The following is a 54,903-nucleotide window of genomic DNA, read 5'->3' as shown; positions in this document are numbered from 1 at the left end:
GGCGAAGAGCCAAGCAAACCACGAACCTCAGAAAGCGCAGCATCATCATACTGACGACCCTTCGGCGTCCTGCGACCCTTCCCCGGTGCGGATTTCCACACGCCCTTGCGTTCGTCGAGCGGCGCCATTGATTATCTCCCTGAGCTTGCTGAAGCACACCAATGTGTAATTTTCTTTATGTTCAATTTTTTTTCCTAACAGTCAACTCATGAATCTGGAAATTTCCAGCTGGGGCCTGTTTGGCGGATTGAACATGGCCAGCCATCAGCCTCTAACTTTGTGGTCCGGTCATCGCTGCCCATGGAACGGCATTGCTTGATCAAAATGCGGCGCATGGAACAAAGGCACGACCGAAAGTCAAAAAAAATGGCGACGCAAAATGCGTCGCCAAACCGGTCGTTGGTTGCCCGGCCGCGCTGAGCCGAACGATCAGTCTCGGTACTTGCTCATCACCATCGATCCGTTTGTGCCGCCAAACCCAAAAGAGTTGGTCATGACAGAATCGAGACCAGCATTTTCCACCAAGGAAGTGGCAATCTCGGCGGGTTTCAAAGCTGGATCAAGCGTTTCGACGTTGATCGAGGGAATGATGAAATCATGCTCAAGCGCGAGCAGGCAGTAGATCGCCTCCTGTGCGCCGGTTGCACCCTGAGAATGACCGGTCATCGACTTTGTCGAAGACACCGGCGGTGTGGAGCCATCGCCAAACACGCGGCGGACGGCTTCGATTTCGCCAACGTCACCGACCGGCGTCGAAGTTCCATGTGCATTGATATAGCTGACGCTGCGGCCTTCTGGCAGCGTGGACAAGGCAACGCGCATCGCCCGCTCTCCGCCTTCGCCGGAAGGGGCCACCATATCAGCGCCATCGGACGTGGCGCCGTAGCCGGTCACCTCGGCATAAATCTTGGCGCCGCGAGCTTTGGCGTGCTCAAGCTCTTCCAGAACGACGATGCCACCGCCGCCACCGATCACAAAGCCGTCGCGATCCGCGTCAAAGGCGCGGCTGGCCCGTTCGGGGGTGTCATTGTACTTGGAAGACATCGCACCCATGGCATCGAATAGACACGACAGTGTCCAGTCCAGCTCTTCTCCGCCACCCGCAAACATGACGTCCTGTTTACCCAGCATGATCTGCTCGGCTGCGTTGCCGATGCAGTGCAGAGATGTCGAACAGGCCGAGGTGATCGAATAGTTGATGCCTTTGATCTGATACGCCGTGGCAAGGTTGGCGCTGACCGTTGAGCACATGCACTTGGGCACGGCAAACGGCCCGATGCGTTTGGTCGCGCCGTTTTTCAGAACGGTTTGATGCGCTGTGAGCATTGCGCTCGTGGATGGCCCGCCCGATCCGGCAACCAGACCGGTGCGCGGGTTTACAATGTCGTCCTGCTCCAGTCCGCTATCGGCAATCGCCTGCCCCATCGCGATATAAGCATAGGCGGCGCCGGGCCCCATGAAACGCAAAGTGCGCTTGTCGATATGCTCTGAAACATCCAGCTTGATGTCTCCGGCAATCTGACTGCGGAAGCCGTGCTCCTTCATTGCCTCATTGGCAGTGATCCCGGATTTTCCGGCTTTCAGCGAGGCGAGAACCTCTTCGGCATTATTCCCGATCGAGGACACAACCCCCAGACCGGTAACGACAACACGGCGCATGTGGCCTCCTTCATTTGGTTGGGTCTTGTGTAGGGCAAGCAGGCCGTAGGGTGCAAGACAAGCTGACGAAACAGAACTGCAAGCGACCAAAACAGAACACAGACACCAACCCAGACATGAAAAGGGCCCGCAGCGAACTGCGGGCCTTCCGGCTTTCGCCTGCCATCCAGGGCCTCAACGCGTTGAGGATTTATCCTTTGATTTGGAAGCAGGTCCCGATGGTCTTACCCTCGGATTTCGTCGCGAGGATGACGTTCAGCAATTTCTCGCCCGAGCAAATCTGAGCGGCTTTGATGCGTTCTTTTTTGCCAGGGTTCTTCACACTCGGCCAAGTCTGCATGATTTCGACAGCTTCGCGGTATCCGTCCTGTTGGATGCTAGGGCTCTGGAAACCATCCCCATCATCGTTGGCTGGCGCGAACGTGTCGCGCAGCCAATCGCCGACATAGTCGCGGGTGCTGAATGTGTCGCGAAGCCAGCGCTCGATATCAAACGCATGGGCAGGCGCGGCTGCGCCGTAAATCGCCGCGGTGGTCAAAGACGCAAAAATAATCTTTTTCAAAATGGTCATAGGTCGCTCCAATAAAATGTACTGATTTATGTTGACCGTTGGCGGGAGCATGTCGCCCAAACCTTCGGCCACCCTGTCGGTACTGAAGAGCCAAAAGTTATACAATTCCATCAATATGTTATCGGATAGCAGCAAATGAAGACGGCACCATAAGTCCCGAATTCAGATCCTAAGACATCAAAGCCTGCGGGATGCAGCGGTCATTTCAGTTCAGAACGGCTTTGTTGTTCTTTTTGTGCCGCATCATCAGCTTTCGTTGTCGCTGCCCTGGCGGGATGTATCGCGCTGACGTCTGGTTCGCCCAATTCCATGTCTCGGCGGGGTAGATAGCCGACAGCTCTTGGGTGCCGTCTTGTGACAGGGCCTTCTTCGCCTCTGTTCCAAGATACAGGCTCTCGGTCCGGGCGCCTTCGGCCAGAACCAATTCATGTCCATCGAAAAGGATATGGATGTATTCGACAGCGTCGATGGTCTTGTCGACAAAAATACCGGGCAGTTCGGTCAGACGAATGGCAGACACCAAAACTTCGGCCGAGCCGAACATACGGGCAGCAACTTTGGAACTCACGACAAAACGGTGCTGCCGGGAAACAAGCAAATCCCGCCTTGGCAACCGTTCACCCAAAGCACCTGCGCTGATCCTGACTGGCCGCAATTTGGGTACCTTTTCCAAATCAATCCCATTCAGTCTGCGCCGGCCGATCCACCGGATATTCTGCGGGCCGTTGTCTACGGTTTCCACCAGATCACCGACGCGCAGATCCTCGATCCGCTTCAGGCCCATTGGGGTCGTGATCTTGGTTCCAGCCGTAAAGCACGGGATCAGCCCATCTTCAAAAGCGATGATGCCGACGGTTTCATTGATATGATTGACTTCGGTATTCGCGGATTGCTCTTCTTCGATAAAGACGCCGACGTTCGCACCAGTTTGACTGTCGATCACGACAGTCGCTGTATCACCGCCGTTGATCGTTTGGGTCTCTGCAAGAACGACGCTGTTGGTAAAAGTCGCGCCCAACCCCAGAACATCTACGTTTTCATCGACGCCACCATAGGCATTGGCAGTTCCGGATGTTGCGTCGCCTCCACCTTGAATCGCGATCCAGCCAATCGTTTCGGTACCATGCACGCCATCTTGCGCTTCTTCTTCCTGCAGGGTCAGGTCAAAGCCAGATGCCGTGATGTTGTTGGGGTCGCTATCGACTGTTGTGGTGTCATTCTCTGACATAACCGAAGTCAGGACAACTGGGGGATCTGTGAAGCCTGCTGTGAAACTGGCGCTTCCGCCGGTGTTTTGACCGGTGCTTGAAATGTCGGTCGTACCCGCCTCGATGATGCGTCCATCCGGAAGAGTGTGGACCCCCTCTTCAATGGCGAGCCAGTTGACGGTCTCGGTCGCACCGTGTGGACCGTCGTGGTATTCCCATTCCTCAATAATAAAGGTGAAAGCAATCGTATCACCATTAGCGTCGAGGGTTTCACCCACGACCCGCAAGATGAATTGGTTCCCACCATTATTGGTCGCACTGAGAGCAAAGACGGGATCCGTCAAAGGCTCTTCCAAAGTGACCGTAATGGGTTGGTTCTCCGTCGGTGAATTCACCGACAGGCTGCCTGCCTCGCCTATCGCCATGCCCTGCCCCGCAAGAAAACTTCTTGCCCACGTTAACCATTTAACACAGGTGACGGCTCGTTCCGCACCCTACCTCAGTACACCGCTTTTTTATGCGGTTTTCTTTCATGCTCTTTATCACAAACCGGAGGGAATATAGCGCTACAGACCGTCAAACCATTCAATCTGTTGCAAAAAAGTTCCCCATCCTATCACAATACCAATGGCCGTGCGCCCCGATAAGGGAGGCGCTGGTCGGGTAACTGCAGACAACCACAGGGAAAATTGCAACCTTAAGGCGATTAGCTTTCGCTGAGCGCGACCTTCATGTCTTTCACCTGATAGATCACTTCACCGTCCGCCTCGACGATGCCATCGGCGACACCCATTGTCAGGCGGCGGGTTTGAATCGCCTTGGTAAAGTCGATCTTGTAGGTCAGCATCTTGCGGTCAGGACGGACCATCCCGGTCAGTTTGACTTCGCCGACGCCCAGCGCGTAGCCGCGCCCCTGCCAGCCGCGCCAGCCCAGATTGAACCCGGTCAGCTGCCACAAGCCATCGAGGCCGAGACAGCCCGGCATGATCGGATTGCCTGGGAAATGGCAGTCGAAAAACCAAAGGTCAGGTGTAATGTCGAACTCGGCCAAAACGTGGCCTTTTCCATGCGCACCACCGTCGCCCGAGATTTCGGTGATCCGATCCATCATCAGCATCGGCGGAGCAGGCAACTGCGCATTGCCCGGCCCAAAAAGTTCGCCGCGTGCGCATTTCAACAGGTCTTCCTTGCCAAAACTGCTCGGATAGTCAGACATTGCCGTGCCCCCAATTGTTCTCGTTGCATTTCCCTTAAGACCGTCTAGCACCCGGTGCGCGCGGCATGCAAGAGCACCACGCAATGCCTGCCTCCCCCACGGATGTTGTCAATTTTGTTTGAAATCACAGGCAGGCAGGCTCTATATAAACACTATGGAAAAAGAGCTTTGCGAGACACAAACAGAGGCGCACCGTCTTGGACAGCATTGGCTGGCCGGTTCCGACCTGCGCCCTACACGGCAACGGGTGGCCTTGGCCGCGCTGCTGGTTGGTGATGGTCAGCATCGCCACGTGACGGCAGAAAGCCTGTTTGCCTCTGCCAAAAAAGCTGGTGAATCGGTTTCGCTCGCGACGGTCTACAACACACTCAAAGCGTTTTGCGATGCAGGTTTGCTGCAGGAAGTCACCGTCGACGGCTCCAAAAGCTACTTTGATACCAACACCCACGAGCACCCGCATTTCTATTGGGAAGACGAAGGGCGTCTGTCGGACGCTCCGGCGGACCAATTGGTCATCGCTCGTGTCCCAAATGCGCCGGATGGGGCTGAAATTGCCTCGGTGGATGTCGTTATCCGCCTGCGCCGCGTCTAGTTCAACACTCAGCTAAAACTCGGGGCTGGCATTCCCAGTGTACGCCAAAGGCACTAGCCCGGCTGGTACCCGCGGCCGGACTCGAACCGGCACGGCATTACTGCCTGGAGATTTTAAGTCTCCTGTGTCTACCATTCCACCACGCGGGCCAGCGAACGCGACAATAGCCTTTGTGCGCGCCGTGTAAACCGGAGGGGCACCGACAATTGGTGGATTTTCTGTGGATCAAAGCTCTTCGCCCGGCAAAGGTTTGAGCAAGAAACGTTCGCCCAGCCAAGGGTTTAACTCCAAGGCCTGCCTCAGAACAATCTGGCCGTCCAAATCACGCCCCATCTGAAACAGTGTGAGCGCTTTGCCGGACAACGCTCCAACGTGTCTGGGGTTCAACTCCAGCGCCCGATCCAGGTCTGGTAGCGCCTGCTCGAATTCTTCGCGCAGGAAACTGACAAATGCTCTTTGGTTGTAACCTTCCGCATAAAACGGGCAGTAGCCGACCAAAGCGTCAAACCGTTCCTTGGCCGCGATATAGTCAAAGCTGGATCGGTGCCGCATCCCCTGGTCCAACATGGTCTGACTGGGTTCATCTGGTGCTTCCAGCCACAGTTCCCAAAGCTGATTTGAAATGACCCGTGCCTCCATATCGCCGGAAGCGACCTGAAGTTCGGCAAACAGCTTATCCAGTGCAGGTGTATGATCCGGGGCCACGGGACAGCCATCGGCGAATGCGGTTGAGGCAGTCAGGCAAAGGGCGAACGCAGTGATTTTCATGCACCAAAACTGGCACAAGAACGCCCTCGGTCAAGTCACATCAGCGAGACCGTCTTCCTTGACGGCTTGCATCGCAACATAAGTCGACGTCAGCGACACACCGGGAAGTGTTGAAATTTTCTCGGCCAGAACCCGGCGGTAGGCAGGCATACCGGCGGTACGGACCTTGATTAGGTAGTCAAAATTGCCCGCGATCAGATGCGCTTGTTCAACTTCGGGGATTGCAGCCACGGCCTTGTTGAATGCTTCAAGCGCGGCTTCTCGAGTATCGTTCAAACGGATCTCGACAAACGCGACATGGTCCAGCCCCAAGCGGATCGGATCGAGGATCGCGCGATAACCGCGAACAATTCCGGATGTTTCAAGCCGGCGCAGGCGCGCCTGAGTGGGTGACTTGGACAAGCCAATGCGCTTGGCCAACTCGGTCACCGAAATTCGCCCATCCTCGGCCAAAGTGGTCAGAATCGCGCGATCAAAGCGATCAAGATCTTCCAATTCATTCTGCATCGTATTTCCCGCAATTTCAGTCTGAATAGTGCGTCAATCCCCATGATCCAGTCAGATCGACCGGTGATTAAGGGATATGATAGACCAAACGCCGGAGTATCGCCATGCCAAAAGACACCAATCAAACCCTGCGCGCGCGCATCGAAGCGAATGCCTACGCCGATGAACAATCGGTACTGGACACTCTGATCACGCAAGCCGGTCTTTCGAAAGAAGAACGAGCGACCATCGTTGATCGGGCAGCTGCCCTAGTCTCAGACATCCGGTCCAGCACCAAACCCGGATTGATGGAGGTCTTTCTCGCTGAATATGGCCTCAGCACGGATGAAGGCGTTGCTTTGATGTGCCTTGCTGAGGCGTTGTTGCGCGTACCCGACGCAGAAACGATCGACGCACTGATCGAAGACAAGATTGCCCCGTCTGACTGGGGCCAGCACATGGGGCATTCCACGTCTCCGCTTGTGAACGCGTCGACATGGGCGCTGATGCTGACCGGCAAGGTTCTGGCTAACGAGCAACCGGGCCCTGTGGGCCACTTGCGTGCCGCCATCAAACGGTTGGGCGAGCCGGTAATCCGGACTGCCGTCGGGCGCGCCATGCGGGAAATGGGTGCTCAGTTCGTCCTTGGTGAAACCATCCAAAAAGCGATGATCCGTGGCGCGGCGATGGAAAAAGATGGATACACATACAGCTATGACATGCTCGGCGAAGCAGCGCGCACTGAGTCAGACGCCAAGCGGTATCACCTCGCTTATTCCCGCGCGATCGGTGCGATAGCAGAGGCTGCGCGCGGCAATGACATCCGCACCAATCCGGGCATTTCGGTCAAACTGTCGGCTTTGCACCCACGCTATGACACGCTCCAGCGCGGAACGGTCATGGCTGAAGTCGTTCCCCGGCTGCGCACATTGTGCCAATTGGCCCGAAGCGCCGGGATCGGGCTGAACATTGATGCAGAAGAAGCAGACCGGCTGGATATTTCTCTCGACGTCATCGAGGCGGTCCTGTCCGAGCCTTCGCTGTCTGGCTGGGATGGGTTTGGCGTTGTGGTTCAAGCCTATGGGCAGCGTGCAGGTCTCGTGATTGACTGGCTCTATGAACTGTCAACACAGTTGGATCGCAAGATCATGGTTCGGCTTGTTAAGGGGGCCTATTGGGATACGGAAATCAAACGGGCGCAGGTTGCCGGTGTTGATGGCTTTCCCGTTTTCACGGACAAGTCGGCGACCGATGTTTCCTATATCGCAAATGCCCGCAAGCTTTTGGGGATGACCGACCGTATCTATCCTCAGTTTGCAACGCACAACGCACATACCGTCGCTGCAATTCTGGAAATGGCAGATGACCCGGCCAGTTTCGAGTTCCAGCGACTGCATGGTATGGGCGAGACGCTGCATGAGCTTGTCAAAGACACCCAAGGCACGCGCTGCCGGATTTATGCGCCTGTGGGTGCGCATCAGGATCTGCTGGCCTATCTGGTTCGGCGTTTGCTGGAAAACGGCGCAAACTCGTCATTTGTAAACCAGATCGTTGACGAAGACGTTCCGCCCCAAGACGTGGCTGCCGATCCATTCGAGACGTTGCAATCGCGCGGCTTGACCAAGGGCCCTGAACTCTTTTTGCCGGAACGCCCAAATGCCAAGGGTTTTGAGCTGCGGGATCGTCCAACACTGCTGGCGATCGAAGCCGCGTGCCGAGCTTTTGACGATCACAGCTGGCAAGGTGCACCCATCACAGCGGCCAAGGCAGCCACAAACCCGGCCCAACCTGTTTGCAACCCGGCAGACCCATCGGACATCGTTGGGCATGTCATCTGGGCTGATGCGGCGACCGTGGAATTGGCTGGAAAAGCCGCGGGGCGTTGGGATGCTCCGGCTGAGGAACGATCAAAAGTCCTGAACGCCGCTGCGGACCTGCTCGAAGCCAACTATGGCGAAATTTTTGCTCTGCTGCACCGAGAGGCCGGCAAGACGCTTTTGGATGCTGTGGCCGAACTCCGCGAAGCCGTTGATTTTCTGCGCTACTACGCAGCCCGCTCGGATGGGGCACCTGCACGGGGTGTATTTGCCTGTATCAGCCCCTGGAATTTCCCTCTCGCCATTTTCATCGGGCAAGTTGCCGCTGCATTGGCCGCCGGAAATGGGGTATTGGCAAAACCGGCCGAGCAAACCCCGCTGATTGCCAGCCGCGCCGTACATTGGTTGCATGCCGCCGGTGTGCCTGAACATGCGCTGCAATTGTTGCCGGGCGCAGGCGAGGTCGGGGCCGCAATTACCGCCAATCCAGCCGTTCAGGGCGTGGCGTTCACCGGATCAACACAAACCGCGCAGATCATCCACAAATCCATCGCCCGGCACCTTGATCCCGGCACCCCGTTCATTGCCGAAACCGGCGGTTTGAATGCCATGATTGTTGACAGCACCGCCCTGCCGGAACAGGCCGTGCAAGCCATCGTCGAAAGCGCGTTTCAATCTGCGGGCCAGCGATGTTCTGCCTTGCGTTGTTTGTATGTGCAGGACGACATCGCCGAGGATTTTCTCGAAATGCTGACTGGCGCCATGGACGCACTCGTCATGGGTGACCCCAGACAGATCGAAACCGATCTGGGGCCCGTCGTTGATGCCGAGGCAAAGGCGGGCATCGTCGCACACATTGAGGCGGCTCAGGCACAAGGCCGCGTGGTCAAAACCTATCCGACACCGGATCGTGGGTTCTTTGTTGCGCCGACGCTCATAAAAATCGATGGCATCGCGGATCTGGAGCAAGAGATTTTCGGCCCGGTCCTGCACGTAGCAACATTCCGATCACAGGATTTGGACGCAGTAATCGATGCGATCAACGCAACAGGCTATGGGCTGACCTTTGGGTTGATGACCCGCATCGACGACCGGGTGCAACATGTGACCGAACGCGTTCAGGCCGGAAACCTCTACGTAAACCGAAACCAGATTGGCGCGATCGTTGGCAGCCAACCCTTCGGCGGCGAGGGGCTTTCCGGCACCGGGCCCAAAGCTGGCGGGCCGCTCTATCTGGATCGTTTTCGCGCGCATGCCGCAAAAGAGTCGGCACAGTCCGATGCCGCGGCACTCAGCCCCGAGCAGATCGAAACAGCCCTGCGCACGGCTGGTTCCAACAAAGCGGAGCCACGGACAATCAATCTGCCGGGCCCAACCGGAGAGGCAAACCAATACCGCACAGAGCCTCGCGCTCCGGTTCTTTGCCTTGGGCCGGGCGTGGAGGTCGCAGAACAGCAGGCCAGAAAAATCCGTGATCTGGGCGGCATCGCCGTCACCCTGCAAGGGCACGTCGCGCCCGACATTCTGCGCAGCCTGGAAGGCTTTGCAGGGGCTCTTTGGTGGGGAGACGAGGCGACAGCCCGGGCATACCGGCGCGCGCTTGCTGACCGTACCGGGATGATCCTTCCCCTGATCACCGGCGCACCGGATACCGGGCATGCCGTGGCCGAGCGTCACATATGCATCGACACGACAGCAGCGGGTGGGAACGCGTCGCTTTTGGCTGGCGAGGCGTGATCCAGCGCGGGCGGAGGCATTCCATGCCTTGACGCCCGCGCCATTCACGCCAAAGCTTGGCCCATGTTTCCCATTCGCGATCACAACCCGTCGGGGCGCACGCCCTATGTCAACTACGCGCTGCTGATTTTGAATATCGGCATATTTCTGAGCACGTGGCATTTACATCAGGACCAACGCGCCTTGTTTGCCTTTTACGGCGACTATGCTCTGGTGCCTGCCCTCATTTCGGAAGGCTCGGGATACTCCGGGTTTCTGACGTCCATGTTCGTGCATGGCGGTCTCGCCCATTTGGGCGGCAACATGCTTTTTCTCTATATTTTCGGCGACAACATGGAGGATGAACTCGGGCATCTTGGATATCTGGCCTTTTACCTGATCGCAGGACTGGGGGCCGGACTGACGCACTATCTGGCGGCACCCGGATCACCGGTTCCGACGGTTGGTGCATCCGGCGCAATTGCGGGTGTGATGGGCGGCTATCTGTTGCTGTTTCCACGTGCGCGCATCGATATTCTGGTCATCCTCGTCATCATTTTCCGCATTTTTCCCCTGCCCGCATGGGTCGTTCTGGCAATCTGGTTCGCGATGCAGATTTTTGGAGGCTTCGGAAGCGCTGCGGATCAGGGTGGCGTCGCCTATTGGGCACATGCAGGTGGGTTCATCGCCGGCCTTGCTTTAATCCTGCCGATTTGGTTGCGTCGCGGAGGCCCAGACTACTGGGTCAAGACCGATGGGCATCCGCCGCACCCAGAGGCAGACTATCAGATCAGACGCACCAGCATCCCCAAGATCCCGCGCCGATGACAGAAGCCAAGACAAAGATCGCGACTTGCCATTGCGGCGAAGTGGTATTGCGCGTGACGCTTGTGGATGGGTTTAACGACGCGTGGCGCTGCGATTGTTCATATTGCAGGCGCCGCAGCGTTCCCACCGTCACTGCACCTCTGGACGGCATCGAAGTACTTCGTGGGCAAGACAAACTGCGTCTTTATCAATGGGGTACGATGACCGCCAAACACTACTTCTGCTCGACCTGCGGGATCTACATGTATCACAAACGCAGGTCTGATCCGAACCAGTTCGGCGTAAACCTGTATGCTTTTGATGAGGCCGACCCAAAAGATTTTGAGCCAATCGGTTTCAACGATGGTGTAAACCACCCGTCAGACATATAGCGGCGCGAGCCAATCAGGCGTCGCGCAAAATCTTGACCATCGGATCAAACAAGGCGCCATTCGCGCACAGCAGGCTGCCACTTTCCAATGGGTCTTGATCCGCGCGCACGCCTTCGATCAGGGCGCCGGCCTCTTTTGCGATCAGGTAGCCTGCCGCAATATCCCAGATGTTCAGCTCGCGCTCCCAATAACCGTCATAGCGGCCAGCCGCGACATAGGCCAAATCCAACGATGCGGCACCCCAGCGACGCACACCCGCGCATTCAGGCATCAGACGGGCCAGATCCTTGAGTGTTGCAGGAAGCGTACGCTTTGCAGCAAAGGGAACGCCGGTTGCAAAAACCGCCTCGATCATCCGCGAACGGCCCGAAACGCGCAAACGCTTGGAATCATTCAGCCACGCACCTGCGCCTTTTTCGGCGTAGAACATTTCGTCCTTGGCCGGGTCAAACACGACCGCGGAAACGATCTGGCCCTTGTGCTCAAGCGCGATGGAAACAGCCCAATGCGGCATGCCGTGCAGGAAATTGGTGGTGCCGTCGAGCGGATCCACGATCCAACGGCGGGTCGGGTCTTCACCCTCTTCCTCACCGGTTTCTTCACCAAGCCAGCCATATGTCTGTCTCGCCCCGCGCAGTTCCTCACGCAGGATCTCTTCTGCAGCGGTGTCAGCACGGCTCACAAAGTCACCCGCCCCCTTCATCGAGACCTGGAGGTTTTCGACCTCGCGGAAGTCTTTGACCAGTGATCGGCCTGCTTTACGTGCCGCCTTGATCATGATGTTGAGATTTGCGCTGCCCTGCATGGTGCCGCCCTTGGTTCAAAAAGAAATCAGGCCGCGCGTATACGCGGCCCGATCGGGAATGCCAAGGCCCACAAACGTGAGCCGTTCCGAACCGCTTAGCGGTAGACGACGCCTTTTTCGCCCACGATCACGCGCGGCGCAGGACGGTGATGAACGCGCTTTGGCTTGTGAACCTTGCCCGGACGATCAACGTAGGCACCGGCATTTGGTTCACCACAGCAGATCACGCCACCCATCATCACAGGCTGTAGGCCAGCCGGGCAATGGTTTGGTGCGCCGTAGGAATGCACCAGAAAGTTGGAATTGGGGTCATTGGTGGTGTCCCCCATGTACATGTCGCCCCAAGCAAACGCTGCGCTGCCTGTAACAGTCAGAGCCGCCGCTGCGGCAAGAATGCGAATGGTCCGCATAGTGTCCCCCATTAAAATCACAATATTGCGGCAAGGCTATCAGGCCCAGCCTTGCTGTCAATTTATTCGTGTATTTCGCCTTGATATTACGACGCTTTTTTAACCTTTGCCGCTGTTCGCCGCAGACATCAGCAAGGCTAGAGACAGGCAAATCGGCTTGATTCACCGACTGTAACAGTTCGCTTGAAATGCCCCACGCACGATCACGAGCGCTTGATGGGGGCTAGGATTGCGCCCCGTTGAGGTTCAGGTTTTTGGCATCGAACGCCCATTGTCCCTCTTCGGAAAGGAACCCGCCCATGACAACCCTGACCCGCCGCAGCCTCTTGGCCGCAACCCTCGCAAGCCCGGCGCTTGTGTTTCTGAACACACCAGCCGCCGCGCGTGAGCCCGAAATTTTCGCCAAGGGCGGTGTGGCCATCAACGCAACAGACCCTGTTGCCTACTTCACGCAAAACGGCCCTGTTCCCGGCGCAGCTACGCATAGCGTGAGCTGGAAAGGCGCTGACTGGCATTTTGCGGATGCCGACAGCGCCGCGCGCTTTGAAAACATGCCGATGGATTTTGCGCCTCAGTTTGGCGGCTACTGCGCCTTTGCCGCATCGCGTGGTTATCTCGCGCCGACCATTCCCGAGGCGTGGACAGTTCACAATGGACAATTGTTCCTGAACGCGAACCTGCGTGCGCGTGAACTCTGGCTGGCCGACATGGAAGCCAACATCGCCAAGGGGCGTGAAAACTGGCCTGGCATTCTCGGCTGATACACGGCTTGCGGCTGTCAGCAGCAAACAGATTGCCGACAGCCCAAAAACCGATCAGCGGCACGGATGACACGAAGGATCAGCGCCGGCTCTCGGCCCCAGAAAATCAAATCATGATATACTGCCCCAGACGCGCAACACCCTGAGCGCGCCGAATTAACCGGGTAGAAGGAGGGCTACCCGACGCTCGGTGCATGCTGTGCACCACCACCGGAAAGGAGCCAACCAATGACCAATTTTCTGGCAATGATGACGCTCTACTACATGTGCGATCAGGCCGCTGCATTCCGCGGCCTGACACCTGACGAAGTCACGAATTGCATGGCCAATTACGAACGCATGAAGCTGGAATTCATTGATGAACGGCCCGCGGCGCTCGGCAGCGCGGAACGGGCCAAACAGATCAGGCTGGGCTACCGCGGGTTCAAAGCATGGGAAGCCGCCAATCCCGAGCTGGTCTTGCAAATGCGCCAAGAGGCGCGCATTGCGCTTGGCTTAGGCTAGTTCTGCCTGCCAAAGAAAACGCCCCGCTTCGAATAACGAAACGGGGCGCAAACTCGTAACCACACATACCGGTGCCTTTGCCAACAATCTGGCGGAAGGTTCAGGAATTCCGCTTCATGCCCAACAAAGCGCGCAACGCTTCGGGGCTAAGTGGAAACAGGCAATTCTGGCTTTCAGCCTTGGACTGCATGACATCCTTCCCTTCTTTATGAGAAAAGGTTTAACGCATTCCTGACAGGCAACGTCAGGGGAGAAGCCGCAATCACTTCCCCTGAAAAGAAAAACGCCTTAGATCAGAGCCAAAGGCTACTTTTTCATCAGTCTGTCTGCTTTTTTACGCACCAGAACAGTCCGCAGATCGTGCATCGCCAGCAGCAGATCGTTGGTCACTTGTTCCAATTGCTCATCGCTGGCGCGTGATTGGGCCCATTGCGTTGTCGTATTGAGGTAGTCAACCGCGCGGTGGATGTCGTCGATGTCCCGCATGGCAAGCAGGGCTTCTCGTTCGGTCATCCAGGCCTTGATCGCCTTTTTGTCTTCACCTGTCAGCTGGTAGTCGCCTTGGGGGCGGATCTCACCCTTGTTCAGGTTTACGACGGCAATCTGGTCCAGTTCGATACGGCGTTGACGGTTCTCTGTATCGACCAGAAACACCATCGCACCATTGTCGCGAACTCTGAAATAGTACTTCGGCAGATCGTCCGACATGTTTTACCTCAACTATTTCAAGCCATCACAGAACACAGAAATCCGCCGACATGCTTCGCGCAGATCATCTTCTGACGCGGCATAGCTTACACGGAAATTTGGGCTCAGACCAAAGGCCGCTCCAAAAACAACGGCGACGCCTTGTTCCTGTAGCAAAGCGGTGCAGAAATCTTCGTCACTGTCGATTTTGGCGCCACCATCACTCGTCTTGCCGATACAGTCTGAGATGCTTGGGTACACGTAAAATGCGCCTTCAGGCACCGGGCAGGTGATACCCTTGCAACCATTGAGAGCCTCTACGACCAGATCCCGTCGATCGGAAAACGCCGCGCAGCGTTCGGCCAGAAAATCCTGCGGTCCATTCAGCGCCTCGACTGCAGCCCACTGACTGATGGAGCTGGGGTTCGTGGTGCTTTGTGACTGTACCTTGCGCATCGCCGCGATCAGATGCTCCGGGCCGCCTGCATAGCCAATGCGCCATCCCGTCATGGCATAGGCCTTGCTAACCCCGTTACAGGTCAACGTACGTTCATAGAGGCCCGGTTCGACCTGGGCAGGTGTGACAAATTCAAAATCGTCATAGGCCAGATGTTCATACATGTCGTCAGTCATCACCCAGACATGCGGATGACGCATCAACACATCTGTCAGCGCTTTGAGTTCGTCACGGGTATATCCGGCCCCCGTTGGGTTGCTGGGCGAATTGAAAATGAACCACTTTGTCTTGGGTGTGATTGCTGCTTCCAACTGATCTGCGGTGATCTTGTAGCCATGCTGGCGCTCGGCCTCGACGATGACAGGCTCGCCACCACCCATTTTGACCATATCAGGGTAGCTTACCCAGAACGGCGCGGGGATCACCACTTCGTCGCCAGGATTCAGCGTTGCCATCAACGCGTTGTAGAGCACCTGCTTGCCCCCGGTGCTAACGCTGATCTGGCTCGGCTCATAGGTCAGACCGTTTTCGCGCGCGAACTTGTCACAGATCGCTTGCTTCAACTCCGGTATACCGTCTGGCGCAGTGTATTTCGTTTTTCCTGCGTCAATCGCCGCTTTGGCCGCAGCCTTGATGTTGTCGGGCGTGTCAAAATCAGGCTCGCCAGCACCCAGCGAGATGATGTCACGGCCTTGCGCCTTCAATTCGCGGGCAAGCTGCGAGACCGCGACGGTAGGTGACGGATTCACGCGGGAAAGAGACTCGGAAAGGAAGGGCATGGGGGACCTGTTTGTAATGCAGTGATCCCTGTCATAGTTTGCAGCCCGAGCCCGATCAAGCGGCATCGGATCATAAGGAAACGAACGATGAGCGAAGCAATTGATTGGTACAGCCCCGAAGCGGCCACTTTCGGGGACAGGCTCGCCGCCGGACGCGAGGCCGCCGGCATGACACAGCAGGAGCTGGCCAAGCGACTGGGTATCAAACTCAAGACGCTGCAAAGCTGGGAAAACGATCTTTCCGAACCCCGGGCAAACCGTTTGTCCACGATGGCCGGGCTTGTGAATGTCTCGATCACATGGCTGATCAACGGCGAAGGTGAAGGCCTGTCCGCACCCGAAGACGAAGCCATTTCGCCTGACCTTAATGCCGTCATCATGGAAATCCGGACGATGCGCGCCCAAATGACCGCCTCGGCCGAAAAGCTCGGACGTCTGGAAAAACGGCTGCGCACTTACGTAAAGCATCAGGAAGACGAATGACCGAAGACCGCGCCACAAGGATCAAAAGGCTTGGCATGCGCTCTATGCGCAGGGGCACCAAGGAAATGGACATCCTTCTGATCCGCTACTCGGACGCCAAGCTGGCGGATATGGATGACGGCGCACTGGACGCCTACGAAGCTTTGTTGTCCGAAAACGATCAGGACCTCTATCAGTGGGTTTCAGGCCAAGTCGCGGCGCCAGTGGAACACCAGCCCCTGATCGCAGATATCCGGGCCGTTGCGGCCGGATCGCCTGACGACCGGTGATCTAACCAAACTTAAACCTATTTTTCCGCAAGTGCGTTTCGGGTTTAACGCAATATTGGTCTTTTTGTCCGAATCTCAGCCAAGTTACACAGGCGGAGACTGATAATGAGCATTCACAGCGCTGTCCCCAACAGCCAGGAAAAGGGCTATGTCAGCAGCTATCTTGACGCGCTGGCTTTGGTTGAACGGTTGCACAGATTATTGCTGGACGTCATCAAGGACGAATTCGAGCGTTTGGGCATTATCGACGTAAACGCCGTGCAGGCCCTCTTGTTGTTCAACATTGGGGACAACGAGGTCACGGCGGGCGAGCTGAAAACACGCGGCTATTATCAGGGCAGCAACGTCAGCTACAATCTCAAGAAGCTGGTCGAAATGGGCTACATGCACCATCAGAGATGCGAAATCGACCGACGTTCGGTGCGTGTCCGGCTAACCCCACGTGGTCGGGAAATTCGCGATATCGTGGCCAAACTTTTTGCGCGCCACGCCGATGGACTACAGGACCGGGAAGTTCTGTCGCTGATGGGCCTTGAAGACATAACAACATCCCTGCGCCGTGTAGAACGATATTGGACAGATCAGATCCGGTATATCTACTGACCAGCCCCTATCGAGCAGACAGGATCAGCACCTGCAATTCACGCTTTAGTTTGCGAACCATCGCAGACTCGTAGGCTTGAAACCCAAGTGCTGTTTCAACAAATGCCCCACGGCCTTCTATGACGTATGCGTTGAAATAGCTGCTCAGCTCACCAATCCCTGGTGAGGAACGCCCACCGGTTTCCGGCTCGCCAATGACCAGAGCATTCACGGTCACATCATTGAGCCGCACGTCCTGCGGCGCCGGCCCCTCGTTGGATTTACCATCGCCAGAAATATCCAACACCCAGTGCTGGCAATCCATTTGGGTGCGCAGGGTCGCAGCACCCTGAACCTTTGCCGCACCGAGAGCGGTGGCGTCTGGCATTTCCATACGCTGCGTTAGGCGCAGTTGGTCCGCAATCGCACTCAAATCAGCGCTATCGCGCACTTCGGTCCAGCCCAGCAACTCCCTCTGGGCGCCGACTCCGCTCCACTCAAAAATCGACAGTCGTACCGGGCTATCCGGCAGCGCAAGAAAGGCGTCCCGCACCTCGGGGTGAAGCAGCGCTGCGGCCAATCCATCCACTTGTAGCCGGTATTCGCGGGCGTCGACCGATCCGGAAACATCCAGCGCCATCGCCAAAGCTTGTCGGCACTGGGCGGTCGCTGAGGAAGCCGTTGCAACCACCGACGCAGCGAGCAGAAGCGCTTTTAGCCCGGCGACCAAAACTCTGGCCCCAAGTTGGCACGCCCAACAACCTGATCATTGATTTCGCGAAACAGCTTGCGGGTCATAGCCTTGCGATAGCCTTCGTAGCCATCGGATGTTTCCACAAAGGCGCCGGGGCCACGTTTCACTTCGAAAATGTAATGATCCAGCACATCCGGGTCCGCGCCCAGAACCGCCAATCCATTCACTGTAATGCCTGAAAACGGGAAATGCTCGTAGGCCTGAAACGGCCAAAATCCATCATTGGTGATCCCGTCACCCGAGACGTCGATCACTTGCCGGTCGCAGGTCGGTGCCTGACGCATCAGGGTCGCCCCGAACCCCAAGGCATAGCCGAGAGCAGTCGGAAACCGGGAATAGCTGCGGCTGGTGGATCGAATGCGTGCAGCGACCGTTTCGATCGTCTTACTGTCCCCCAAGGTAATCCAGTCTTGCACGACAACCGATTGACGTCTTCCGCTCCATTCATAGACGGCCAGAGAGACGGTTCCGCCCTGCTCCAACAGGGCTCGCTGGATATCATCATCAAGCAATGCATCCGCCAGACCGTTTTTCTGCAAGGCGTATTCCGCATCATCCACCGAAGATGACACGTCCAGCGCCAGCAGAAGCGCAAGCCGACAAACAGATTGCGCAGAGGCTAGGCTAGGCAGCAGCAACATAGCCGCCACAAAGCCCAGCGCTTTTTTCGACAAGATCACCAGTGACCCGTGTTTTCCATGCTGGCCCAGGGTTCCTGTGGTGGCAGCGACTCGCCTTCTTGCAGCAACTCAATCGAAATGTTGTCCGGGCTGCGCACAAAGGCCATGTGGCCATCCCGCGGCGGGCGGTTGATGGTGACACCCGCGTCCATCAACGTCTGGCAGGCGGCATAGATGTCAGGAACAGTGTAGGCCAGATGCCCAAAGTGACGGCTGTCGCTCGGCAATCCGTCATCACCATCCCAATTGTAGGTCAGCTCCAGATCGGCATGTCCATCTGCCTGCCCGGGCGGGCACAGGAATACCAGTGTAAAACGTCCCTTTTCGCTTTCTGAGCGGCGGCGTTCCGTCAGGCCCAGAAGCTCATAAAACGCAATGGATTTTTCGAGGTCTTTCACCCGTACCATTGTATGAAGATATTTGATGCCCATTGTCCTGATCCTCGGTTGTCGCGACTGCGGTCCGGATCAGAATACCGATCTGATCCCCAACCGCAAATCGGTGCTTTCGCTTTCGAACAAGCTAAAGTTGGAGCGCCGGTCGCGAAAGGAAACCCCCACTTCGGGCGCAAAGCCGTAGTAGTCCATTTCCGGCAGCAAAACATTCAACGAAAGGCCCAGTGTCCTGTCCTGGCGAGTGCTGACACCATAGAGCGGACGGGCAAAATCCATTTCCTCATAGCTCAGTGATAGCGTGGGAAGCATGCCCAGTTTTGGCTTGCCAAGGCCATAGCTCAGCGTCGCGCGGCGTGTGACAGAGGCAACCGCCGAAGAATCCGAAGTGGTGTCGATCCCCTGCACCTGCATCTGAAGCCGGTTCCCGTTTTCAAAGCGTTTGGCAACGGTCGCCTGCAGCGAGAGGCTGCTGGAATCTCGCAAAGCCAGATCATGTCGCTTTTCGATTTCGTAGGACAGAAGCGCACCGGCGGTCAGACCTTCACCGATGCGGCGGTTATACCCCAATTCAAACCGGGCAACGTCAGACAGAAGGTTTCCGGCTTGCCAATCGCGGCCAATCGACAGCCCGGCACTGGCCAGCCATGCACCGCCCTCACCCATCTGCTGATATTCCAGACCCAAAAGAAGAGCGTCCCGGCTGTAGTCACTGTTTTTCGCGCTGGGCACCTTGTTCCGGGCCTCTCGTGACAACGAAACCCGCTCACGTTCGCCGGAAAAAGTCAGGTTAACGCGCCCATTTGGCCCGGTCAGCCAGCTGTAACGCCATTGACCTTCAGCGCTGTAACGCAGCCCCGACAGCGGCACCGCGGCTGGATTGACAAAGCGCAACCCGCTCAGCGTAAATGAATTCGTTTTCGGAGCGCCGTTGATGTTGTCGGCGGGCGAGACCGAAAACGCAAAGGACGCGCGCCACGGGGTAGTTCTGCGAACATGGCGGAAATCGCGAACTGCAACGGCCTTCAGGTTGTCGTCAGGGGCAACCTGCGCCGCATGTCTGAGCCAGTATTGCGCCAGCCCCCGCTGCCCGCCTGATGCCTTGGCCTGAGCCATCACGAGGGCAGCAAAGAAACGATCCTTGTCTGTTCCCGCAACCTCAACCGCAGTCCGAGCTGCGGCCTCTGCATCCTTGGTGCGGCCCATATCGCGAAGCGCGCGGGATTTCAGGATCAGTCCGGGGATATCATTGGGCGCGCCCAAGAGGATGCCGTTGGCCAGTACCAGCGCTTCTTCGGGACGCCCTTCACCCAGCATTTTTGAGGCCAATGACCGGGCTTCGGGCAAGGTGAGGCGCAATTCACCCGACTGCGCCAGGGCTGAGCCTGAGAGAGCCAGCCACAGCATAGCGGCACAGGCGATAGCCCAGCGCATGGGGAAAAATGTGCGCCCCATAAAGATCAGCGTTCTGCGATGAAGCCGCCGGATTCGCGGACCTGAACCTCAATATATTCGCCAGTGTCCGGATCAATGCCCACAGGCCCTGTGCCTTCGGTGAACACAATGCCGGCAACCTCTTCGCCATTGGGCCCTGTAAACAGCCCTTCCCAGTTGCCCGATGCCGTCGCCGTGTTGTCCCGTATGACCGAGGCGGTCGACGAATTGATTGTCCAGTTGTCGAAGTTGATCTGCGACGTTGCCAGACTGATGAAGTCCGCGCCAGCGATGTCCGTGATTTCGATCCCATTCTCATCAAAGAACTGACGGTTCGAAACGATGCCTTGCACTGCGCCGATGTCGTCAAAGTCTTCGATGTCCACATCAATCCGAACTGTGCCAGCGACATATTGGATTTGCGAGCCAGTTGTGTCGTCGATAATCGTACGGACCGCAGCGTATTCTCCGGTGAACACATAGGCGTCATTTGTACTGGGCAGTGATCCATCGCCGTTCAAGCGCTGCGCTGCAACACCGCCATAGCCAAAGGAGACATAGCTGTTTGTTCCCGCAGCAGTCACCTGACTGTTGGCCGTCCGCCGGAATACGGCAAAGTAACTGTTGCCACCACCGACGTTTGCATAGGCGTCAAAGGTGCTGCCTGCAGCGCCCAGCGCGTCCGAAACAGCGGCTGCACGCGCGTACCGGTTGCCTTCGCCGTCGAACGGCATGTTGTTCAGGATGATCTCGCCCGTGTCTTCGTCGAAATCGACGTTATTCATGGTCAGATCCGCATTGATGTCGGCTCCGAACTTGTCGGTTCCTTCATCCTCTGTGGTGGTTTCACCTTCGGTTTCGGTGTCGGTTTCCACGATCAATGGCTGGTCACCCGTTCCGACGCCTTCGTCATTGCCAGCGTCATTCGGATTGCCGCCCGTACAAGCGGAAAGGACGCCCGCTAGCGCGAGCGCGATAATTGTTCGATACATCTGACTGCCTCAGGTCTTGCCCGTTTATATTTTGTCAGCAGGCTGCGCTTGAGACCCGTAAAAGTCAATCACGTGTCAGCAAACCGCCGCAAATGCGACTTAGGTGAGGCAAAAGCGCCGCTACCACATGCTGTGGTTTGGCTGCCCGTGGCAACTAGCCCTTTGATCCATCTTCGAGTAACCGCTACATCTTGTGCCGCACGCCGGATGTGCCACGATTCGAGTGGCCCACGGCAGGGACCAAGGGGGACGGCCAGTGCAGGAATATCTGAACGCGTTACAAAAGGTGCTGGACGAAGGCACCGCATCAACGGACCGTACCGGCACCGGCACGCGATCGTATTTTGGAATGCAGTGCCGATATGATCTGACACAGGGTTTTCCACTGGTAACAACCAAGAAACTGCATCTGAAATCCATTGTCCATGAATTGCTGTGGTTCCTCGCAGGAGACACAAACATCGGATATCTCAAGGAAAATGGCGTTTCGATCTGGGACGAATGGGCCGATGAGAACGGCGATCTTGGGCCTGTCTACGGCCACCAGTGGCGTCACTTTCCCAAGATCGACGGCACCGCAGATGCCCCCGTGATCGGCGAGGTCGACCAAATCGCCGATCTGGTCCGGGCAATCGAGCAGACCCCCGACAGCCGTCGACTGATCGTCTCGGCATGGAACCCCGGCGAAGTCGAGCAAATGGCCCTGCCCCCCTGCCACACGTTGTGGCAGGTCCGCATTCAAGGGCGGAAGATGCATCTACAGCTTTATCAGCGCAGCGCGGACATGTTCCTTGGCGTGCCGTTCAACATCGCCTCTTACGCGCTGCTGCTGGAAATGCTGGCCCATGTCACCGGCTACGAAGCCGGGGAATTCATCCACACCATGGGCGATGCGCATATCTATTCAAACCATATGGATCAGGTGGCTTTGCAGCTGTCACGCAGCCCAAGGCCCCGTCCCAAACTCAGTATCAAGCGGCAGGTCACAGATCTGTTCGACTTCCGCTATGATGACTTTGAATTCGAAGACTACGACCCCCATCCACTGATCAAAGCTCCGGTGGCTGTATGATTTCCCTGATTGCAGCCCGCGCCCGCAATGGAGCCATCGGCAAGGATGGTGACATCCCGTGGTACGCACCCGAGGATCTGGCCTTTTTCAAACGTGAAACGCTGGGCGGCGCGCTGATCATGGGCCGCCGAACATGGGAGTCTCTTCCGTTCAAGCCACTGAAAAACCGCCTGAATATCGTGGTGTCCCGTAACCCTTCGCTTACAGAGCATGTTGTCAGTTCGGTTGATGAAGCCGTCACGCTCGCGCAATCGCACGGCTATGCCCGCATCTACGGCATTGGCGGCCAATCGATCTATGAAGCCATGATGCCTATGGCACACCGCCTGCTGATCACCGAGGTCGACCTCGAGATTGAAGATGCGGACGCTTTTTTCCCGGAAGTGGATGAGGCCGTCTGGCGGGAAAATGCGGCGATCGATCTGTCCACCGATCCGTGCTGCACTCTTAGAGAGCTAATCAGACTGTGACACTGGCAGATTGGCCGGAACACAAGCCGGTCCAGCGTCCTGCATGGATTGTGCAAGCCCATTCGCTCTGCCATAATCCCCGCAACCCATAAAACAAAAGAGCACGAGCATGGCCGAAGATCTTCTGACAGCTGCCGATTCAGGCGACTATGACGCCTCCTCGATCGAGGTCCTGGAGGGGCTGGAGCCTGTCCGGAAACGCCCGGGTATGTACATTGGCGGCACCGATGAACGCGCGCTACACCACATGGTCGCAGAAGTTCTGGACAACTCCATGGACGAGGCGGTGGCCGGGCACGCCAACCGCATCGAAGTGATCCTTCATGCCGATTATGCCGTTGAAATCAAAGACAACGGTCGTGGCATCCCGATTGATCCGCACCCAAAATTCCCAGACAAATCCGCGCTCGAAGTCATCTTGTGCACCTTGCACGCGGGCGGCAAATTCAGTGGCAAAGCCTATGAAACCTCTGGCGGCCTGCACGGTGTAGGTGCGTCGGTCGTAAACGCCTTGTCCGACTCCATGGTCGTGCAGGTTGCCCGTAACAAAGAAGTTTTCGAGCAGCGGTTTTCGCGTGGCATACCGCTTGGCCCGGTTGAAAAGGTTGGCAGCGCACCCAATCGGCGCGGCACCACAGTTACTTTTCACGCCGACGAGGAGATCTTTGGATCACACAGGTTCAAACCCGCGCGTTTGTTCAAAATGGTTCGGTCCAAGGCCTATCTATTCTCGGGCGTTGAAATCCGCTGGAAATCCGAGATCGATGACAAGGAAACGCCGACAGAGGCGACCTTCCATTTTCCTGGTGGACTGGCCGACTACCTGACGGAAACGCTCGGCAGTGCATCGACTTATGCGGAACGTCCGTTTGCCGGGGTTGTCGATTTCAAAGAGAAGTTCAACACACCGGGCAAGGTCGAATGGGCCATCAACTGGACCCCATCGCGCGATGGGTTCATTCAGTCCTACTGTAATACCGTTCCAACGCCCGAAGGCGGCACACATGAAGCAGGCTTTTGGGCTGCGATCCTCAAGGGCGTGCGCGCCTATGGTGAGCTGGTCGGCAACAAGAAAGCCGGGCAAATCACCCGTGACGACCTGATCACTGGCGGCTGCGCGCTGGTGTCGTGCTTTATCCGCGAGCCGGAATTCGTCGGGCAGACCAAGGATCGTCTGGCCACCACCGAAGCGCAGCGCTTGGTTGAAAACTCGGTCCGTGACCATTTCGACAACTGGCTGGCGTCCGACACCAAATCCGCAGGTGCGATCCTCGATTTCCTCGTGCTTCGTGCCGAAGAGCGCCTGCGCCGCCGTCAGGAAAAAGAAACCCAGCGCAAGTCCGCGACCAAGAAACTGCGCCTGCCCGGCAAGCTGACAGATTGCACCGCCAAGTCACGCGAAGGCACCGAGTTGTTCATCGTCGAGGGCGACTCGGCCGGCGGGTCTGCCAAGGGTGCCCGGTTCCGCGAAACCCAGGCACTGCTGCCGCTCAAGGGTAAAATCCTGAACGTGCTCGGCGCGGCGTCAAACAAGCTGACCTCGAATGCCGAGATCCGTGATTTGTGCGAAGCGTTAGGCGTTGGCTTGGGCACCAAGTTCAACCTCGATGATCTGCGCTATGAAAAGATCATCATCATGACTGACGCCGACGTGGACGGCGCGCATATCGCATCTTTGCTGATGACCTTTTTCTTTACTCAGATGCGCCCCCTGATCGATGGCGGTCACCTGTATCTGGCCTGCCCACCGCTCTATCGCCTGACGCAGGGCGCTAAGCGGGTCTATGTGGCAGATGACGCCGAAAAAGACGAAGTGATGGCCAAGGGCCTGGGCGGTAAAGGAAAGATCGATTTGCAGCGGTTCAAGGGCCTCGGCGAAATGGACGCAAAGGACCTCAAGGAAACCACGATGGATCCGGCGACGCGCAAGCTGATCCGAGTCACAATTGACGAGGACGAACCCGGCGAGACCGGCGATCTGGTTGAACGTCTGATGGGCAAGAAACCAGAGCTGCGGTTCCAGTACATTCAGGAAAACGCGCGGTTTGTGGAAGAGCTGGATGTTTAAAGTCAGCCACGTGACTTTATCGCCCTAGGCTCTTTGATCAGCGATACGGACGGTCAACAGGGTTGATCTTGCCGCGCGTGCGCGCAACTCTGAACACATGCGCATTTTTCTTTTGGCTTTTCTTATCCTTGCCGCTTGTGGTCGTCCTCTGACGGAGAACGAGACGGCCTATTTGCAGGCTCTAAACGGCGAGCAGGTCGACCCTAGCCCAATACGCATCAAAAACGGTCATTTCGCAGGCTCTTTCGTCTACACTATCCCTGTGCGGCCTCGCACCACCTGTCAGGAGCGCATATGGCCACCGATCACCAAGGCGCGTACGATGGAAGTGTCCCCGGCGGCGACCGTTGTTCATTCCAAGATCCTGATGCGCAAAGACATATATCGGCCCGATATGATGGCTGGATGGCCGGAACAGATTGAGCTGTTCAGTGCGTTGCTCTTTGCCCATGAGGCTGTCCACGTCTGGCAATGGCAGAACCGTGAACTGACGGGCTATTCTCCGCTCAAGGCACTAAGGGAACACACGTCCAGCGCCGATCCCTATCTCTTTGATGAAACGACCAACTCAGATTTTCTGGATTACGGCTATGAGCAGCAGGGGTCGATCGTCGAGGAATATGTCTGTTGCCGTTTGCTGGATCCGGCAGCCCCGAGAACCGACCGCCTGCGCCAGATGATTTCAAAGTACATGCCAATCGAGGGGCTTGAGTCCGCGATAGACAGGCCTCTGGTTCGTTTGCCTTGGGCAGGTGCAAAACCTGAAGGGATTTGCCGCTAGAAGCCGGTCACACCACCGCCGTCAGGTTAGCTGTACGCTTGCGGCCATCGCGCGGCCAAGGGGCCGCTTCGCCATCGATGCTCAGCAGACAGTGGCCCTGTCCGAAACCGCGTGGATTGGCATCCAAACGCAACTGAGCCCCGTCAAAATTGCGCAGCGTTACGCTGGCCGATGTATTGTCGCGTTCCAGAACATCCCGCAACAAATTCAGAGCGATCGCTTCGCCATAGCGTAGATCCGCATGGTTTTCGGCCGGGAAGTGGGTGCCAAGAGTCGTCCGGGCCAGCGCAACCTGCGCCGCAACAGCGTCGCAGCTTCGACCCAGCGCAGGATCGCCGGAAACCAGCCCGGGACGCTGCAACTGGGGCCGTGCATCTGTATCAAAGATCGCCTTGAGCAGGGTCGCGGCTGCACCTGCAACAACAACCGACGACGCGAGATCCGCAGGATGCGGAGGCATCGCTTCGGCATCCTGTAGCGGCAGAAAGAGGTTGGTTTCAAACCTTTGCGGCCCCCGCTGCACCTGATTGGCTTGGCTGGCCCAATGGCACAGATTGGGTGCGCAGCGGGCCAGTTCGGCCGCCGCCAACCGCAAGGTTTCCGGATCATTGTCGCGTCGCGCTTCTTCGCGGCTGAGCTGAACACTCAGTCGTGCCGCCATAACTGCAGGACGGGACAGGCGATCCGCCTGCAAGAGACGTTGCCGGCCCAGTGCATTTCCCTGAACCTCGGCCTGAGCCAAGAGAGAAAACAACCGCGTGCCTGTCCAGGCAGACAGGCGCGAATCCTGATCACGCAGTCCGGGATCAACCGGCGTGCCGCGTGTCAGAGCATCGAATACCATGTTGAAGAACGGGCGCGTTACCGGCGTTTTGGTCACGGTTTCGGCGTTGGATGACAGTGTAACAGCGGTTGCTTCACCGCTGTCACCGGGATGACGCAGGCCCGCTCCGTTATGCTCTGCACACCAATGCACCCAATCGGACATAGGAGCATCAGCTGTCAAAGGCACCAGTGGCCCCCGCACGTCTTGATCTGGCGTTCTGTGTTCCCAAACCTGTGTGGGTGCCTCACCATTTTGAACGATGCCTCCCCGAAACAACGTACGCAGTGTTAACTGCCCATCGCTGTTCCAGCGAATGGAACGGCGATGGGCAGGGTCACACGCGCTCGCCGGGGAGTGATCGGCCACGCGCGGGATACTCAGGATCGAAAGACTGTTTTCATTCCATGACAAAGACCGCAATTCGCAAAGCATTTCATGCAACGAAAAGGTCGTCCGTGCGTCGATGGAAACCTCCGCATGAGGGTTGGTCAGCTCTGCCATTGGGACATGCCGCAGCAATCCCATGGCAAATAGCTCTGCCACTTCGGCCGCCATTTCTGATGCCGAAAACTCTGGTGTGCTCATCTGCGGCAAAGCGCTGGAATAGTCAGCAGGGCCGCCACCGTCTGAGACGAGTCTAAGCCCTGTTTGGCTTTTTGCCGCTTCTTTTGTCATGTCGCATACCCCACTTAAATCGCTTGGATCGAAAAGAATTGACCCAAGGTTAACGGAGGTATGCCAAACCATCGTGAAAGCAGCGTCAAAGCACCGCCAACCCAACTCAAAAAGGGGCGACTATTTCGGACACTATTCTACTTAAGGTTGTTTTTTGCCAATTTTGGCAGCAGGAACGCCAATGAGCGAGAAACTATCGGAGTTTGAGCAACAAAGATCGTGACGGTAGACCATCAATCGGCAGGCCCTTAGCCCGCTGATAGGCCCGAATTGCGGCTTCGGTTTTTTTACCAAAGACGCCGTCCGCCTTGCCCGCATCAAACCCAGCACGGGTCAATCCCTTTTGCAGATCTTTGCGGTCTTGCAGTGTCATTCCGTATTTGTCGGGCCCAAAGGATGCAACGAGAGGGCCGCCACCGGCAAGTCTGCCCGCCATGTAGCCCACGGCAAGGCCATAATTCTCTGACGGGTTGTAGCGCAGGATCATGTCGAAGTTCCGAAAGACCATAAAGGCCGGCTTGCCCAACCCCATCGGCGCCAAGATCGCGGCTGCCCCATGATCAGGCAGTTTGCCGCCCCGTGCGGGACGAACCCCGGCCGCGCGCCAGCTGTCGACGCTGCGCTTGTTTCGCCTTCCAAGAGAGCCCGGATTGAACCCCGAAGGCAATGTTACCTCGAGCCCCCAAAGCCCACCCTTGCGCCACCCGGCCTTGGCAAGAAAATTCGCCGTGGTCGCGAATGCATCAGTTGGGTCATCCGTCCAGATATCCCGTTTACCGTCGCCATTAAAATCCACGGCATGCGCCTGATAGGCATCCGGAATCAGTTGTGTGTGGCCCATCGCCCCGGCCCAGCTGCCTTTGAGCTGCGCAGGTCTCGCATCACCGGATTGCACGATCCGAAGCGCATTCATCAGATTGCTTTCGAAAAAGCGGCCCCTGCGCCCCTCCCAAGCCAAGGTCGACGTCGCCGAGATCACAGGGATCTGGCCCCGCTTGGTGCCAAAATAGCTCTCAAGCCCCCAGATCGAGCCCATTATATTGGCCGGAACGCCGTAGCGCGCTTCGACCCGGGAAAGCGCGCTACGTTGCTGGGCGTAGAGCCGCTTGCCAAAAATCACTTTGTCTTCGGGCGCGACAATCGCGAGATAGTCCTCCAGGGATCGTTTGAATTCGGTCTGATTGCGGTCGCGTTCAATCACACCAGGAAGATACCCTTGCCCCCGAAAGGCCGCATCCAACGTGGCATTCGAGATGCCGCGCGATCGCGCGCGATCGCGAAAGGCGCGGACCCATGCGTCATAGCTGGCGTTGGGTTGGGGGCGCAGTCCAGGATCCGTGAGTGGGTCAGGCCGCGCCACGGCCGGAGTTCCTGCGCGACACCCAGCTAGGAATGCAGCTGCAGACACGGTGAAAAATCGCCTGCTAATCGTCATGATCTACCTCGAATTCACCCGTTTTCCGGGCTTTGCCGTTTCAGCATATCGCGATGGGCGAGCAGGGCAAAGTCGGGTATGCCTGCCGTAGATGCAACAGGCCAGCTTTTGCCGACGGGGATGGACAGAAATTCAAATTTGTCGCTGCGCAGTTGCATCAAGCTGGTTTACAAAGAACAGGGCATTGGGGGACGAACGAGAAGATGGCTGTAACCTTGAAGGATGTCGCAGAGCGGGCTGGCGTTTCTCGCTCAGCTGTTTCGCGTACCTTCACCCCCGGTGCATCCGTGTCGCCAAAGATGCGCACCCTCGTCGAAAGGGCCGCGCAGGAACTGGGCTACAGCCCGAATGCTTTGGCTTCGTCTCTGACGACCGGGCGCACCAAGCTGATTGGCTTGGTCTCTAACAACTTTCGCAACCCGCTGTTTCTGGAAATTTTTGACCTGTTCACACGCGGCTTGCAGGATCTTGGGCTCCGGCCGCTGCTGGTCAATCTGTCCGATGAAACTGATCCGGCGAACTCGGTCCGGATGCTACAGCAATACTCGGTCGACGGTGTGATCGTGGCCTCATCAACCCTGCCCCCGGATTTCGCGCTTGCCTTTCGTGAGGCGCGCATCCCTGTGGTGAACAGTTTCGGCAGGGCCAGCGTTGCTCCACCGGTTCATGTTGTTGGTATCGACAACATCGAGGCCGGGCGCATGGCCGCGCGGCGCATCCTTGCGGCCGGATACTCGCATGTGTCCTTCCTTGGCGGGCCGGAAGATGCGACATCCACCCAAGATCGCCTGAAAGGGTTTGCTGAAATTCTCAGCCAGAGCAAAGCGCATTTTTCTTATAGCTTTGCTGAGGCCTACAGTTTTGATGCTGGTCGACGTGCCATGCAGGCCTTGTTGACACAGGAACCCGCACAGGCCTACTTCGGCGGCGATGATGTCTTGTCCATCGGTGCGCTGACCGCCATGCAGGAGGCCGGGCTCAGAGTTCCGCAGGACATCGGCATCCTCGGTGTGAACGACATGGAGGCCGCCAGCTGGCCCAACATCAACCTGACAACCATCAGCCAGCCGATACACCAAATCGTGGCAGCATCGGTTGATCTGATGGATAGCATGCTTGACGAACAAGCAGGCCCACCACGCTGTCACGTGTTTCCCTGCGACGTAATAGAAAGGGGCACCCTAAAGGCGCCCCTTTCGGAAGATTAACAGATCGGGCCATTCTGCAGGCGGCTCTGTCCTGTTGAAGCCTAACGGAACATTGGCGGACGCGCGTCCATCCAGGCACCGTCCGCTTTGCCGCTTTCTGCGACCGCCGAAACCGCTGCCATCGAACGCAAGCCGTCTTCGGCTCGGGGGTACAGGTTCGCAGCCGGATCAATCGGACGGCCTTGCTTGTCGGCATTGATAGCCTCGGCAAGGTCCGCATAGATGTTTGCAAAGGCCAGCGGCATGCCTTCGGCGTGCCCGACCGTGACGCGGCTTGTTCGGTCGGCTTCGGGGGACAGGTTGCCTTCGCCGCGCTCAATGATCTGCACGCGTCCACCCAACGGGGTCCAGAACAACTGGTTCGGCTGCTCCTGTGCCCAGCGCAGACCACCGTTTTCACCGAAAACCTGCATGGTCAGCCCATGCTGATTGCCCAAGGCAATGGAGGACGTCCAAAGACGGCCCGCTGCACCACCGTCAAAACGCAGGTTGACCATCGCGTCATCTTCCAGCTCGCGGCTTTGGATGCAGCTCACGGTATCAGCCGACAAACGTTCAGCTTCCTGCCCGATCACAAATGACGCCATGTGCAATGCATGAATGCCGCAATCCGCGAACTGCGCAGATACTCCGGCCTGAGCCGGATCATAACGCCAGCGCACCCGAGGATTGTCCGCGTCGGCTGCATCGGCGTGATGGCCATGTGCGAACTCTGCCTTGACCATGCGAATTTTGCCAAGGTCGCCGCGCGCGACCATGGCCCGCATATGGCGCACAAGGGAATAGCCCGAATAACCATAGTTAACCGCACAAATCTTGCCTGTGGATTTGGCAAGCTTCACAATTTCTTCGCCTTCTTCGACCGTCATGGTCATCGGCTTTTCACACAAGACGTGGAAACCCGCCTCCAAAAACGACTTGGTGATCTCAAAGTGGGTTGAGTTTGGTGTGGCGACGGTCACAAGGTCAATGCGATCTTCACGCCCTTTTTCGCCAGCCAGCATTTCCTGCCAATCACCATAGGCGCGATCCTCAGCGAGACCGAGGCGCTGCCCGTATTCCCGGCCAGCGTCCGGGCGGTGATCCAACGCACCCGCGGTGAATTCAAACGCGCCATCCAGTCCGGCACCCAAGCGATGCGCGGGGCCGATCTGGCTGCCTTCTCCGCCACCGATCATGCCCCATTTCAATTTTGCCATGACAGCTTTCCTTAGTTGAACCCTATTGTGTGTAGATATGCGCGGTTTGCACGCGCGTCGTCGGTTGGAGCAATAGCCAAAGTGGGATCACAGTCCTGTTCCACAGTGCACCAGCCTTCATAGTTTGCGTCCAGAAGAACCTGCCTGACTGATTGGAAATCAACGTCTCCCTCTCCAAGACTGCAGAAAATACCCTGACCGCATGCCTCGTAAAAATCCGTGCGATTGGCGATCACCTTCGCTTTGACCTTTGGATCGATGTCCTTGAAGTGAACATATGAAATGCGGTCGACGTGCCGTTGCATGAAGGCCACCGGATCAAAGCCCGCATAGGAGTGATGCCCGGTGTCAAAACAGATCTTCAAAATCGAGTCATCGATTTCGTCCAGCAGTCTTTCGAGCTCCGGCTCAAAGTCGATGAAACCACCCGCGTGGGCGTGAATGCCGACCGTCAAACCATAGTCTTCCGCACCCATCCGCGCCACGGTTGCGATCCTGTCCCGAAAGCCAGCCCACTCGGCGGCATCCATCTGCTCAGCCTCGTGGGCACGGCCTGCTGTGGGCGCGCGGCGTTTGGAAATCGAGTCAATCAGCACCAAATGCCTTGCACCGTGCGCAGCCAGCGATTTGCAAGTGCGCGCCGCGCCATCCAGAACTTCGTCCCACCCCGACGGATCGTGAAACGGACGAAACACAACACCGCCAATCAATTCCAGTGCGTTCTCCGAAAGCGCATCACCCAATTCGATCGGATCCTCAGGCATATAGCCCACCGGTCCCAACTCGATGCCTTTGTAACCAGATTCAGCGCAGTCCCGTAGAACATCACGCCAGACCGGGTTGCGCGGGTCGCTTGCGAATTCGACACCCCAGGAACATGGAGCATTGCCAATCTTGATACTCATGTTTCTCTCTCAATCACTCAGAAATCTGCAACATCCAGCCAACGCTTTTGCCGCGACGCTTCCATGGCCGTTGCAACAACGCGATTGACTTCGAGGCCATCCCGGAACGTCGGCCAAACGGATTGTCCGGTCTCGATAGCCTCAAGGAAGTCCTTGGCTTCGATGATGATCTGATCCTGATAGCCTGTGCCGTGACCCGGCCCCTGACAAAACGGCAGATAGTCGGGGTGCGCGGGGCCTGTCAGAATCTTGGTGAACCCACGGGTCGCCTCGTCCCCTTCCATACGGTAGAGCCAAATCGCATTTTGGTCTTCCTGATCAAATCGGATTGCGCCCTTGGTTCCAGAGATTTCGTAGGCGTATCCCATCTTGCGGCCCGTCGACACACGGCTGAAATACAAATGCCCCATGGCACCCGAAGCAAAGCGGCACATCATCTGAGCATGATCATCGTTTTCCACCGAACCACCCGGGCGCTCGGTGTGAACTGTTTCGACCTCAGCAATCAGGCTGGCGATTGGCCCAATCAATGCCAATGCGCCATTGATCATATGGGGGGCGAGATCTCCCATTGTGCCATTCGCATCTCCTTGCGCACGCCATGTGGCGGGCAAGCTTGGATCGGCGTAAAAATCCTCGGTATGCTCACCCCGGAACCAGGTCACATCACCGATGACGCCTTCGGCGATCAAACGGCGGGCGTATTGGCTGGCAGGCGTACGAATATAGTTGAAGCCCACCATATTGGGGCATCCTGACGCTTCGGCAGCCGCGACCATGGCCCGGCTGTCCTGTGCATTTTCGCCCAAGGGTTTTTCGCAAAATACGGGTTTGCCCAATGCAAACGCGGCCTCGGCAACGGCACGATGCGTGCTCTGAGGCGATGCAATAACAATGGCCTCGACTTTGGGATCGTTCACGAGATCCTGCCAATCAGAGGCCGCGCGACGAAAGCCATAGGCCTGGCGATACCGCTCCGCACTTTCCGGGCTGGACGCTGAAACAACTTCAAGAGACGGCCGCAACTTGGTCTCGAACACTGTGGCAACCGCAGACATTGCCACGGCATGCGCCTTGCCCATGTAGCCGCCGCCAACGATTCCAATACCGATTTGCGCCATGTTTCCCGCTCCGCCAACGTTTGTGGGTGTTCGATTGCAATGCCATCTTGCAACCGGTTGCAAAATTAGTATCCTGATGGCATCAACAGCGCAAGATGCAAAAAACGGGCCCCGCCCGAATGGAGACTGACATGAGCATGGATCGCCTGTCTGCAGGCAAATACCTTGTGATCGGTCGTGTCGGCATGGACATGACTCCCACACCGCAAAACACCCGCACGCGAGAAGCCGAGACAATGTTCGTTTCAATGGGCGGTAGCAGCGCGAACATTGCCGCAGGGCTGGTTCGTATGGGATGTGACGCTTCGCTGGTTACCTGCGTGTCCGACGATTCCATCGGTTGGTATTGCCTGGATCAACTGGATGCATATGGCGTTTCAAAAAACCATGTGCGTAAAGTCACGGGAGAGTGTCGCACGTCGCTGGCAATCTACGAAACCCGTATCGAAGAACATCAAAGCGTTATCTATCGAAACAACGCAGCGGACTTCCAGATGGATGCTTCGGACATAGAAGCCATCGATTTTTCTGCCTATTCCGCCGTGATCACCACAGGAACCGTCTTTGCCGCAGAACCATCGCGCAGCGCCGCGTTCCTGGCATTTGAAAAGGCCCGGGCCGCCGGACTGCCGATCATATTTGATGTGGATTACCGGCCCTACAGCTGGCCTTCACCGCAGGTCGCCGAAGAGGTTCTGTCGCGTGCCGGCGGCATGGCGGATGTCATCGTTGGGAACGACGAAGAATTCGGCTTTATGGCCGGTGACATTGCAAAAGGGCAGGATATGGCGCGACGACTGGCCAGCACCAGCGCGGCGATTGTTGTCTACAAGATGGGCCCTGAAGGTGCCGTGACCTTCGCAGATGGTGATGAAATGCACACCGGGGTTTACCCCGCAAGCGCCATCAAACCAACGGGTGCGGGCGACAGCTTTATGGCCGGGATGATGTCATCACTGACCCAAGGCCGACCGCTGCAAGAGGCCGTCTTGCGTGGGTCCGCCTGTGCGGCGATCGTTGTTTCCAACGTTGGATGCGCCGTCGCCATGCCGACGCCTGCCGCCCTTGACGAATTTCTGAACACCCATCCCGCGCCCCTCCGCGGCTAAAAGGATCTCTGATATGCATATCGCCCCATTTGACAACGCGAACAAACCAATCGTCGATATCGATGACAGCACGGTTCCCCTGAATTATTTCAACATTGTCAAACTGACCAAAGGCCAGTCGTTCGAATATCAGGTGCCCGGCTACGAAACCTGCATCGCTCCAGCCACCGGATCAGTGGATATTGAAATCGAGGGCGTATCCTTTCCAGCTGTCGGAAACCGCGGCGAAGACGTTTGGGACGGGGAACCAGAGGGCGTCTACGTGCCTGTTGGCGCCAAAGTCACGATGACCTGTGTATCCGATGAAACGGAAACCTTTGTGGCTGGCGCACGCTACGACAAGGTGCTGGATCCGTTCGACGTACGCGCCGAAGATATTGATTTGGTGCAATACGGATCAGACGACACGAAAACGCATCGCAAAATCAAACATATCCTTGGCCAGAAGCAGCATGACAAGGTGGGTCGCCTGTTGGTGTCAGAGCTGTTCACCGTTGGCGCTGGTGGTTGGTCCGGGTTCCCCAGCCACAAACATGACACCGACCGTCTGCCCATAGAGACACGCCACGACGAAACCTACAATTTCCGCTTTAAGCCCAACCACGGATCCGGCGTACAGATGCTTCAGCGCGAAGACGGCAAGCCCGGAGATGCCTACCACATCGTGGATGGCTCAACGATCTGCCTCGACAACGGCTATCATCCCTGCTGCGTGCTGCCCGGCTATGAAATGTACTACTTCACAATTCTCGGCGGGCTGAGCCAGCGTAGCCTCGTACAGTATTTCCAGCCGACGCATGCCTACCAAATCGAAACGATCCCCGGCATCAAAGATATGATTGCGAAATTCAAATGACCTTGGCGACACTTTCCGAAGTCCTTCAACCGGCCCTCAAAGGCCAATATGCAGTCGCCGGTCTGGTGACCCTTGGCTGGGAGGACATGCGCGCCTTTGCGGTCGCGGCAGAAGCCGAAGGCGTTCCGGTCATTCTGCAGGCCGGCCCGTCTTGTCGCGCGCACACACCTCTGCCCGTACTGGGCGCCATGTTCCGCAATCTGGCAGACAGCGTGTCAGTGCCCGTTGTGGCGCATCTTGATCACGGTGCAAGTGCCGATGAATGCCGGGCTGCGATTGATGCCGGTTTCTCGTCGGTCATGTACGACGGCTCGCGTTTGCCGCTGGAAGAAAACATCGCCCTGACCAAACAGATTGCTGCTGAAGCGCATTCCGCTGGCGTGTCCTGCGAGGGCGAGATTGGCTTTGTTGGCTATGCCGAGGGCGAAGCATCGGATGGCACCGATCCGCAAGAAGCAGAACGCTTTGCAACCGAAACAAACGTAGACGCGATGGCCGTTTCAGTTGGCAATGTTCATTTGCAGAAAACACCGGGCGCAGGGCTGGATATGAAACGGCTGCGGACCATCGAATCCCTGACTTCGGTGCCGCTGGTTATCCATGGCGGCTCCGGCGTTCCCATCAGCGAAAGAATTATGCTTTCGCAAGGATCAAACGTCTGCAAGTTCAACATCGGAACCGAACTGCGCATGGCGTTCGGCGCAGCGCTGCGGATCGCGGTGACGCGTGACGCTGAGCGGTTTGACCGGGTTGCGATCCTGAAAGAAACCCATGAACCGATGGTCGAAGCGACCCGTCAGGTCCTGCGGGCCTTCAAACCGGCCTGAGGACGGAACACCATTCCAGGCGACCAGAAACCAATGAGGCGGGTAGACGGATACGTTGGCCCGCCTTAGTACATCATCGTCAGTCCGACCATCAGCACGATCAGGAACAGAACCGTCATTATGCCGCCAGACCGGACGAAATCGACCACCCGGTAACCCGCAGGTCCCATGATGAGCGCGTTGACCTGATGGGTCGGAATGAGGAATGAGTTCGAGGTAGACAGGGCAACCGTCAGCGCAAAGATCGCAGGGTTGCCGCCAGCGGAAACCGCGATCGAAACAGCCAAAGGCACCAGCAAAACCGTCGCGCCCACATTTGACATGACCAGTGTGAACACCGTCGCAAGAATGGCCAACCCGGCCTGCAGCGCCCACAACGGCCAGCCATCCAGCAGATAAAGCACCTGCGCGGCAATCCAGGCCGCCGTTCCCGTGTTCTGCACAGCCTGCCCGAGTGGGATCAAGGACGCCAACAGGAACACCGTACTCCAGCCAACCGCATCATACGCCTCGTCCACCGACAAAACCCGAGACAAGATCATGCCCACAGCCCCGGCAAGTAGGCACAAGGACAGCAACAGATCAGTGAACAGGATCAGCCCCAACGTCATCAAGAAGAAACCAAGCGCCCAGTTAACCTTGTGCGGGCGCAACTCTTCCTGCGGGAAGTCCGAGGTCACAACGACAAAATCCTGATCAGACTTAATGCGCGTCAGCCGTTCCCATTGAATATGCGCCACCAATGTATCGCCTGCCTGCAAAGGCACCGCACCGATGTGTGTCGCGACATGATCTTCGGTTTCAACGTGGCTCAGCGTTTCTTCGCCCCGATGGATCGCCAGAATTGACAGGCCATGGGACTGACGCAATCTCAGATCGATCGGCGACTGGCCGATCGCGGATGATCCCGGTGGGATAACCACCTCGGCGACACCGGATTCTGTCGCGGCAAAATCATCCGAAAAGACATCAAGCGCAGGCAAAATTTCCAGTCCGTAAGGTTCTGCGAACTCATGCTCGAGAACCCGGCGAAGACCCATGACCGCCAAACGCGCAGGCGCTTCGATCACTGTATCGGCCATCGGCGCGATAACTTTGTGCCCCTTGTAGGACGTGCCCAGAATATAGAGATGATGCGCGACCATAATGTCGGACAGTGTCTGACCAATCAGAATAGAGCCCTCAGGGACGCGTACTTCGAACATGTCCGCGCGCAGACCATAGGTGTTCTCGATATAGGTTTGCATGGTTCGGGCGGCGCCCGCGTCTTCCCCGCGTCCACGCTGACCCGGCAACGTCCAGCGCCCAAGCAAGACGAAGTAAAGAACGCCTGTCATGACCAGCATCACGCCAATGGGCGTGACATAAAAGAGCCCAAAGGGTTCCATTTGCTGATCGTCCGGCAGGGTTTGATTGGCCGAGATCAGCAGGTCGTTCAAAAGGATTAGCGGCGAAGACCCAACCATCGTGATCGTTCCGCCGAGGATTGCACAGAAACCCATGGGCATCGCCAAGCGGCTCATCGGGATTTCTGTCCGGGCTGAAATTCGGCTGATCACAGGCAGAAACAGCGCAGCGGCTCCGACGTTCTGCATGAATGAGCTGATGATGCCCACTGTGGTCGAAACGATTGGGATGATCCGCCCCTCGGTCGTTCCGCCCCTCTTCAGGATCAGCGCAGCGACTTTCGACATCAGCCCCGTCTTGTCCAACCCTGCGCCAATAATCATCACGGCAATGATCGAGATTACGGCATTGGACGAAAACCCGGCGAACAGCTCAGCCCCATTGGCAAGGTTCCCAAGCCCGGGCAACGTGCTGAGGATGCCCAACAGCAGCATGACCAGTATGGCTGCCAAATCGATGCGTATGATCTCGGAAATGAAAAGAAATACCGTAAACGCAAGCAGCCCCAAGACCACCATCATCTCAAAAGTCAGTACAATCGCGTCCATTGGCTCTCCTCAAACCAATGTCTAACAACTGATTCTTGGCCCGCCTAGGTCCAATCCCGCCGAGTTTCACAGCCAGTTTGATGTATTGGTACGGACCAAAGTGACGGCCCGGCGCACTATTTGTCTTGCCCGGGCACCGGAACGCCTTCTGCCAAGATACCTTTGGTACGGAGCTCTTGCCAAAACTCCGGCGGAATGCGCACCGCAAACCAGTCGATGATCTCCTGCAGTTCCTTGGGGTTACGAGGCCCGGGAATGACCGACGTCACCAGCGAATGGCCCAAGGGAAATTGCAGCGCCGCTGCGGCCAGTGGCACGTCATGGACATCTGCAACATCGGCTATCTGTCTGGTCTTTGCCATGACCTCTGGCGGTGCTTTGGCATAATTCCAAGTGTCGCGCCCGACCAGAATCCCAGAGTTGAAAGGCCCCCCGCAAATTATAGAGGTTCCCGCAGCTTCGCAGGCCGGAAAAAGCGCGTCTAACGCCGTCTGCTCCAACAGCGTGTAGCGGCCCGCCAAAAGAAAGACATCCCAATCACCGATCCCGAGGGCATCCATACAGGCGGCATTCTCATTGACGCCAATCCCAATGGCCTTGACCGCGCCCGTGCGGCGCAACTCATCCATGGCACGGTAACCCGATAAACGAAGATCCTCAAAGTGACGCGCATTCTCGGTGCCGTGGGTCATTTCGCCAATGTCATGGGCAAACAGAATGTCGATACGGTCGAGGCCCAACATATGCAGGTTGTCCTCAAAGGCGCGCATAATGCCATCATAGCTATAGTCATACACCACGTGGAACGGCAGCGGATTGACCATGCCAAACTGCATGGGATCGGCCACACCACCGGGCCGCAGGAGTCGACCAACCTTGTCCGACAGAACGTAATCCGTGCCGCGAAGAGCGTCTCCCATAATCCGCTCGGACCGACCAAAACCATACCACGGAGCGGTGTCAAAGTAGCGCATCCCAGCGCCCTGCGCCGTTTGAACGATTTGTCTGGCTTCGGCGTCCGACAGGTCGACAAAATTGCCCCCCAACGGCGCGCCACCTAGCCCCAACGTGCCGATCCGCAGGCCTGTACGCCCCACTTCGCGCGTCTCCATCCCGTGCCCTCACTGTTCCGGTTTCAGTGGCCACATTGAGGCAAAGAACCACAAACACCTAGCGCAAATCGTGCCTGACGGCCTCCACCGCAAAGCACCGAACTCGAATTGAAGCGCCATCGAGCACGACCCAAGGTCTGCATCAATGCGTCTACATCGAATTTCGATATGCTCGAGTTGGCTGACCGCAAACACAGTTTTTTTGGCTTTCAAAGACACGCAAGGAATACGCGATATGCTTAGGGTAAGGACTCATAATCAGCAGATGAAGAGTGCTGCGAGGGCGATGGCTGACAGGAAGACCTTCGGGCATCTGTCGTATCGGGTTGCCACACGCCGCCAATCCCTCAGCCTGCCGAACATGATCTCGATCCGGTTCCGGCGTTGTAACACCACTTCTCATATTTCAATGCCTTCTTGCGCTGCTTTCGGTCTGGGATGCCGGCGCATATCCCGTTGTCTTTCAACGCTTCTCTGAACCGGTCGGCATCGTAACCGCGGCCCCCAAGCGACCATTCGACATCCCGCAAGCTAATGAGCAATGCCGCTAGGCAAGGCGGCTCTTTAACAGGTCGCCTGATTTCAGGAGGATTGGGTGCCCCACCATTGAGAAAGCAGTGTTGATTTGCTTAAGCGCGCGCAACGTTTCTTGATGGATGTTGCTGGTCTCAATGCTTTCGGTAAGCCCCTCGCGCAGACGGCCGATATGGCTGCGCTGCAATTTCTGTTCGACCATGCGCACCTTTTCCTTGGCGGCGACCAGTTCGCGCGCTTCAGCAGGATTTTGGTTTAGCATCACATTCAAAGCAAGCTGCACATTGCTCTGAACACGATCCATGAAGTCACTGATTTCCTCGCGGCCCTTAGGCGAAAAGTTGAGTTTTTGTCGGTCAAGACGTTCGGCAAGATCGAGCATTATCCTCGTTATCGCATCGGACGCAGCGTCGAGGTTGGAAGAAATCGAGGCAAGCTCCATGGAACGTCGGCTCAGATCTTCATTCATTCCCTTCTGTCCAAGGCGGGCAAGGTAGAGTTTGATGTCCAGGTGAGTTTTCTTGATGGCCTTGTCCTGATCCACGATCATGCTGGCGGTGGTCGCGTTCCATTGGTCATAGAGCGGTTCGACCGCGATCAACATCCGTTCGATCTTTTGACCCATGGTAAGCAATTCACGCGCCGCACAGTCAATTGCGCGCTGGGGCCGATCCAGAAGCGCGGGGTCCAGGACACTGATGGTTTGCAACGAAGCGTTTGAGGCAGGTTTTTCTACCATAACATATGACAATCCGGATGTTATCGCCCCGACCAACGGAAGCGCCACGATAGCCAATGCCACATTGAAGGCGAGGTGCAGGTTGATGGCTTGTCGCGCGGGTGTTGCGCCAAGTTGGGTCAAGACGTCCGGCAAGGCTGTGATCAGTGCCAGTGTCAGTGCGGCCCCACCGCCTCGTAGGATCAGATTTGCCATGACCATTCTGCGCGACGAAAGCGGTGCGGAATAGGTCAAAACAAATGCAATGAAGCCACCGCCCAGATTGGCCCCCAGAACCATCGCGGCGGCGGCAGCGACCGGCAGGATCGACTGTCCGGCCAAGGTGACAAACAGCAACACCGCCGCGACACTGGAGTGTACGCCCCAGGCGAAAACGGCCCCAATGATGAAAGCAGTCAACAGATCGCGGCCTAGATAGGCCATAACGGCCTGTGTACCGGGGTTTGAAATCATGGGTTCTGTTGCGCCTCGGATCATATCAAGCGAGACGAAAATCAAGGCAAGCCCGATCATGATGCGGCCAATCTGACGTGTGTTGCTGCCTTCGCCGCGCAGAAAAATCGTGATTCCGATGACCAGTAGCAATGGGATCAAAAGCGGTTGGCGCACCATCAACAGCTGTGTCACCACGGCAGATCCGACATCGGCCCCCAGCAAGAATGCCAGCCCTGTCGCAGCCCCCAGTCCGCCCTTTGAGACAAAGTTGGAAACCAGAACCGCAACCGCCGTGGAACTTTGCAACAGCACGGCCGCCCCCATCCCTGTTCCAGCCGCCAGCAGCCGGTTCTTGGCCGAATGGCGCAGCCAGAAACGCATGGGCGCCGCGAACCCGCGTTCAACTCCGGTACGAACCAAGCGGACAGCCCAGATCAACAGAGCAGCTGCGCCTGCGATATGGATAAGGATTTGGATAGCGTGCGGTTCACTCACCTTTTTTGCTTTCTTTCAGGTAGAACGATCAGAACGGGAAAGGGCCCGGACCGGCGACCGGACCAATCCGGATCGACTCAAAGCCACCATTCCATCGATGCAAGAGGCAGCCGTCTTCTTGAGTGTAAAACCCGACCGGCGCGTCCGAGCGACGGTCATAGGCGAACGTGCTGCAGGGCGATGGCGCTGAAAGCGCGATATGACCCGCCACATCGGTCACCATCATGCAGTGGACGTGGCCGCAGACAATGCGCAACGTGCCTTTGTAATCGGCAATGATTTCGCGAAACGCTTCACGGTTGGTCAACCCGATCTTATCCATGAAGCGGATGCCAGACGCGAATGGCGGGTGGTGCAACGCCAGAAGCACCGGCGCGCCGCCTGCTTGCGCGAGGGCGGCTTGCAGAAAGGACAAGCTGTCTGAGGACAGCGCGCCCGCTCCTTGCCCTTCGACCAAAGTGTCCAAGCCAATCAAATGGATGTCGCCGACGCGACGGCTCCAGTCCAAATGGCCGCTTGCGGGAAGATCTTGGGCAAAGGCGGCTCGCATCGGTTCGCGTGCGTCATGGTTGCCAGCAATGACATAAGTTGGAAGACCTAAAGGCGCGATGATCGACTTGAAACGGTCATAGCTTGCGGCGGTACCACCATCGCTCAGGTCGCCCGTGACCAACAGCGCGTCAATCGCCCCGATTTTATCGCGAATGCCACTGATCCGTTCAACCAGTCGTCCCAGGGCGTCCGCTGTATCGAGCCGTCCCGACACCAGTGCGCCTTCGTGCACAATATGGGTGTCGGAAATTTGCAGGATCGCCGTCATTTGATCCCTGCGCGCAGGAAGGCTTGAACGAACTGACGCTGGAAGATGAGGAAAGCAATCAGCAAGGGCGCTACCGACATCATGGTCGCCGCCGAGATGATGCTGATATCAACACCGTTTTCCGGCGCACCAAAGATCGACAGGCCGACGGTCAGAGGCCGCGTATCAGGCGAATTGGTTACAATCAGCGGCCATAGGAAGTTGTTCCAATGGGTTGAAACAGACACGAGCGCATAGGCCAGATATGTCGGTTTCGCGAGTGGCACATAGACCCGCCACAGGATCCCCAGTAGCCCGCAACCCTCGATCCGCGCTGCCTCGTGCAATTCAATTGGGACGCCTTTGAAGGCTTGCCTCATCAGAAAGATGCCAAAGGCAGACGCCATGTAAGGCATGCCCACGCCGAGGATCGTGTCGAACAGACCCAGCCGTGATACCATCGCGTAGTTCTCGACGATCAGAACTTCGGGCAGGATGAAAAGCTGCATCAGCACGAGAATGAACACGAAATCCTTCCCCCGGAAAGTTAGCTGCGCAAAGGCAAAACCCGCCAAAGTGGTCAGAAAGAACTGACCAATCAGGATGATCGTGACCAGCATGAAGGTATTGAGGAAGTACTTCAGCCACGGTGCCCCGGCCCAGGCCACCCGGAAATTTTCCAACGTCCAGGGCGAGAAAAGGTTCAGATTGACGGCGTCAGATGTTGAATGTGTGGCGGCCCAGAAGGCGAACAACAGGGGCGCAATCCAGATGATAGCCAACAGGATCGCACCGAAGCTGTCCATAAAGTTCGTGAGGCTCTTCATTGGTAGTGCGTCCTTTTATCGAGGTAGCTGAACTTGATCGCTGCAATGATGGCCAGAACAACAATCACCATCACCGTCATCGCAGCCGCACTTGGGGCATCGAAGAAGGCAAAGGCCATTTCCCAGATGTAGTAGAGCAGCAGTTTGGATGCGTCCGATGGCCCACCCTTCGTCAGAATGAACAGGTGATCGATCAGCTTGACCGAATTGATCAGCGCATTGACCGCGATGAACAAGGTGGTGGGCATCAACAGCGGCAAGACGATACGACGGGTATAGGTCCAGCGGCTGGCGCCTTCGATATCAGCGGCTTCTTTCAATTCTTCTGGGATCGTTTGCAACGCAGCGAGGTAGAAGATCATGAAGAACCCTGCCTCTTTCCATATGGTCACAATAATGATCGCCCAGAGTGCGGTTTCAGGCTGACCCAGCCAATTGACAGAAGGCAGGCCGAAAACGCTGCCGATTTGGTCAAGCACGCCCAAGCCCGGGGTGTAGAAGAAGAGCCACAGATTGGCCGCCGCGATCATGGGCAGGACCGTTGGTGTAAAATAAGCGGTCCTTACAAAGCCACGCGCGCGGATTTTTCCGTTCGCCCAAAGGGCCATCGCCAGTGCAATACCCATGGAAACCGGGATTGTGACACCTGCGTACATGAGGTTGTTTTTGACCACCAACCAGAAAGTGGGATCAGCAAAGAGATCGGAATAGTTTTCAAATCCGACATATTCGACGGGTCTACGCCGCGTGCCGCGCGAAAACAGGCTGGTCCAGAGCGTCGCGATGCTTGGGTAGAATGCAAAAGCAGAGAGCAAAACCAGCGCCGGTGACAAAAGAAGCCAGCCATATATGGCCTGCCTGCGGCGTTCGAGGTTGGCATGTGTGGACATGATGCGTCTCCGGTCGCTGAAAAAGTCGGGCCGATGCGTGCAGCACCGGCCCGGCCAAGACGTTATTGGTAGTCTTTGAGCAAGCGCTCAGCCGCAGCCTGTGCTTCTGCCAGTGCTTCGGCTGGTTCCTTGGCGCCGGTCAGCGCGGATTGAATCGCGTTGTTCAGGCCATCACGCACCCGCGCTGTCTCAAACGTAGAGAATTCAGCTACGGCGTTTTCCAGCTGGTTGCGTGCCACCAGTGCAGGTGGGAACTCTGCGACATAGGCTTGAAGCGCTTCGGTTTCATACGCTGCAGGCGACACACCCATGTACCCAGTACCAATAGACCAAGCTGCCGCCTGGTCGGGGGCCGTCATGAACTGCATAAGCTTCAGCGCGGCGGCGCGTTCTTCTTCGGTCGTGTCCTTGAACAGGTAGAAGTTGCCGCCACCTGTTGGTGATCCAAGGCGTACATTGCCCGGAAGCTCGGCCACACCGAAATCAAAGCTGGCGTTGTTTTTGACAGCTGTCAGATTGCCTGTGGAGTGCCACATCATTGCTGTTTGACCTTCAAGGAAAGCCTGACGCAACGTGCCCCATTCGACGGTACCGGTTGGCATGATGCCATGCTCGGTTGAAAGGGACTGCCAGAACTCCAGCGTCTCAACAACAGTTTCATCATCGAAATATGTGGTCAGGCCGTCGTCTGACATCACCTCTTTGCCGTTCTGGATCGCAAGCGCCTGGAACATCCAATACGGATAACCAGTGGATGGGATCATCAGGCCATAGGTGTCATCATTCGTGAGCGCTTTGCCCATCTCGATCATTTCGTCCCACGTTGTCGGCGGGGCTTCCGGATCAAGGCCCGCCGCGCGGAACAGGTCTTTGTTGTAGTAAGCCACAATCGTCGACCGCTGGAACGGAATGCCCCATGTCTGTCCTTCGATCTGACCATTCGCCATCAGCGCCGGATAAAAGCCGTTGAGCCAGGCCATATCGGCATCTGAAGTTGCAACTTCTTCAAACGGCAGGATGAGATCCTGTTCGATCAAGTCATAGGCGTCGATTGAAAACATCACTGCAAGCTGCGCCGGTTCCCCGGAAGCAATCGCGGACAGAGCACGTACACGCGTGTCGTCGTAGTTGCCCGAATAAATCGCGTTCACCTTGATGTCAGGGTTGGCGGCTTCGAAATCTGCGACGATGCCGTCAACCACTTCGGTCAACGCGCCGCCAACGGCGATAGGATAATACATCGTCAGTTCGGTTTCCGCCGCTGCCGGCATGGCAAATCCGACGGCTGCGATCAGCCCTAGACCGGTTGTCGAAAATAGTTTCATGGTTCTCTCCCTTGGTTTCAGTCTTATTATCCGACTGGGCCGATTTCACCCGGCCAGCCGTTTGCCTGCATCGTCAAAGACGTGCAGATTTCCGTCGTCAAAGTTGATCTCAACCTCATCGCCTTCAGGCATCAGCGATAGCCCAGGCTGCAAAACACAAAGTCCGGAGGTTCCATCGTGATCGAGGCCAATCAGGGTCTCGGCACCGAGGAATTCACTCTCATTGACCTTGCAGCGCATCCGACCAGTCCCCGCAGGAACGATCTGAATGTTTTCAGCGCGGATGCCGATGGTCTTGTCATCACCAAACCCTTCAAGCGCTGTGGACTCGATCAGAGCCATTGGCGGCGCGCCGACGAATTCCGCGACAAAAGTGTTGTTGGGCCTGCTGTAGAGATCCTCGGGGGAACCAACCTGCTGGATGTGTCCATCTTTCATCAAGACGACTGTATCAGCCATACTCATCGCTTCGGTCTGGTCATGGGTCACGTAGACAACCGTGATGCCCAGATCGCGCTGCAATTTTTTAATGTCCTTGCGCACGGCATTGCGCAGCTTTGCGTCGAGATTGGACAGGGGTTCGTCCATAAGGCAAAGTCGCTGGCCCGCCACGATCGCGCGAGCCAGGGCGACACGCTGGCGCTGCCCCCCTGACAATTCGCCCGGCTTGCGGCCCTCGTAGCCGAGAAGACCCGTGATCTCCAAGGCGCGATGAAGTTTCTCCAACCGCTCTTGCTTTGGCACGCGGCGGACTTTCAGGCCGAACATAACGTTCTCAGCAACCGACAGATGCGGAAACAGTGCGTATGACTGAAACACCATCGACAAATTGCGGTCCGACGCCGCACTTGTCGTCACGTCCTTGCCGTCGATGAGAATTTGCCCCTCATCAGGCAATTCCAATCCTGCCAAAAGGCGCAGCGTGGTCGATTTTCCGCACCCTGACGGCCCCAGCAGGGCGGTGAAACTGCCTTCGGGTATGTCAAGCGTTATGCCTTCGACGCCCAACTGGCCGTTCCATCGTTTTGCTATACCGTCGAGTTTCACAAACGTTGATGTTGTCATGTTCAATGTCCTTCCGCCAAAATCAGGCGGTCTTTGATTTCTTCCAGCACGCTGTCAAAGCCGTCGGCAGGAGCGCAATCCGCAATCACCTTGTCCATTTCCGCGATATTGTCCCCGACCGCAGGCGCCTGCCGGCCAAACTTCGAGCGATCTACAACCAGCATCGAGGTTTGAGCATTGGCGCGCATTTGCTGACGTGCGCGGACCTCTGTTGTGTGAAAGTCCAACATACCTCCGTCGTCAGCGATCCCGGCGACGCCAAACACCGCAAAATCTGCACGAAACCGCCCAAACTCTTTGAGGGCTTCATCACCCAGTATATCGCGGTCCGGCAGCCGGACTTCACCACCAGGTATGATGATCCGATTTGACCTTTCATCACAAAAGGACATCGCTGCGCTTAGGTTGTTTGTAATTATCGTCATGTCTTTATGGTCGCGCATGGCATGAGCAACGCTCAGCGGCGTCGAGCCGATCGAGAAAAAGACCGTGGAACCATTTGGAATGAGCGACGCTGCTGCCTTGCCGATGGCATTCTTGCCCCGCAAATTCGTACCAGCACGCTGATCGAACGGGGTATTAAGAAACTCTTTGCTAAGTTCGATACGGCCATGAACGCGGTGAAGCATGTCGCCCTCACACAGGGTATCCACATCGCGGCGGATCGTTTGCATAGACACATCAAACCGCTCGGCCAATGAGCCAACGGTCACCGCGCCTTGTTCAAGCACCATAGCCGTTATCGCTTCGCGTCTCCGTTGCTTCTTTGACGACATGTCCCCCCCGAACTCGATTCGCCAATGAGACTAACAGCGGAAAACAACAAAACAACATATTTATTTGAGTCGGCGACTCAAAGATCCGCTTTCCACGGCGTTTATGCTATTTCTCGAGATCTATTTTTGTTGCTTTGTTGTTTTTAGCTTCCCCTTTTTGTTGCCTGCACCTAGGCTGCTTCCAAAGATGCGACTTGAAAACGGGGTAAAGCCAGATGCAGACAACGCAGTCGATTTTCGATCGCTACCAAGAAGTCCGGGCGCGGTTTCCGCAAATAACCCCACGCACTGCATCGCTCGAAATCCATTCACTTCTGGACGTCGCCGATGAGATTGACGCCTTTGTCTTCGATGCCTTCGGCGTATTGAACGTAGGCGAGACCATGATCCCTGGCGCAGACGAACGGCTGGACCAACTCCGCGATCATGGATGCGAAATTCGTATCCTAACCAATGCCGCCAGCTACGACCGGCACGGTGCCATCGCTAAATTCAAGCGGCTTGGCCTGCGTGTGAAGGATGAAGAAATCATCACCAGTCGTGAGGCGACATTGCAGCATCTCGGTGATGGTCAGTGGGGCGTCATCACGGCCGATGTCGATCCGTTGGCCGATATTCCCAATCAAATTACGCGACTGAGTGACAACCCCGCCGACTACGATGATGTTGATCAGTTCCTGTTTCTGTCGACAGCGGACTGGACCATGGCGCGGCAAGACATGTTGATGACGGCAATGAAGAAACGCCCGCGCACTGTGCTTATTGGAAACCCGGATTTGGCTGCTCCTCGCGACGACGGGTTTTCTGTCGAGCCCGGGTACTTCGGCCATCAGTTGGCTGACCTGTTCCCTGACCATGTCCAATTTTTCGGAAAACCTTTTCCCGAGGTTTACGACCTGATCGAAGCGACGCTACCGTCCATTAAAGCAAGCCGTATCGCGATGTGCGGTGATACACTGCATACCGATATTCTCGGAGCCGCAGCACGAGGCTGGAAAACCGTGCTTGTGACCAAAGATGGTCTGTTCGCCGGTCATGACACGCGGCCATTCTCAGAGCAGTCGTGCCTTTTCGCTGACTGGAAGCTTGATCGGATCTGAGCGCTTATCGGACAGAAATATTGCGAAGGCTAACCATCCAACAGCATGCCAGCTTTGACACATTTTCTTGAGCACCCCGCCGGCATCATAAGGAAAGTTAAGCCCTACCGCCTGATGTCAACAATATACACAAGTGCAGCGAACAGCGGCCATTCAGGCTGCGACCGCAACATCCGGTCCACGTGTCCAAGGTCGGTTCCGGGCTGTTCATACTGCTGTCGTTTCTGGAGGTATGGCGATCCCTGAAGGACTCGAACCCTCAACCTGCTGATTAGAAGTCAGCTGCTCTATCCAGTTGAGCTAAGGGACCGCTATGCCGGGGTTTTGACGTGTTTAGGCGATCATGACAAGCGTTCAGAGCGCCCGGTGCATGAAAACGCTGAGCGGGTCCAATGTATAGTCGCCGAACGGGGGGCATTCCGAAAACCCAGCGCCTTGGTACAGGGCCCTTGCGGCTGCGAAATCATCCGCTGTCCCGGTTTCCAGATAGGCTGCCTTGGCGCCTTGTTGCCGCGCTGTTTCAAGCAAAGCAGACAATAGCATGCGCCCCAGGCCCTGTCCGCGCAGCGCCCCGGCGGTGTGCATGGACTTCAGCTCCACGCTGTCTGTGCCAAACGGTTTCAAAGCACCGACAGCTGTCACACCTTTTGTGTCGTCCCGAAGGGCAAACACCTGAGCGCCGCTCTGCCGCAAGGCATCGGCTGTCATGACGTGGCAGCTTTCCTCGGGTGAGGTTGCGCGCATCAAGGCATGATGTGCTTCGAGCAGCGCCTCTACCTGAGGATCCGCATTGTTGACGCGCTCGACGCGCATTGAATTAGTGAGTCCAAGCGCCTTTGCGGTCTACTGCGAAATTTTCGGCGTAGCCGCGCGGGCGAATGTTGGATTTGCGCTTCTTGGGTTCGAAGACGTCCGCTTCGATCCCATTCTCACGAGCATAGGCCAGCGCAGCCTCTTTGCTGTCGAACTTCAGCCGCACCTGTGTCTGCGTATCACTGGACGATGTCCATCCCATCAGCGGGTCAACAGCACGCGGGCTGGACGGCGCAAATTCAAGCATCCAGAACTTGGTCTTTCCCTGTCCGGATGACATTGCCGTTTTGGCAGGCTGATAGATGCGTGCACGCATGATCGACTCCTTTGCTGCTCGCGTTATCGAAGATTTGCCAAGGCAGGGCAAGACCGTGTAACGCGATCATTCGAAGCAATTGGACAAGTGATGCACAAGCGGGCATCAGTGCACCTCCTGAACCGCGGGGAGCGAGGGGTAGGTGTGTGCGGCCCCGGAAACGTTACCGATTGCCCGCTTGCCCAGAAAAGCTATCTCGCGAATGCTCTTTTCCGAAGCGTTTTCTTGATCAGTACTTGGTCAGGCCGTGTGCGAACCGCCCTTGAAACTTTCCGCCCGGCATACAATTCTTGTTTTGTTCCACACAAAGGTTAGCCATGCCCTACGCCCACTCAGACAAATCAGACGTTGTGCTGCACGCCGCAGCGCCAGACGTTGCCGTGCGCGAAAAGCTGGAAGGCGGCAAACGCTTTGTCATGCAAACCGAATTTTCGCCTGCCGGTGATCAGCCGACAGCAATCAAAGAATTGACTAGCGGCGTGATGGACGGCGAGCAGAATCTGGTTTTGCTGGGCGCAACAGGTACGGGCAAAACCTTTACGATGGCCAAGGTCATTGAGCAAACCCAACGCCCAGCCATCATTCTGGCCCCAAACAAGACACTGGCAGCCCAGCTTTATGGTGAATTCAAAGGGTTCTTCCCAGACAACGCGGTCGAGTATTTTGTCAGCTACTATGACTACTACCAGCCCGAAGCCTATGTCCCGCGCAGCGACACCTACATCGAAAAAGAAAGCCAGATTAACGAGCAAATCGACCGGATGCGCCATTCGGCCACGCGGGCGCTGCTGGAACGGGACGATGTGATTATCGTTGCGTCGGTATCATGTATTTACGGTATCGGATCCGTCGAAACTTACGGCGCCATGACTCAGGATCTGCACGTCGGCAAGGAATACGACCAGCGCAAGGTCATGGCCGATCTGGTTGCCCAACAGTACCGCCGAAACGATCAAGCCTTTCAACGGGGGTCATTCCGGGTTCGCGGTGACAGCCTGGAGATTTTCCCGGCCCACCTAGAGGATCGCGCGTGGAAGCTTTCGTTTTTTGGCGAAGAACTGGAGAGCATCACCGAATTCGATCCCTTGACCGGTGAGAAAACCGGAACTTTTGAACGCATCAGGGTTTACGCCAATTCGCACTACGTCACGCCAAAGCCCACGATGAATCAGGCCGTTATCGAGATCAAAAAGGAATTGCGGACGCGGCTGGACCAGCTAGTCGGAGATGGAAAGCTGCTGGAAGCGCAACGGCTCGAGCAGCGAACCAATTTCGACATTGAGATGCTGGAAGCAACCGGTGTGTGCAACGGGATTGAAAACTATTCACGCTACCTGACCGGCCGCGCCCCGGGAGAGCCGCCCCCTACCCTGTTCGAATTCATCCCCGACAACGCAATCGTTTTTGCCGATGAATCCCACGTCTCGGTTCCACAGATCGGCGCTATGTACAAAGGTGACTATCGACGCAAATTCACTTTGGCTGAGCATGGCTTTCGCCTGCCCTCGTGTATGGACAACCGCCCCCTCAAATTCGAGGAATGGGATGCCATGCGGCCGCAGTCAGTGTTTGTTTCGGCCACGCCTGCATCGTGGGAAATGGAACAATCCGGCGGCGTTTTCACCGAACAGGTGATCCGCCCGACGGGTTTGCTGGATCCCGAGGTGGAAATCCGTCCAGTCGATATGCAGGTAGACGATCTTTTGGACGAAGTACGCCGTGTGACGGCCGATGGATACAGAACGCTCTGCACCACGCTGACCAAACGCATGGCCGAGGATTTGACCGAGTACATGCATGAACAGGGCATCAAGGTCCGCTACATGCACTCGGATATCGACACGATAGAACGCATCGAAATCCTGCGCGATTTGCGTCTGGGTGCTTTCGATGTGCTGATCGGCATTAACCTCTTGCGGGAAGGTCTCGATATTCCGGAATGCGGTCTGGTGGCCATTCTGGACGCTGACAAAGAAGGGTTCCTGCGGTCCGAGACCTCGTTGGTTCAGACCATTGGACGTGCGGCGCGAAACGCTGACGGCAGGGTAATAATGTACGCTGATCGTGTCACCGGCTCGATGGAACGCGCTCTGAACGAAACCAACCGCCGCCGTGTCAAACAGATCGCCTACAACGAAGAACACGGGATCACGCCGGAAACTGTCAAAAAGAACGTCGAGGATATTCTTGCCGGTCTGTATCAGGGCGACGTGGACATGAACCGCGTCACCGCAAAGATCGACGACAAGATGGCCGGCTCGAACCTTCAGGCGGTGTTGGATGGACTGCGTGCAGATATGCGCAAAGCCGCTGAAAACCTTGAGTTCGAAGAAGCGGCGCGCCTGCGCGACGAAGTCAAACGTCTCGAAGCTGTAGACATGGCCGTTGCAGATGATCCTTTGGCGCGTCAGCAGGCCGTGCAGAAGGCATCGGATGAAGCGGTCAAAGCAAAAGGCCGCTCTACCGGTGGGCGTCCCGGTCAAAGGGGCGGCAACGTAAAACGGCGCGGACGCTGATCTGCGGCCCTATTCATCAATGCTGCAAAAGGTCATGAATAGCTGGCTTGGCAACTGCGCCTTGGCTGCGCATCCTGTTGGTGACTAACCGAAAGGAAAACCCATGCGCGCCCTGCTGATCACTCTTTGTTTGTTTGCTGCCCCTGTCCACGCATGGGATGAACCTGCGCGCGGCAGCCAAACGCGCAGCGATATGCTCAGCGCTATTCGCCCACATATTGAATGGGCCTTGGGGGCGCCGGTTCAATTCGTTGTGTCCGATTTGCGTGTATCGGGAAATGTCGGTTTTGCCAGCGTGACGGCGCAGCGACCCGGTGGCGGCGCAATCGATCTGTATGCAACGCCCGCATACCAAAGAGGCGAGTTCGATCCAGAGATGAGCGACGGCGCAAGCATTCAGGCCTTGCTTCAAAAATCGGGCGACGTCTGGGTCGCGACGCATCATGCCATTGGCGCAACAGATGTCTGGTATTCTTGGGATGGCTTTTGTCCGATCTGGCAACCCGTTCTGTCAGAGATTTGCAGCAATTGAATCTCGACATAGCGCGCGGTGACACTAGGTTTCGCCCATGCGCTATTTCATTTTGCTAAGCTGCCTTGCGACCCCATTGACTGCATGGGAATTCACACCGACGCCAATTTGCACAATACGCCATGACGCCGAACCAAAGGTCGAAGTCACCTTTGACGGCACAATCTATGCAATCCATCTGACCCGCCCAGAAGGCTGGGAGGAGGCTGAAGTGTTTTCCATGCGCTTCGAGGGGCCAAATGGACTGACCATTTCTACAACCCGGCATCGCGTCGAAGGAACCAGATTAACCGTTGAAGACACCGGCTTTGGAAATGTTCTGAACGGCCTGCAGCTCAACGCCACTGCCACCGCAAGTGTTGGGGCCACGTCGGTCGCAATCGATCTCGAAGGCGCGGCCCCAGTGGTCGCAGAATTTCGCCAATGCGAAGTCCAGCCACTGGCATGACCGCGCCGGGGATTAGGGTTGCTCTGAAAATGCGCTAGAGACGAGATGTAACGAGTAAGGACCTAGAGATGCGACTGATTGCAATGATCCTGGCACTGACCGCTCTGACTGGATGCGGCGTACCGTTTGTGCCGTTCATCTGACCGACACCCGACTTTAGAAATCAAAGATATCGTCGAGCACGTCCAAGAAGCCGCCTTTTTTCTTTCCGCGTCTTCCACGATCCTCGTCATCGTAGTCTGCCCGACCTCTTGGGTCTCGGGCCTGTGGCTGTTCCGCATAGGAGCCTGCCCGCTCTATGATCTTGTCCAACTCACCCCGGTCTAGCCAAACACCGCGGCACGTCGGGCAATAATCAATTTCAACACCGGATCTGTCAGCAATTACGAGCGGCGTGCCATCTACAGGGCATTTCATCTGGCTCAACTCCTTTTGGTTTCACTCATTAGATAGGTGCTCGACCGAAGATCGCAGCCCCTTGGGCACTGGTTTTCGCACCTTTTGCGGGATTTGTAAGCTGCCCTAGTGCAGGTTGTCGGGTCCATGCTTCAAGATCACCGGGACAATCAGGTCTTCTTCGTCTTCCAGATGCCGATGCAAGAGAGATTGGAACGACAACAGTTCACTATGGAAAGCGCCCGCCTCTCCGGTGCCCTGCAAAACCGCGTTTGCGCTTTCGGTGAACCGGTTCAGCAATCCATCCATCGCATGGTGGTCCTGATCGAGAATTTTAAACCCCCGGTCTAAGGTCTGTTCTCGCCTTGCCAGAACGGGAAAGTAGTGCGCGTCTTCGATCTGGTGATGTCCGTGCAGTTGCGACACGAGCATACCGCCAAAACGTGACAACCGCGAAAAATGCGTTTGTGGGTCCAGCCTTTTGTCCACTGCTGCTTCTGCGTCGCTGCGCAGGGTGTCTGTCAGGCGGCGGAACATGACGTGCCGGTCAAGCCAGAACGCTACCAACCCGGCAAAGTTCGAGTGATTTTCCCAGCTGTCGCGCGGGTAGCTTTCCAACAAAATCCGCAATGCATCCGGCAATCCCTGTCGTGTCGCCAGCGCAAGCGCAGCCGGATCCTTTTGGCTTTGGGTCATGTCGGCCCCTCCTGAATGGGCAGGTGGGTCAACACGATCCCAAAGTCAATGTGCAGAACTCAACGAATGACGTGCACCGAACAGGCCGCGTGCCGGACCACTTGGCTTGCCGTCGAACCCAAAAGCAAATCCTGCATGCCCGGACGATGCGACGCGATCACAATCAGATCGTTTCCGTTCTCTTGTGCGTAGTCCAAAATCGTCCGACCGGAATGCCCGTCAACGACGCAGGCACGCGCGCCGGGAATCGTGGCGGCCAATCCTTCCAATTCGCTCAGAACCGCTGCGCGGGACTCTGCGATATAGTCTTTGGGAAGATAACTAACGGCGTAGCCGGGAATCTGCTCGATGACGTGCATGACCGTGATCCGTGCATCCTCTGCAGCAAGCGCCCGCGCTGCATCCAAGGCCGCCTTGATCTTTGCGTCTGCGTCTTCATCAAACGCCACTGGAACCAGAATTTCACTATACATGATCGTTCTCCTCCTTGATTTACACCTCCATTGTCGCCGTTCTTTCAGCACCCCGCTTTGATGCACATCAGAGTTTTCCCGCAGTGATGCATAACTGAATCCAGCAGGCATTGGTTCAGGCCTGAAGGGCGGAAATCCTTGACAGCCAAAGGCGCCAGCGGGCAAACAGGGTGCAACAAAACACAGACCGCCAAACGTGCGGCCATTCTGAGCAGTCCGGGACCACCATGACCAATACCCAGAGAATCGAGGATTCCCTCCGCGAAACCATTATTTCGCGCCCTGACATGATTCTGGACGACAAGGATCTGATGCAGGCCCTCATTGCAGCCAACGAACGCTCAATGGGCGGCAACATCGTTGATCTGCGCGGCATTGCCATGGAGCGGCTGGAAGCCCGGCTTGACCGGCTCGAAGACACGCATCGATCCGTGATCGCCGCAGCCTATGAAAACCTGGCCGGCACCAATCAGATCCATCGCGCAATTCTGCGTATGCTCGACCCAGTCGAGTTCGAGTACTTTCTGCGCGATCTGGGTGGAGACGTAGCGCAGGTCTTGCGGGTCGACGTAATCAAACTGGTTTTGGAGTCGTCCTCCAATGACGAGGACCCGGCTGTCAAAAAACTGGGCGATGTGCTGTCGGTGGCTGAACCGGGTTTCGTGGACAGCTATATCAACGATGGACGCGAAGCGCCTATGCGACCGGTTACACTGCGCCAGCTTCAGATTGGCGATCCCCGCATCTATGGCGACAAGGCGGAATGGATCAAATCCGAAGCATGTCTGAAACTTGACTTCGGCCCAGGCCGTCAGCCCGGCTTGCTGGTGATGGGGTCCGAGGACCCCCATCAGTTCACAGCCCAACAGGGCACGGATCTTCTGGCCT

Annotated in this window: 57 protein-coding genes, 2 tRNA genes and 1 pseudogene (1 of these 60 running past the window's edge); 22 read left to right on the top strand and 38 right to left on the bottom strand. The window is 56.8% G+C overall.

Going from position 1 to position 54,903, the window contains the following annotated elements; genetic code table 11:
• Window positions 1-429: 429 nt before the first annotated feature.
• From fabB to fabA, 4 genes are all read right to left on the bottom strand, one after another.
• Window positions 430-1,659, bottom strand: a complete 1,230-nt coding sequence (gene fabB, locus PFY00_RS16660; protein WP_271433722.1) for a beta-ketoacyl-ACP synthase I — start codon at window positions 1,657-1,659, stop codon at window positions 430-432.
• Window positions 1,660-1,849: 190 nt separating this feature from the next.
• Complete coding sequence (locus PFY00_RS16655) at window positions 1,850-2,302, bottom strand: hypothetical protein (protein ID WP_271433721.1); 453 nt, start codon at window positions 2,300-2,302, stop codon at window positions 1,850-1,852.
• Window positions 2,303-2,435: 133 nt separating this feature from the next.
• A complete protein-coding gene (locus PFY00_RS16650; protein ID WP_271433720.1) occupies window positions 2,436-3,863 on the bottom strand; it encodes a Hint domain-containing protein in 1,428 nt (475 codons plus the stop codon).
• A 281-nt stretch (window positions 3,864-4,144) separates the two neighbouring features.
• The gene (fabA, locus tag PFY00_RS16645; protein WP_271433719.1) at window positions 4,145-4,654 is read right to left on the bottom strand and encodes a bifunctional 3-hydroxydecanoyl-ACP dehydratase/trans-2-decenoyl-ACP isomerase; all 510 of its coding nucleotides are present in this window, start codon (window positions 4,652-4,654) and stop codon (window positions 4,145-4,147) included.
• Window positions 4,655-4,808: 154 nt separating this feature from the next.
• Between fabA and irrA the strand changes: the two genes are divergently transcribed.
• The gene (gene irrA / locus PFY00_RS16640; RefSeq protein ID WP_271433718.1) at window positions 4,809-5,246 is read left to right on the top strand and encodes an iron response transcriptional regulator IrrA; all 438 of its coding nucleotides are present in this window, start codon (window positions 4,809-4,811) and stop codon (window positions 5,244-5,246) included.
• Between the two features lie 63 nt (window positions 5,247-5,309).
• On the opposite strand, the gene PFY00_RS16635 is transcribed toward irrA, so the two are convergent.
• The 3 genes from PFY00_RS16635 to PFY00_RS16625 form a co-directional block, all read right to left on the bottom strand.
• Window positions 5,310-5,395 (bottom strand) — tRNA-Leu (locus tag PFY00_RS16635).
• Between the two features lie 76 nt (window positions 5,396-5,471).
• Window positions 5,472-6,014, bottom strand: coding sequence for a tetratricopeptide repeat protein (locus PFY00_RS16630; RefSeq protein WP_271433717.1), 543 nt, complete (start codon window positions 6,012-6,014; stop codon window positions 5,472-5,474).
• 30 nt (window positions 6,015-6,044) lie between these two features.
• Window positions 6,045-6,521 carry an Lrp/AsnC family transcriptional regulator gene (locus PFY00_RS16625; protein WP_271433716.1) on the bottom strand — a complete coding sequence of 159 codons (477 nt, stop codon included), beginning with the start codon at window positions 6,519-6,521 and terminating at the stop codon, window positions 6,045-6,047.
• Window positions 6,522-6,625: 104 nt separating this feature from the next.
• On the opposite strand from PFY00_RS16625, the gene putA reads away from it, so the two are divergent.
• The 3 genes from putA (at window position 6,626) to PFY00_RS16610 (ending at window position 11,232) form a co-directional block, all read left to right on the top strand.
• Window positions 6,626-10,054, top strand: a complete 3,429-nt coding sequence (gene putA, locus PFY00_RS16620) for a bifunctional proline dehydrogenase/L-glutamate gamma-semialdehyde dehydrogenase PutA (protein ID WP_271433715.1) — start codon at window positions 6,626-6,628, stop codon at window positions 10,052-10,054.
• Window positions 10,055-10,117: 63 nt separating this feature from the next.
• Window positions 10,118-10,861: a rhomboid family intramembrane serine protease gene (locus PFY00_RS16615; RefSeq protein ID WP_271433714.1), complete on the top strand. Its 744-nt coding sequence runs from the start codon at window positions 10,118-10,120 to the stop codon at window positions 10,859-10,861.
• On the top strand, window positions 10,858-11,232 hold the full coding sequence (locus PFY00_RS16610) for a GFA family protein (protein WP_271433713.1): 375 nt from the start codon (window positions 10,858-10,860) through the stop codon (window positions 11,230-11,232). The genes PFY00_RS16615 and PFY00_RS16610 overlap by 4 nt, the downstream gene beginning before the upstream one ends.
• 13 nt (window positions 11,233-11,245) lie before the next feature.
• Here the strand turns inward: PFY00_RS16610 and PFY00_RS16605 are convergent, their stop codons facing one another.
• Window positions 11,246-12,037, bottom strand: a complete 792-nt coding sequence (locus PFY00_RS16605) for an inositol monophosphatase family protein (protein ID WP_271433712.1) — start codon at window positions 12,035-12,037, stop codon at window positions 11,246-11,248.
• A 95-nt stretch (window positions 12,038-12,132) separates the two neighbouring features.
• Entirely contained in the window at window positions 12,133-12,459 is a 327-nt protein-coding gene (locus tag PFY00_RS16600; protein WP_271433711.1) for a hypothetical protein, read from the bottom strand.
• Between the two features lie 287 nt (window positions 12,460-12,746).
• Here PFY00_RS16600 and PFY00_RS16595 point away from each other — a divergent pair, with 287 nt between their 5' ends.
• Both PFY00_RS16595 and PFY00_RS16590 read left to right on the top strand, forming a co-directional pair.
• Window positions 12,747-13,208 (top strand): YHS domain-containing (seleno)protein, encoded by a 462-nt coding sequence (locus tag PFY00_RS16595; RefSeq protein WP_271433710.1) that lies wholly within the window; start codon window positions 12,747-12,749, stop codon window positions 13,206-13,208.
• A gap of 228 nt (window positions 13,209-13,436) precedes the next feature.
• On the top strand, window positions 13,437-13,712 hold the full coding sequence (locus tag PFY00_RS16590; protein ID WP_271433709.1) for a hypothetical protein: 276 nt from the start codon (window positions 13,437-13,439) through the stop codon (window positions 13,710-13,712).
• A 306-nt stretch (window positions 13,713-14,018) separates the two neighbouring features.
• On the opposite strand, the gene PFY00_RS16585 is transcribed toward PFY00_RS16590, so the two are convergent.
• Window positions 14,019-14,420 (bottom strand): hypothetical protein, encoded by a 402-nt coding sequence (locus tag PFY00_RS16585; protein WP_271433708.1) that lies wholly within the window; start codon window positions 14,418-14,420, stop codon window positions 14,019-14,021.
• A 12-nt stretch (window positions 14,421-14,432) separates the two neighbouring features.
• On the bottom strand, window positions 14,433-15,635 hold the full coding sequence (locus PFY00_RS16580; protein ID WP_271433707.1) for a pyridoxal phosphate-dependent aminotransferase: 1,203 nt from the start codon (window positions 15,633-15,635) through the stop codon (window positions 14,433-14,435).
• Window positions 15,636-15,722: 87 nt separating this feature from the next.
• Between PFY00_RS16580 and PFY00_RS16575 the strand changes: the two genes are divergently transcribed.
• The 3 genes from PFY00_RS16575 to PFY00_RS16565 all read left to right on the top strand — a co-directional run bounded on the left by PFY00_RS16575 (window position 15,723) and on the right by PFY00_RS16565 (window position 16,990).
• Entirely contained in the window at window positions 15,723-16,118 is a 396-nt protein-coding gene (locus PFY00_RS16575) for a helix-turn-helix domain-containing protein (RefSeq protein WP_271433706.1), read from the top strand.
• Window positions 16,115-16,387, top strand: a complete 273-nt coding sequence (locus tag PFY00_RS16570; protein ID WP_271433705.1) for an FAD assembly factor SdhE — start codon at window positions 16,115-16,117, stop codon at window positions 16,385-16,387. Before PFY00_RS16575 ends, PFY00_RS16570 begins: the two co-directional genes overlap by 4 nt.
• Before the next feature lie 105 nt (window positions 16,388-16,492).
• Window positions 16,493-16,990, top strand: a complete 498-nt coding sequence (locus PFY00_RS16565; protein WP_271433704.1) for a MarR family winged helix-turn-helix transcriptional regulator — start codon at window positions 16,493-16,495, stop codon at window positions 16,988-16,990.
• Between the two features lie 7 nt (window positions 16,991-16,997).
• Here the strand turns inward: PFY00_RS16565 and PFY00_RS16560 are convergent, their stop codons facing one another.
• Genes PFY00_RS16560 through PFY00_RS16540 form a run of 5 tightly spaced genes read right to left on the bottom strand, consistent with a single transcriptional unit; the run spans window position 16,998 to window position 21,221 of the window.
• Complete coding sequence (locus PFY00_RS16560; protein ID WP_333908219.1) at window positions 16,998-17,660, bottom strand: DUF1194 domain-containing protein; 663 nt, start codon at window positions 17,658-17,660, stop codon at window positions 16,998-17,000.
• Between the two features lie 23 nt (window positions 17,661-17,683).
• Entirely contained in the window at window positions 17,684-18,364 is a 681-nt protein-coding gene (locus tag PFY00_RS16555; RefSeq protein WP_271433702.1) for a DUF1194 domain-containing protein, read from the bottom strand.
• Window positions 18,365-18,399: 35 nt separating this feature from the next.
• Window positions 18,400-18,834: a VOC family protein gene (locus tag PFY00_RS16550; protein ID WP_271433701.1), complete on the bottom strand. Its 435-nt coding sequence runs from the start codon at window positions 18,832-18,834 to the stop codon at window positions 18,400-18,402.
• A 36-nt stretch (window positions 18,835-18,870) separates the two neighbouring features.
• Entirely contained in the window at window positions 18,871-20,229 is a 1,359-nt protein-coding gene (locus PFY00_RS16545; RefSeq protein ID WP_271433700.1) for a tetratricopeptide repeat protein, read from the bottom strand.
• A 26-nt stretch (window positions 20,230-20,255) separates the two neighbouring features.
• Window positions 20,256-21,221 carry a hypothetical protein gene (locus tag PFY00_RS16540; protein ID WP_271433699.1) on the bottom strand — a complete coding sequence of 322 codons (966 nt, stop codon included), beginning with the start codon at window positions 21,219-21,221 and terminating at the stop codon, window positions 20,256-20,258.
• Between the two features lie 256 nt (window positions 21,222-21,477).
• Between PFY00_RS16540 and PFY00_RS16535 the strand changes: the two genes are divergently transcribed.
• The 4 genes from PFY00_RS16535 (at window position 21,478) to PFY00_RS16520 (ending at window position 25,612) form a co-directional block, all read left to right on the top strand.
• Window positions 21,478-22,293 carry a thymidylate synthase gene (locus PFY00_RS16535; protein WP_271433698.1) on the top strand — a complete coding sequence of 272 codons (816 nt, stop codon included), beginning with the start codon at window positions 21,478-21,480 and terminating at the stop codon, window positions 22,291-22,293.
• Window positions 22,290-22,763 carry a dihydrofolate reductase gene (locus PFY00_RS16530; protein WP_271433697.1) on the top strand — a complete coding sequence of 158 codons (474 nt, stop codon included), beginning with the start codon at window positions 22,290-22,292 and terminating at the stop codon, window positions 22,761-22,763. Before PFY00_RS16535 ends, PFY00_RS16530 begins: the two co-directional genes overlap by 4 nt.
• Before the next feature lie 109 nt (window positions 22,764-22,872).
• The gene (parE, locus tag PFY00_RS16525) at window positions 22,873-24,831 is read left to right on the top strand and encodes a DNA topoisomerase IV subunit B (RefSeq protein WP_271433696.1); all 1,959 of its coding nucleotides are present in this window, start codon (window positions 22,873-22,875) and stop codon (window positions 24,829-24,831) included.
• 97 nt (window positions 24,832-24,928) lie between these two features.
• Complete coding sequence (locus PFY00_RS16520; protein WP_271433695.1) at window positions 24,929-25,612, top strand: hypothetical protein; 684 nt, start codon at window positions 24,929-24,931, stop codon at window positions 25,610-25,612.
• Window positions 25,613-25,619: 7 nt separating this feature from the next.
• Here PFY00_RS16520 and PFY00_RS16515 read toward each other — a convergent pair whose 3' ends face one another.
• The 3 genes from PFY00_RS16515 to PFY00_RS16505 form a co-directional block, all read right to left on the bottom strand.
• Window positions 25,620-27,113: a hypothetical protein gene (locus tag PFY00_RS16515; protein WP_271433694.1), complete on the bottom strand. Its 1,494-nt coding sequence runs from the start codon at window positions 27,111-27,113 to the stop codon at window positions 25,620-25,622.
• 193 nt (window positions 27,114-27,306) lie between these two features.
• On the bottom strand, window positions 27,307-28,548 hold the full coding sequence (locus PFY00_RS16510; protein WP_408648474.1) for a lytic murein transglycosylase: 1,242 nt from the start codon (window positions 28,546-28,548) through the stop codon (window positions 27,307-27,309).
• 14 nt (window positions 28,549-28,562) lie between these two features.
• Window positions 28,563-28,706, bottom strand: coding sequence for a hypothetical protein (locus PFY00_RS16505; protein WP_271433692.1), 144 nt, complete (start codon window positions 28,704-28,706; stop codon window positions 28,563-28,565).
• 45 nt (window positions 28,707-28,751) lie between these two features.
• Between PFY00_RS16505 and PFY00_RS16500 the strand changes: the two genes are divergently transcribed.
• Window positions 28,752-29,756, top strand: a complete 1,005-nt coding sequence (locus PFY00_RS16500; protein WP_271433691.1) for a LacI family DNA-binding transcriptional regulator — start codon at window positions 28,752-28,754, stop codon at window positions 29,754-29,756.
• Between the two features lie 41 nt (window positions 29,757-29,797).
• Here PFY00_RS16500 and PFY00_RS16495 read toward each other — a convergent pair whose 3' ends face one another.
• The 3 genes from PFY00_RS16495 to PFY00_RS16485 are packed head-to-tail and all read right to left on the bottom strand — an operon-like array spanning window position 29,798 to window position 32,981.
• A complete protein-coding gene (locus PFY00_RS16495; protein ID WP_271433690.1) occupies window positions 29,798-30,955 on the bottom strand; it encodes a Gfo/Idh/MocA family protein in 1,158 nt (385 codons plus the stop codon).
• An 11-nt stretch (window positions 30,956-30,966) separates the two neighbouring features.
• Entirely contained in the window at window positions 30,967-31,860 is an 894-nt protein-coding gene (locus PFY00_RS16490) for a TIM barrel protein (protein ID WP_271433689.1), read from the bottom strand.
• Between the two features lie 17 nt (window positions 31,861-31,877).
• On the bottom strand, window positions 31,878-32,981 hold the full coding sequence (locus tag PFY00_RS16485; RefSeq protein ID WP_271433688.1) for a Gfo/Idh/MocA family protein: 1,104 nt from the start codon (window positions 32,979-32,981) through the stop codon (window positions 31,878-31,880).
• Window positions 32,982-33,112: 131 nt separating this feature from the next.
• Here PFY00_RS16485 and iolC point away from each other — a divergent pair, with 131 nt between their 5' ends.
• From iolC to PFY00_RS16470, 3 genes are read left to right on the top strand one after another with little or no spacing between them, the layout of a single operon-like run.
• A complete protein-coding gene (gene iolC, locus PFY00_RS16480) occupies window positions 33,113-34,090 on the top strand; it encodes a 5-dehydro-2-deoxygluconokinase (protein WP_271433687.1) in 978 nt (325 codons plus the stop codon).
• Between the two features lie 13 nt (window positions 34,091-34,103).
• Entirely contained in the window at window positions 34,104-34,946 is an 843-nt protein-coding gene (locus PFY00_RS16475) for a 5-deoxy-glucuronate isomerase (RefSeq protein ID WP_271433686.1), read from the top strand.
• Complete coding sequence (locus tag PFY00_RS16470; RefSeq protein WP_271433685.1) at window positions 34,943-35,773, top strand: class II fructose-bisphosphate aldolase; 831 nt, start codon at window positions 34,943-34,945, stop codon at window positions 35,771-35,773. Before PFY00_RS16475 ends, PFY00_RS16470 begins: the two co-directional genes overlap by 4 nt.
• A gap of 65 nt (window positions 35,774-35,838) precedes the next feature.
• On the opposite strand, the gene PFY00_RS16465 is transcribed toward PFY00_RS16470, so the two are convergent.
• The 10 genes and pseudogenes from PFY00_RS16465 to PFY00_RS16420 form a co-directional block, all read right to left on the bottom strand.
• The gene (locus PFY00_RS16465) at window positions 35,839-37,728 is read right to left on the bottom strand and encodes an SLC13 family permease (protein ID WP_271433684.1); all 1,890 of its coding nucleotides are present in this window, start codon (window positions 37,726-37,728) and stop codon (window positions 35,839-35,841) included.
• Between the two features lie 116 nt (window positions 37,729-37,844).
• On the bottom strand, window positions 37,845-38,840 hold the full coding sequence (locus PFY00_RS16460; protein WP_271433683.1) for an aldo/keto reductase: 996 nt from the start codon (window positions 38,838-38,840) through the stop codon (window positions 37,845-37,847).
• Window positions 38,841-39,098: 258 nt separating this feature from the next.
• Window positions 39,099-39,388, bottom strand: a pseudogene (locus tag PFY00_RS16455) (transposase); the annotation flags it as partial.
• Entirely contained in the window at window positions 39,388-41,043 is a 1,656-nt protein-coding gene (locus PFY00_RS16450) for a Na/Pi cotransporter family protein (protein WP_271433682.1), read from the bottom strand. The pseudogene PFY00_RS16455 and the gene PFY00_RS16450, both read right to left, overlap by 1 nt.
• 28 nt (window positions 41,044-41,071) lie before the next feature.
• Window positions 41,072-41,863: a phosphodiesterase gene (locus tag PFY00_RS16445; RefSeq protein ID WP_271433681.1), complete on the bottom strand. Its 792-nt coding sequence runs from the start codon at window positions 41,861-41,863 to the stop codon at window positions 41,072-41,074.
• Window positions 41,860-42,669 carry a carbohydrate ABC transporter permease gene (locus tag PFY00_RS16440; RefSeq protein ID WP_271433680.1) on the bottom strand — a complete coding sequence of 270 codons (810 nt, stop codon included), beginning with the start codon at window positions 42,667-42,669 and terminating at the stop codon, window positions 41,860-41,862. Before PFY00_RS16440 ends, PFY00_RS16445 begins: the two co-directional genes overlap by 4 nt.
• Window positions 42,666-43,559, bottom strand: coding sequence for a carbohydrate ABC transporter permease (locus PFY00_RS16435; RefSeq protein ID WP_271433679.1), 894 nt, complete (start codon window positions 43,557-43,559; stop codon window positions 42,666-42,668). Before PFY00_RS16435 ends, PFY00_RS16440 begins: the two co-directional genes overlap by 4 nt.
• A 62-nt stretch (window positions 43,560-43,621) precedes the next feature.
• Window positions 43,622-44,884, bottom strand: a complete 1,263-nt coding sequence (locus tag PFY00_RS16430; RefSeq protein ID WP_271433678.1) for an ABC transporter substrate-binding protein — start codon at window positions 44,882-44,884, stop codon at window positions 43,622-43,624.
• A gap of 45 nt (window positions 44,885-44,929) precedes the next feature.
• A complete protein-coding gene (locus PFY00_RS16425) occupies window positions 44,930-45,949 on the bottom strand; it encodes an ABC transporter ATP-binding protein (RefSeq protein WP_271433677.1) in 1,020 nt (339 codons plus the stop codon).
• 2 nt (window positions 45,950-45,951) lie between these two features.
• Window positions 45,952-46,725, bottom strand: a complete 774-nt coding sequence (locus PFY00_RS16420) for a DeoR/GlpR family DNA-binding transcription regulator (RefSeq protein WP_271433676.1) — start codon at window positions 46,723-46,725, stop codon at window positions 45,952-45,954.
• A gap of 215 nt (window positions 46,726-46,940) precedes the next feature.
• On the opposite strand from PFY00_RS16420, the gene PFY00_RS16415 reads away from it, so the two are divergent.
• Window positions 46,941-47,825, top strand: coding sequence for an HAD-IIA family hydrolase (locus tag PFY00_RS16415; protein WP_271433675.1), 885 nt, complete (start codon window positions 46,941-46,943; stop codon window positions 47,823-47,825).
• Between the two features lie 233 nt (window positions 47,826-48,058).
• Here the strand turns inward: PFY00_RS16415 and PFY00_RS16410 are convergent.
• From PFY00_RS16410 to PFY00_RS16400, 3 genes are all read right to left on the bottom strand, one after another.
• A tRNA-Arg gene (locus PFY00_RS16410) sits at window positions 48,059-48,135 on the bottom strand.
• A 44-nt stretch (window positions 48,136-48,179) separates the two neighbouring features.
• Window positions 48,180-48,638, bottom strand: coding sequence for a GNAT family N-acetyltransferase (locus tag PFY00_RS16405; protein ID WP_271433674.1), 459 nt, complete (start codon window positions 48,636-48,638; stop codon window positions 48,180-48,182).
• 4 nt (window positions 48,639-48,642) lie between these two features.
• Complete coding sequence (locus PFY00_RS16400; protein ID WP_271433673.1) at window positions 48,643-48,954, bottom strand: ETC complex I subunit; 312 nt, start codon at window positions 48,952-48,954, stop codon at window positions 48,643-48,645.
• A gap of 317 nt (window positions 48,955-49,271) precedes the next feature.
• Here PFY00_RS16400 and uvrB point away from each other — a divergent pair, with 317 nt between their 5' ends.
• From uvrB to PFY00_RS16385, 3 genes are all read left to right on the top strand, one after another.
• Window positions 49,272-51,470, top strand: coding sequence for an excinuclease ABC subunit UvrB (gene uvrB, locus PFY00_RS16395; protein WP_271433672.1), 2,199 nt, complete (start codon window positions 49,272-49,274; stop codon window positions 51,468-51,470).
• Between the two features lie 103 nt (window positions 51,471-51,573).
• On the top strand, window positions 51,574-52,002 hold the full coding sequence (locus PFY00_RS16390; RefSeq protein ID WP_271433671.1) for a hypothetical protein: 429 nt from the start codon (window positions 51,574-51,576) through the stop codon (window positions 52,000-52,002).
• A 37-nt stretch (window positions 52,003-52,039) separates the two neighbouring features.
• On the top strand, window positions 52,040-52,450 hold the full coding sequence (locus PFY00_RS16385; RefSeq protein WP_271433670.1) for a hypothetical protein: 411 nt from the start codon (window positions 52,040-52,042) through the stop codon (window positions 52,448-52,450).
• 156 nt (window positions 52,451-52,606) lie between these two features.
• On the opposite strand, the gene PFY00_RS16380 is transcribed toward PFY00_RS16385, so the two are convergent.
• The 3 genes from PFY00_RS16380 to PFY00_RS16370 all read right to left on the bottom strand — a co-directional run bounded on the left by PFY00_RS16380 (window position 52,607) and on the right by PFY00_RS16370 (window position 54,015).
• On the bottom strand, window positions 52,607-52,867 hold the full coding sequence (locus PFY00_RS16380) for a TFIIB-type zinc ribbon-containing protein (RefSeq protein WP_271433669.1): 261 nt from the start codon (window positions 52,865-52,867) through the stop codon (window positions 52,607-52,609).
• 105 nt (window positions 52,868-52,972) lie between these two features.
• Complete coding sequence (locus PFY00_RS16375; protein WP_271433668.1) at window positions 52,973-53,542, bottom strand: hemerythrin domain-containing protein; 570 nt, start codon at window positions 53,540-53,542, stop codon at window positions 52,973-52,975.
• 59 nt (window positions 53,543-53,601) lie between these two features.
• Window positions 53,602-54,015, bottom strand: a complete 414-nt coding sequence (locus tag PFY00_RS16370; protein WP_271433667.1) for a universal stress protein — start codon at window positions 54,013-54,015, stop codon at window positions 53,602-53,604.
• A 227-nt stretch (window positions 54,016-54,242) separates the two neighbouring features.
• Between PFY00_RS16370 and PFY00_RS16365 the strand changes: the two genes are divergently transcribed.
• On the top strand, window positions 54,243-54,903 hold the 5' portion of the coding sequence (locus PFY00_RS16365; RefSeq protein ID WP_271433666.1) for a DUF484 family protein. The gene runs 47 nt beyond the window's last position; 661 of the gene's 708 nt are visible here — the first part of the coding sequence; it begins with the start codon at window positions 54,243-54,245; its stop codon lies beyond the right edge, outside the window.

The organism is Thalassococcus lentus, assembly GCF_028023555.1.
Classification (GTDB): Bacteria; Pseudomonadota; Alphaproteobacteria; order Rhodobacterales; family Rhodobacteraceae; genus Thalassococcus_A; species Thalassococcus_A lentus.
The sequence above is the reverse complement of the archived record's forward strand: the minus strand, read 5'-3'. Positions and strand labels throughout refer to the sequence as shown.

Coding starts and splice junctions, on each gene's coding strand:
- PFY00_RS16600 (WP_271433711.1), bottom strand. CDS start 12,459: ATGGGGGACACTATGCGGACCATTCGCATTCTTGCCGCAGCGGCGGCT.
- PFY00_RS16540 (WP_271433699.1), bottom strand. CDS start 21,221: ATGTATCGAACAATTATCGCGCTCGCGCTAGCGGGCGTCCTTTCCGCT.
- PFY00_RS16585 (WP_271433708.1), bottom strand. CDS start 14,420: ATGTCGGACGATCTGCCGAAGTACTATTTCAGAGTTCGCGACAATGGT.
- irrA (WP_271433718.1), top strand. CDS start 4,809: ATGGAAAAAGAGCTTTGCGAGACACAAACAGAGGCGCACCGTCTTGGA.
- PFY00_RS16405 (WP_271433674.1), bottom strand. CDS start 48,638: ATGCGCGTCGAGCGCGTCAACAATGCGGATCCTCAGGTAGAGGCGCTG.
- PFY00_RS16445 (WP_271433681.1), bottom strand. CDS start 41,863: ATGACGGCGATCCTGCAAATTTCCGACACCCATATTGTGCACGAAGGC.
- PFY00_RS16580 (WP_271433707.1), bottom strand. CDS start 15,635: ATGCCCTTCCTTTCCGAGTCTCTTTCCCGCGTGAATCCGTCACCTACC.
- PFY00_RS16490 (WP_271433689.1), bottom strand. CDS start 31,860: ATGAGTATCAAGATTGGCAATGCTCCATGTTCCTGGGGTGTCGAATTC.
- PFY00_RS16475 (WP_271433686.1), top strand. CDS start 34,104: ATGCATATCGCCCCATTTGACAACGCGAACAAACCAATCGTCGATATC.
- parE (WP_271433696.1), top strand. CDS start 22,873: ATGGCCGAAGATCTTCTGACAGCTGCCGATTCAGGCGACTATGACGCC.
- PFY00_RS16575 (WP_271433706.1), top strand. CDS start 15,723: ATGAGCGAAGCAATTGATTGGTACAGCCCCGAAGCGGCCACTTTCGGG.
- uvrB (WP_271433672.1), top strand. CDS start 49,272: ATGCCCTACGCCCACTCAGACAAATCAGACGTTGTGCTGCACGCCGCA.
- PFY00_RS16425 (WP_271433677.1), bottom strand. CDS start 45,949: ATGACAACATCAACGTTTGTGAAACTCGACGGTATAGCAAAACGATGG.
- PFY00_RS16390 (WP_271433671.1), top strand. CDS start 51,574: ATGCGCGCCCTGCTGATCACTCTTTGTTTGTTTGCTGCCCCTGTCCAC.
- PFY00_RS16380 (WP_271433669.1), bottom strand. CDS start 52,867: ATGAAATGCCCTGTAGATGGCACGCCGCTCGTAATTGCTGACAGATCC.
- PFY00_RS16605 (WP_271433712.1), bottom strand. CDS start 12,037: ATGCAGGGCAGCGCAAATCTCAACATCATGATCAAGGCGGCACGTAAA.
- PFY00_RS16555 (WP_271433702.1), bottom strand. CDS start 18,364: ATGTTGCTGCTGCCTAGCCTAGCCTCTGCGCAATCTGTTTGTCGGCTT.
- PFY00_RS16470 (WP_271433685.1), top strand. CDS start 34,943: ATGACCTTGGCGACACTTTCCGAAGTCCTTCAACCGGCCCTCAAAGGC.
- fabB (WP_271433722.1), bottom strand. CDS start 1,659: ATGCGCCGTGTTGTCGTTACCGGTCTGGGGGTTGTGTCCTCGATCGGG.
- PFY00_RS16400 (WP_271433673.1), bottom strand. CDS start 48,954: ATGCGTGCACGCATCTATCAGCCTGCCAAAACGGCAATGTCATCCGGA.
- putA (WP_271433715.1), top strand. CDS start 6,626: ATGCCAAAAGACACCAATCAAACCCTGCGCGCGCGCATCGAAGCGAAT.
- PFY00_RS16500 (WP_271433691.1), top strand. CDS start 28,752: ATGGCTGTAACCTTGAAGGATGTCGCAGAGCGGGCTGGCGTTTCTCGC.
- PFY00_RS16370 (WP_271433667.1), bottom strand. CDS start 54,015: ATGTATAGTGAAATTCTGGTTCCAGTGGCGTTTGATGAAGACGCAGAC.
- PFY00_RS16385 (WP_271433670.1), top strand. CDS start 52,040: ATGCGCTATTTCATTTTGCTAAGCTGCCTTGCGACCCCATTGACTGCA.
- PFY00_RS16625 (WP_271433716.1), bottom strand. CDS start 6,521: ATGCAGAATGAATTGGAAGATCTTGATCGCTTTGATCGCGCGATTCTG.
- PFY00_RS16510 (WP_408648474.1), bottom strand. CDS start 28,548: ATGACGATTAGCAGGCGATTTTTCACCGTGTCTGCAGCTGCATTCCTA.
- PFY00_RS16485 (WP_271433688.1), bottom strand. CDS start 32,981: ATGGCGCAAATCGGTATTGGAATCGTTGGCGGCGGCTACATGGGCAAG.
- PFY00_RS16570 (WP_271433705.1), top strand. CDS start 16,115: ATGACCGAAGACCGCGCCACAAGGATCAAAAGGCTTGGCATGCGCTCT.
- PFY00_RS16550 (WP_271433701.1), bottom strand. CDS start 18,834: ATGGGCATCAAATATCTTCATACAATGGTACGGGTGAAAGACCTCGAA.
- PFY00_RS16495 (WP_271433690.1), bottom strand. CDS start 30,955: ATGGCAAAATTGAAATGGGGCATGATCGGTGGCGGAGAAGGCAGCCAG.
- PFY00_RS16460 (WP_271433683.1), bottom strand. CDS start 38,840: ATGGAGACGCGCGAAGTGGGGCGTACAGGCCTGCGGATCGGCACGTTG.
- PFY00_RS16615 (WP_271433714.1), top strand. CDS start 10,118: ATGTTTCCCATTCGCGATCACAACCCGTCGGGGCGCACGCCCTATGTC.
- PFY00_RS16650 (WP_271433720.1), bottom strand. CDS start 3,863: ATGGCGATAGGCGAGGCAGGCAGCCTGTCGGTGAATTCACCGACGGAG.
- PFY00_RS16420 (WP_271433676.1), bottom strand. CDS start 46,725: ATGTCGTCAAAGAAGCAACGGAGACGCGAAGCGATAACGGCTATGGTG.
- PFY00_RS16465 (WP_271433684.1), bottom strand. CDS start 37,728: ATGGACGCGATTGTACTGACTTTTGAGATGATGGTGGTCTTGGGGCTG.
- PFY00_RS16415 (WP_271433675.1), top strand. CDS start 46,941: ATGCAGACAACGCAGTCGATTTTCGATCGCTACCAAGAAGTCCGGGCG.
- PFY00_RS16565 (WP_271433704.1), top strand. CDS start 16,493: ATGAGCATTCACAGCGCTGTCCCCAACAGCCAGGAAAAGGGCTATGTC.
- iolC (WP_271433687.1), top strand. CDS start 33,113: ATGAGCATGGATCGCCTGTCTGCAGGCAAATACCTTGTGATCGGTCGT.
- PFY00_RS16375 (WP_271433668.1), bottom strand. CDS start 53,542: ATGACCCAAAGCCAAAAGGATCCGGCTGCGCTTGCGCTGGCGACACGA.
- PFY00_RS16610 (WP_271433713.1), top strand. CDS start 10,858: ATGACAGAAGCCAAGACAAAGATCGCGACTTGCCATTGCGGCGAAGTG.
- PFY00_RS16520 (WP_271433695.1), top strand. CDS start 24,929: ATGCGCATTTTTCTTTTGGCTTTTCTTATCCTTGCCGCTTGTGGTCGT.
- PFY00_RS16590 (WP_271433709.1), top strand. CDS start 13,437: ATGACCAATTTTCTGGCAATGATGACGCTCTACTACATGTGCGATCAG.
- PFY00_RS16595 (WP_271433710.1), top strand. CDS start 12,747: ATGACAACCCTGACCCGCCGCAGCCTCTTGGCCGCAACCCTCGCAAGC.
- PFY00_RS16630 (WP_271433717.1), bottom strand. CDS start 6,014: ATGAAAATCACTGCGTTCGCCCTTTGCCTGACTGCCTCAACCGCATTC.
- PFY00_RS16430 (WP_271433678.1), bottom strand. CDS start 44,884: ATGAAACTATTTTCGACAACCGGTCTAGGGCTGATCGCAGCCGTCGGA.
- fabA (WP_271433719.1), bottom strand. CDS start 4,654: ATGTCTGACTATCCGAGCAGTTTTGGCAAGGAAGACCTGTTGAAATGC.
- PFY00_RS16440 (WP_271433680.1), bottom strand. CDS start 42,669: ATGAAGAGCCTCACGAACTTTATGGACAGCTTCGGTGCGATCCTGTTG.
- PFY00_RS16530 (WP_271433697.1), top strand. CDS start 22,290: ATGATTTCCCTGATTGCAGCCCGCGCCCGCAATGGAGCCATCGGCAAG.
- PFY00_RS16435 (WP_271433679.1), bottom strand. CDS start 43,559: ATGTCCACACATGCCAACCTCGAACGCCGCAGGCAGGCCATATATGGC.
- PFY00_RS16505 (WP_271433692.1), bottom strand. CDS start 28,706: ATGCAACTGCGCAGCGACAAATTTGAATTTCTGTCCATCCCCGTCGGC.
- PFY00_RS16515 (WP_271433694.1), bottom strand. CDS start 27,113: ATGACAAAAGAAGCGGCAAAAAGCCAAACAGGGCTTAGACTCGTCTCA.
- PFY00_RS16545 (WP_271433700.1), bottom strand. CDS start 20,229: ATGCGCTGGGCTATCGCCTGTGCCGCTATGCTGTGGCTGGCTCTCTCA.